48 protein-coding genes (1 of these 48 running past the window's edge) are annotated in these 57,671 nt (G+C 72.0%); 38 read left to right on the top strand and 10 right to left on the bottom strand.

The window, feature by feature from the left end; genetic code table 11:
• Positions 1-1,594: the 3' portion of an NAD-dependent DNA ligase LigA gene (ligA, locus tag AB0924_RS27045; protein WP_366912763.1), read on the top strand. 602 nt of this gene lie to the left of the window's left edge; 1,594 of the gene's 2,196 nt are visible here — the last part of the coding sequence; its start codon lies beyond the left edge, outside the window; it ends in the stop codon at positions 1,592-1,594.
• Positions 1,595-1,854: 260 nt separating this feature from the next.
• On the top strand, positions 1,855-4,095 hold the full coding sequence (locus AB0924_RS27040; protein WP_366912762.1) for a bifunctional diguanylate cyclase/phosphodiesterase: 2,241 nt from the start codon (positions 1,855-1,857) through the stop codon (positions 4,093-4,095).
• A gap of 64 nt (positions 4,096-4,159) precedes the next feature.
• On the opposite strand, the gene AB0924_RS27035 is transcribed toward AB0924_RS27040, so the two are convergent.
• Positions 4,160-4,747, bottom strand: coding sequence for a TetR/AcrR family transcriptional regulator (locus AB0924_RS27035; protein ID WP_358935617.1), 588 nt, complete (start codon positions 4,745-4,747; stop codon positions 4,160-4,162).
• Between the two features lie 87 nt (positions 4,748-4,834).
• Between AB0924_RS27035 and AB0924_RS27030 the strand changes: the two genes are divergently transcribed.
• The 11 genes from AB0924_RS27030 (at position 4,835) to AB0924_RS26980 (ending at position 14,791) form a co-directional block, all read left to right on the top strand.
• A complete protein-coding gene (locus tag AB0924_RS27030; protein ID WP_358935619.1) occupies positions 4,835-5,206 on the top strand; it encodes a DUF4267 domain-containing protein in 372 nt (123 codons plus the stop codon).
• A 32-nt stretch (positions 5,207-5,238) separates the two neighbouring features.
• Complete coding sequence (locus AB0924_RS27025) at positions 5,239-5,733, top strand: cupin domain-containing protein (protein WP_366912761.1); 495 nt, start codon at positions 5,239-5,241, stop codon at positions 5,731-5,733.
• 127 nt (positions 5,734-5,860) lie between these two features.
• Positions 5,861-6,157 (top strand): Asp-tRNA(Asn)/Glu-tRNA(Gln) amidotransferase subunit GatC, encoded by a 297-nt coding sequence (gene gatC, locus AB0924_RS27020; protein ID WP_018544665.1) that lies wholly within the window; start codon positions 5,861-5,863, stop codon positions 6,155-6,157.
• The gene (gene gatA / locus AB0924_RS27015; RefSeq protein ID WP_358935707.1) at positions 6,154-7,659 is read left to right on the top strand and encodes an Asp-tRNA(Asn)/Glu-tRNA(Gln) amidotransferase subunit GatA; all 1,506 of its coding nucleotides are present in this window, start codon (positions 6,154-6,156) and stop codon (positions 7,657-7,659) included. The genes gatC and gatA overlap by 4 nt, the downstream gene beginning before the upstream one ends.
• A complete protein-coding gene (locus tag AB0924_RS27010) occupies positions 7,656-7,895 on the top strand; it encodes a hypothetical protein (RefSeq protein WP_351664495.1) in 240 nt (79 codons plus the stop codon). The genes gatA and AB0924_RS27010 overlap by 4 nt, the downstream gene beginning before the upstream one ends.
• A 16-nt stretch (positions 7,896-7,911) precedes the next feature.
• A complete protein-coding gene (gene gatB / locus AB0924_RS27005; RefSeq protein WP_358935624.1) occupies positions 7,912-9,426 on the top strand; it encodes an Asp-tRNA(Asn)/Glu-tRNA(Gln) amidotransferase subunit GatB in 1,515 nt (504 codons plus the stop codon).
• Between the two features lie 140 nt (positions 9,427-9,566).
• The gene (locus AB0924_RS27000; RefSeq protein ID WP_358935626.1) at positions 9,567-9,890 is read left to right on the top strand and encodes a hypothetical protein; all 324 of its coding nucleotides are present in this window, start codon (positions 9,567-9,569) and stop codon (positions 9,888-9,890) included.
• A 69-nt stretch (positions 9,891-9,959) separates the two neighbouring features.
• Positions 9,960-10,535, top strand: a complete 576-nt coding sequence (locus AB0924_RS26995; RefSeq protein WP_358935628.1) for a GNAT family protein — start codon at positions 9,960-9,962, stop codon at positions 10,533-10,535.
• Positions 10,536-10,570: 35 nt separating this feature from the next.
• Entirely contained in the window at positions 10,571-11,239 is a 669-nt protein-coding gene (locus tag AB0924_RS26990; RefSeq protein ID WP_366912760.1) for a hypothetical protein, read from the top strand.
• A gap of 196 nt (positions 11,240-11,435) precedes the next feature.
• Entirely contained in the window at positions 11,436-11,627 is a 192-nt protein-coding gene (locus AB0924_RS26985) for a hypothetical protein (protein WP_366912759.1), read from the top strand.
• A 119-nt stretch (positions 11,628-11,746) separates the two neighbouring features.
• The gene (locus AB0924_RS26980; RefSeq protein ID WP_366912758.1) at positions 11,747-14,791 is read left to right on the top strand and encodes an AAA family ATPase; all 3,045 of its coding nucleotides are present in this window, start codon (positions 11,747-11,749) and stop codon (positions 14,789-14,791) included.
• 24 nt (positions 14,792-14,815) lie between these two features.
• Here AB0924_RS26980 and AB0924_RS26975 read toward each other — a convergent pair whose 3' ends face one another.
• Positions 14,816-15,985 carry a PQQ-dependent sugar dehydrogenase gene (locus AB0924_RS26975; RefSeq protein ID WP_358935636.1) on the bottom strand — a complete coding sequence of 390 codons (1,170 nt, stop codon included), beginning with the start codon at positions 15,983-15,985 and terminating at the stop codon, positions 14,816-14,818.
• A gap of 98 nt (positions 15,986-16,083) precedes the next feature.
• Complete coding sequence (locus AB0924_RS26970) at positions 16,084-17,082, bottom strand: aldo/keto reductase (protein ID WP_358935638.1); 999 nt, start codon at positions 17,080-17,082, stop codon at positions 16,084-16,086.
• A 75-nt stretch (positions 17,083-17,157) separates the two neighbouring features.
• Between AB0924_RS26970 and AB0924_RS26965 the strand changes: the two genes are divergently transcribed.
• The 6 genes from AB0924_RS26965 to serA all read left to right on the top strand — a co-directional run bounded on the left by AB0924_RS26965 (position 17,158) and on the right by serA (position 27,087).
• Positions 17,158-18,111, top strand: coding sequence for a 2-hydroxyacid dehydrogenase (locus AB0924_RS26965; RefSeq protein WP_366912756.1), 954 nt, complete (start codon positions 17,158-17,160; stop codon positions 18,109-18,111).
• A gap of 373 nt (positions 18,112-18,484) precedes the next feature.
• The gene (locus AB0924_RS26960) at positions 18,485-21,508 is read left to right on the top strand and encodes an EAL domain-containing protein (RefSeq protein WP_366912755.1); all 3,024 of its coding nucleotides are present in this window, start codon (positions 18,485-18,487) and stop codon (positions 21,506-21,508) included.
• Between the two features lie 241 nt (positions 21,509-21,749).
• Positions 21,750-23,597, top strand: a complete 1,848-nt coding sequence (locus tag AB0924_RS26955) for an acetolactate synthase large subunit (protein WP_358935644.1) — start codon at positions 21,750-21,752, stop codon at positions 23,595-23,597.
• Between the two features lie 28 nt (positions 23,598-23,625).
• Positions 23,626-24,150 carry an acetolactate synthase small subunit gene (gene ilvN, locus AB0924_RS26950; protein WP_030216544.1) on the top strand — a complete coding sequence of 175 codons (525 nt, stop codon included), beginning with the start codon at positions 23,626-23,628 and terminating at the stop codon, positions 24,148-24,150.
• A 118-nt stretch (positions 24,151-24,268) separates the two neighbouring features.
• Positions 24,269-25,267, top strand: a complete 999-nt coding sequence (ilvC, locus tag AB0924_RS26945) for a ketol-acid reductoisomerase (RefSeq protein WP_358935647.1) — start codon at positions 24,269-24,271, stop codon at positions 25,265-25,267.
• Between the two features lie 230 nt (positions 25,268-25,497).
• Complete coding sequence (gene serA / locus AB0924_RS26940; RefSeq protein ID WP_358935649.1) at positions 25,498-27,087, top strand: phosphoglycerate dehydrogenase; 1,590 nt, start codon at positions 25,498-25,500, stop codon at positions 27,085-27,087.
• Positions 27,088-27,158: 71 nt separating this feature from the next.
• On the opposite strand, the gene AB0924_RS26935 is transcribed toward serA, so the two are convergent.
• Complete coding sequence (locus AB0924_RS26935; RefSeq protein WP_366912754.1) at positions 27,159-28,706, bottom strand: MFS transporter; 1,548 nt, start codon at positions 28,704-28,706, stop codon at positions 27,159-27,161.
• Positions 28,707-28,804: 98 nt separating this feature from the next.
• Between AB0924_RS26935 and AB0924_RS26930 the strand changes: the two genes are divergently transcribed.
• A complete protein-coding gene (locus tag AB0924_RS26930) occupies positions 28,805-29,377 on the top strand; it encodes a TetR/AcrR family transcriptional regulator (protein ID WP_358935653.1) in 573 nt (190 codons plus the stop codon).
• A 69-nt stretch (positions 29,378-29,446) separates the two neighbouring features.
• Here AB0924_RS26930 and AB0924_RS26925 read toward each other — a convergent pair whose 3' ends face one another.
• Positions 29,447-30,664, bottom strand: a complete 1,218-nt coding sequence (locus tag AB0924_RS26925) for a helix-turn-helix domain-containing protein (RefSeq protein WP_366912753.1) — start codon at positions 30,662-30,664, stop codon at positions 29,447-29,449.
• Between the two features lie 165 nt (positions 30,665-30,829).
• Between AB0924_RS26925 and AB0924_RS26920 the strand changes: the two genes are divergently transcribed.
• The 3 genes from AB0924_RS26920 (at position 30,830) to AB0924_RS26910 (ending at position 34,389) form a co-directional block, all read left to right on the top strand.
• On the top strand, positions 30,830-31,756 hold the full coding sequence (locus AB0924_RS26920; protein WP_366912752.1) for a proline dehydrogenase family protein: 927 nt from the start codon (positions 30,830-30,832) through the stop codon (positions 31,754-31,756).
• Between the two features lie 39 nt (positions 31,757-31,795).
• Complete coding sequence (gene pruA / locus AB0924_RS26915; RefSeq protein ID WP_358935659.1) at positions 31,796-33,427, top strand: L-glutamate gamma-semialdehyde dehydrogenase; 1,632 nt, start codon at positions 31,796-31,798, stop codon at positions 33,425-33,427.
• Positions 33,428-33,519: 92 nt separating this feature from the next.
• Positions 33,520-34,389, top strand: a complete 870-nt coding sequence (locus AB0924_RS26910) for an alpha/beta fold hydrolase (protein WP_366912751.1) — start codon at positions 33,520-33,522, stop codon at positions 34,387-34,389.
• Here AB0924_RS26910 and AB0924_RS26905 read toward each other — a convergent pair.
• The gene (locus tag AB0924_RS26905; protein WP_366912750.1) at positions 34,349-35,227 is read right to left on the bottom strand and encodes an alpha/beta hydrolase; all 879 of its coding nucleotides are present in this window, start codon (positions 35,225-35,227) and stop codon (positions 34,349-34,351) included. The two genes, AB0924_RS26910 and AB0924_RS26905, sit on opposite strands and share 41 nt — an antisense overlap.
• A gap of 398 nt (positions 35,228-35,625) precedes the next feature.
• On the opposite strand from AB0924_RS26905, the gene AB0924_RS26900 reads away from it, so the two are divergent.
• From AB0924_RS26900 to AB0924_RS26860, 9 genes are all read left to right on the top strand, one after another.
• Positions 35,626-35,757, top strand: coding sequence for a hypothetical protein (locus tag AB0924_RS26900; RefSeq protein WP_358935665.1), 132 nt, complete (start codon positions 35,626-35,628; stop codon positions 35,755-35,757).
• A 142-nt stretch (positions 35,758-35,899) separates the two neighbouring features.
• Positions 35,900-36,943: a 3-isopropylmalate dehydrogenase gene (locus tag AB0924_RS26895; protein ID WP_358935667.1), complete on the top strand. Its 1,044-nt coding sequence runs from the start codon at positions 35,900-35,902 to the stop codon at positions 36,941-36,943.
• A gap of 246 nt (positions 36,944-37,189) precedes the next feature.
• Positions 37,190-38,278, top strand: coding sequence for a branched-chain amino acid aminotransferase (locus AB0924_RS26890; RefSeq protein ID WP_366912749.1), 1,089 nt, complete (start codon positions 37,190-37,192; stop codon positions 38,276-38,278).
• Between the two features lie 213 nt (positions 38,279-38,491).
• Positions 38,492-39,202, top strand: coding sequence for an urease subunit gamma (gene ureA / locus AB0924_RS26885; RefSeq protein WP_366912748.1), 711 nt, complete (start codon positions 38,492-38,494; stop codon positions 39,200-39,202).
• Positions 39,199-40,923: an urease subunit alpha gene (locus AB0924_RS26880; protein WP_366912747.1), complete on the top strand. Its 1,725-nt coding sequence runs from the start codon at positions 39,199-39,201 to the stop codon at positions 40,921-40,923. The genes ureA and AB0924_RS26880 overlap by 4 nt, the downstream gene beginning before the upstream one ends.
• A gap of 15 nt (positions 40,924-40,938) precedes the next feature.
• Positions 40,939-41,958: an agmatine deiminase family protein gene (locus AB0924_RS26875; RefSeq protein ID WP_366912746.1), complete on the top strand. Its 1,020-nt coding sequence runs from the start codon at positions 40,939-40,941 to the stop codon at positions 41,956-41,958.
• 9 nt (positions 41,959-41,967) lie between these two features.
• Entirely contained in the window at positions 41,968-42,579 is a 612-nt protein-coding gene (locus AB0924_RS26870) for a TetR/AcrR family transcriptional regulator (protein ID WP_358935677.1), read from the top strand.
• A gap of 347 nt (positions 42,580-42,926) precedes the next feature.
• The gene (cimA, locus tag AB0924_RS26865; RefSeq protein WP_358935679.1) at positions 42,927-44,537 is read left to right on the top strand and encodes a citramalate synthase; all 1,611 of its coding nucleotides are present in this window, start codon (positions 42,927-42,929) and stop codon (positions 44,535-44,537) included.
• A gap of 13 nt (positions 44,538-44,550) precedes the next feature.
• The gene (locus tag AB0924_RS26860; protein ID WP_366912745.1) at positions 44,551-44,979 is read left to right on the top strand and encodes a VOC family protein; all 429 of its coding nucleotides are present in this window, start codon (positions 44,551-44,553) and stop codon (positions 44,977-44,979) included.
• Position 44,980: 1 nt separating this feature from the next.
• On the opposite strand, the gene AB0924_RS26855 is transcribed toward AB0924_RS26860, so the two are convergent.
• The 3 genes from AB0924_RS26855 to AB0924_RS26845 form a co-directional block, all read right to left on the bottom strand.
• Complete coding sequence (locus AB0924_RS26855) at positions 44,981-45,583, bottom strand: GPP34 family phosphoprotein (RefSeq protein ID WP_366912744.1); 603 nt, start codon at positions 45,581-45,583, stop codon at positions 44,981-44,983.
• 82 nt (positions 45,584-45,665) lie between these two features.
• Positions 45,666-46,148 (bottom strand): hypothetical protein, encoded by a 483-nt coding sequence (locus AB0924_RS26850; protein ID WP_366912743.1) that lies wholly within the window; start codon positions 46,146-46,148, stop codon positions 45,666-45,668.
• Positions 46,149-46,184: 36 nt separating this feature from the next.
• On the bottom strand, positions 46,185-48,053 hold the full coding sequence (locus tag AB0924_RS26845; RefSeq protein WP_366912742.1) for a ricin-type beta-trefoil lectin domain protein: 1,869 nt from the start codon (positions 48,051-48,053) through the stop codon (positions 46,185-46,187).
• A gap of 234 nt (positions 48,054-48,287) precedes the next feature.
• Here AB0924_RS26845 and AB0924_RS26840 point away from each other — a divergent pair, with 234 nt between their 5' ends.
• The 3 genes from AB0924_RS26840 (at position 48,288) to AB0924_RS26830 (ending at position 53,336) form a co-directional block, all read left to right on the top strand.
• Positions 48,288-51,299, top strand: a complete 3,012-nt coding sequence (locus AB0924_RS26840; RefSeq protein ID WP_366912741.1) for a glycoside hydrolase family 3 N-terminal domain-containing protein — start codon at positions 48,288-48,290, stop codon at positions 51,297-51,299.
• 58 nt (positions 51,300-51,357) lie between these two features.
• Positions 51,358-52,707, top strand: coding sequence for a hypothetical protein (locus tag AB0924_RS26835; RefSeq protein ID WP_358935691.1), 1,350 nt, complete (start codon positions 51,358-51,360; stop codon positions 52,705-52,707).
• A 254-nt stretch (positions 52,708-52,961) separates the two neighbouring features.
• On the top strand, positions 52,962-53,336 hold the full coding sequence (locus AB0924_RS26830) for a VOC family protein (RefSeq protein ID WP_366912740.1): 375 nt from the start codon (positions 52,962-52,964) through the stop codon (positions 53,334-53,336).
• Between the two features lie 76 nt (positions 53,337-53,412).
• Here the strand turns inward: AB0924_RS26830 and AB0924_RS26825 are convergent, their stop codons facing one another.
• Positions 53,413-54,018, bottom strand: coding sequence for a YceI family protein (locus tag AB0924_RS26825; RefSeq protein WP_358935693.1), 606 nt, complete (start codon positions 54,016-54,018; stop codon positions 53,413-53,415).
• 269 nt (positions 54,019-54,287) lie between these two features.
• Here AB0924_RS26825 and AB0924_RS26820 point away from each other — a divergent pair, with 269 nt between their 5' ends.
• From AB0924_RS26820 to AB0924_RS26810, 3 genes are all read left to right on the top strand, one after another.
• Positions 54,288-54,794: a hypothetical protein gene (locus tag AB0924_RS26820; protein ID WP_366912739.1), complete on the top strand. Its 507-nt coding sequence runs from the start codon at positions 54,288-54,290 to the stop codon at positions 54,792-54,794.
• Positions 54,795-54,818: 24 nt separating this feature from the next.
• Positions 54,819-57,143, top strand: a complete 2,325-nt coding sequence (locus AB0924_RS26815) for a polysaccharide lyase 8 family protein (protein WP_366912738.1) — start codon at positions 54,819-54,821, stop codon at positions 57,141-57,143.
• Positions 57,144-57,297: 154 nt separating this feature from the next.
• A partial coding sequence (locus AB0924_RS26810) for a carboxyl transferase domain-containing protein (RefSeq protein WP_358935699.1) occupies positions 57,298-57,671 on the top strand: 374 nt, incomplete at its 3' end.

Below are 57,671 nucleotides of genomic sequence, written 5' to 3'. Positions count from 1 at the left end.
GGCCGGGGACAAGCCCTTCGCCAACCCCCGCAACGCCGCCGCCGGTTCGCTGCGTCAGAAGGACCCGCGCGTCACCGCCACCCGCCCGCTGCACATGGTCGTCCACGGCATCGGCGCCCTGGAGGGCTTCACGGGCATGACCCGTCTCTCCCAGGCCTACGACCTGCTGAAGACCTGGGGGCTGCCCACCTCCCGGCACAACCGGGTGGTCGACGACCTCGACGGAGTACGGGAGTTCATCGCCCACTACGGCGAGAACCGGCACTCCGTGGAACACGAGATCGACGGTGTGGTCGTCAAGCTGGACGAGATGCGCCTCCAGGGGCGTCTCGGCTCCACCGCGCGGGCGCCGCGCTGGGCGATCGCCTACAAGTACGCCCCGGAAGAGGTCAACACCAAGCTCGTCGACATCAAGGTGGGCGTCGGCCGCACGGGGCGTGTCACGCCGTACGCCCAGGTCGAGCCGGTCACCGTCGCGGGCAGCGAGGTCGAGTTCGCCACCCTGCACAACCAGGAGGTCGTCAAGGCCAAGGGCGTACTCATCGGCGACACCGTCGTCCTGCGCAAGGCCGGTGACGTCATCCCCGAGATTCTCGGCCCGGTGGCCGACCTGCGGGACGGCAGCGAGCGGGAGTTCGTGATGCCGGGCGAGTGCCCGGAGTGCGGCACCCCGCTGCGGCCCATGAAGGAGGGCGACATCGACCTCCGCTGCCCCAACGCCCGTACCTGCCCTGCCCAGTTGCGCGGGCGCGTGTCCTACCTCGCGGGCCGCGAGTGCCTGGACATCGAGCACTTCGGCGACGTGGCCGCCGCCGCGCTCACCCAGCCGCTGGAGCCGTCCGACCCGCCGCTGGTCGACGAGGGCGACCTGTTCGACCTGACGGTGGAGAAGCTGCTGCCCATCCGGGCCTACGTGCTGGACCCGGACAGCGGCCTGCCCAAGAGGGACCCCAAGACCGGCGAGGACAAGGTCGTCGCGGTGTTCGCCAACCAGAAGGGCGAACCGAAGAAGAACACGCTGACGCTGCTGGAGAACATCGAGGCGGCGAAGTCCCGTCCCCTCGCCCGCTTCCTGAACGGGCTCTCCATCCGGCACGTCGGCCCGGTCGCGGCACAGGCCCTCGCGCGCGAGTTCCGCTCGATCGACCGAATCGAACAGGCCACCCAGGAAGAGCTGGCCACCACCGACGGCGTCGGCCCCATCATCGCCGCCGCCCTCAAGGAGTGGTTCGCCGAGGACTGGCACCGCGAGATCGTCCGCAAGTGGAAGGCCGCCGGGGTCCCGCTGGAGGACGAGTCGTCCGGCGAGGACGAGGGCCCGCGTCCGTTGGAGGGGCTCACCGTCGTCGTCACCGGCACGCTGGAGAACTTCACCCGGGACGGTGCCAAGGAGGCACTGCAGAGCCGCGGTGCCAAGGTGACCGGTTCGGTCTCGAAGAAGACCTCGTTCGTGGTCGTCGGCGACAACCCGGGATCGAAGTACGACAAGGCGATGCAGCTCAAGGTTCCCGTGCTGAACGAGGCCGGTTTCGGCGTCCTGTTGGAGCAGGGACCCGAAGCGGCGGCCGAAGTGGCGCTTCCGACCGAGGAGTAGCGGTTGAAGGCCGCCCGATCGGTGCATATCAGATGCATACGGGTGGCCCGGGCGCATTCGGGCAACCGTTGACGACCGCTGCCCCAGGAAGCCTTCCGCGGCCTACTGTTGAGGCGTGCGCCTGCCGTGCCCAGCTGCGGTTGGGGCATCCCCCTGTCCGCCAGGGGCACGGGGAAAGGATTGTTCAACGCGGAGCCGCTGATGGTTGTCGGGCACCGGGCCGCGTGGCGTGGGCACCGCCGGCTGTGAGAGGGACGGGAATGGAACCGACCGAGAGCGCCGCCCCGCACGCACGGCTGCGCCTGCGCCGCCGTGCGGGCGCGTGGCGGGGGACCCGGTGGACGGGGCGGGGCGCCGGACGTACCCCTGCCCGGCCGCACCCGGCCCAAGCGGGCGCCGCGCCCGAGTCCCACCCCACGGTCCCGTCGGCCGTCGAGGCCGCCCGGACACAACCCGGCACCGACCCCGAACGCCGTCCGCCCTGGCCCGCGTCGCACGCGGCCCTCGTGGCCGCCGCCGCGCTGGCTCTGGCGGCGGGCTTCTACCGTGCCTTCGCCGGCCACCACGCCCTGTTCCCGTGCGAGACGCGGGGCTGGTCGCTGGCCGTGCTCACCGGCATCATCGTCGGCCACCTCGTGATGCTCGGCCGCGCCCGCTGGTGGGGCGGCACGGGCTCCGGCGCGGCCCTCACCCTGGCCGTCCTGCTGCTGTACGGCTGGATGCCGGCCGGGATGGTCAGTCTCACCGTCGTCGTCCTGGTCGGCACGGCCAGACGGCAGCGCTGGCCGCAGGGCGTACTGCACGGCGCGGTCGACATCCTCGGGATCAGCGCCGGCGCCCTGGTGCTCGGCTTCTTCGGGCGGGTGCCGAGTGTCGAGGAGCCCTGGCGGCCCGAGAGCTGGGGCATCGCCACCGCGCCGCAGGTGGTGGTCGTCGCGGCCGCCTACCTCGCGGTCAGCCGCGGCCTGCTGTGGTACGCGCAGGCACCGCGCGGCGGCCCGCTGCCCACGGTCGCCCGCACCGCCCTGGTCCGGCAGGGCCTGCTCGCCGTGGCGCTGCTCGGCATCGCCCCGCTGGTGTGCGTGGTCGCCGACGCCCGGCCGGTCCTGCTGCCGCTGTTCGCCATCCCGCTCATCGCCCTCGACTCCACGCTGTGGATGGCCCGGGCCCGCGCCGAGGAGCAGTTGCGCGACCCGCTGACCGGGCTGCCCAACCGGCAGTGGCTGCTGGAGCGGATCTGGACCGCCCTGGACGACGCCGAGCGGATCGGCGCCCGCGCCGCGCTCATGCTGATCGACCTCGACCGGTTCCGTTCGGTGAACGACACCCTCGGCCATCTCGCCGGCGACCGGCTGCTGCTGCAGATCGCCGACCGCCTGCGCCAGGCCCTGCCGCGCGGCGCGGAGGCCGCCCGGCTCGGCGGCGACGAGTTCGCCGTCTTACTGCCCGTCGCGGACTCCACCACCTCCGCCACCCGCGTCGCCCGCGGCCTCGTCACGGAACTCAGCTCCCCGCTCGACCTCGACGGGCTCACCCTCGTCCTGGAGGCCAGCGCCGGCGTCGCCGTCTTCCCCGACCACGCGCTGGACGCCGAAGGTCTCCTGCGGCGGGCGGACGTGGCGATGTACCAGGCGAAGCGGGACCGCACCGGCGTGGAGGTCTACGAGTCCAAACGGGACTCCAACACGCCCGACCGGCTCGGTCTGCTGGGCGATCTGCGCCGGGCGCTGGACGCCCACGAGGTGCAGCTGCACTACCAGCCCAAGGTGCGCTTCGACGGTCAGGTCGCGGGCCTGGAGGCGCTGGTCCGGTGGGTGCATCCCGAGCGCGGGAAGGTTCCGCCGGACGAGTTCATAGCGATCGCCGAGTCCTCCGGGCTGATGCCCCATCTGACGGAGTACGTACTGGAGACCGCGCTCGGGCAGGTCGCCGCCTGGCGGGCGCAGGGGCTGCGGGTGCCGGTGGCGGTCAACGTCTCCCCGCGCGACGTGCACACGCCCGGCTTCGCCGGCTCGGTCGCCGCCCGCCTCGCGCGGCACGGAGTCCCGGCCGGGGCGCTCCAGCTCGAGATCACCGAGCACGTCCTGCTGGAGGACCCGCAGCGGGCCGCCGACACCCTCGCCGCGCTCACCGGGCACGGCGTGAAGATGTCCCTGGACGACTTCGGCACCGGGTACTCCTCGCTGGTGCACCTGCGCCGGCTCCCCGTCAGCGAGCTGAAGATCGACCGCTCCTTCGTGGCCCGGCTGGCCGTGGACACCGAGGACGCCGAGATCGTGCGCTGCACGGTCGACCTGGCGCATTCGTTGGGCCTGCTCGTCGTCGCCGAGGGCGTGGAGGACGACGAGACCTGGGAGCGGCTGCGCGACCTCGGCTGCGACGCGGTGCAGGGGTGGCTGGTCGCCGCCGCGATGCCGCCGGACGAGACGACCGCGTGGCTGCGGGCCCGCGGGTCGCGCGGCTGGCAGCGGCCGCGGGCCGCGCTGCCGGCCGCCGAGTAGCGCCCGGCCGCGGGCGGTCGGCCCGCCGCGAAGTGCCCGGCCGGCAGTGCCGGGGCGCGGGCGGTCAGATCGCCGCGAAGTGCCCGATCAGCAGGTCCAGTCTGCGCTCGTGCGCCTCCTCCGGCAGCCGTCCGCTGCGCATCAGCGTGACCAGCCCGTGCAGGGCCGCCCAGAACGTCTCCGTGAGCAGCCCCGGCTCGTCACCCTCCACCGCGACCGGCTCCACCGCGAGCAGCAGCTCCCCGAACGCCTCCTGCAGCGGCGCGGGTGCCTCCGGCGTGGCGAACGGCAGGTCCACCAGGTGGGTGAACATCGCGTCGTAGAGGGCCGGCCGGCGCCGCGCGAAGGACGTGTACGTCCGCGCCACCGCCGCCAGTGACTCCCGCGGATCCCGGGGGTCCCGCAGTCCCGCGCGTGCCGTCCGCAGCTCGGCCGCCAGGTCGGCGCAACCCTGTACCGCGACCGCGGCCATGATCGCGCCCTTGCCCTTGAAGTGGCTGTAGAGGACCGGCTGGCTGTACTCGATCTCGGCGGCCAGCCGGCGCGTGGTGACCGCGTCCCAGCCCTCCGCCTCCGCGAGTTCCCGTGCGGCCGTGACGATCAGCCGCTCGCGTTCCGCTCGTTCGCGCTCCCGGCGCGTCTGGATCGACATGGCCGCGATTCTAGCACTGCTAGCGTTTCTGCCTCCGCTCTGCTAGCTTCGCTTGTACCACTAGCGCTGCTAGCAAGGAGAGATGACATGACCGTCACCGCCTACACCCTGGCTGTCGTGCTCGACCTGTTCTGCCTGTTCCTCGGCTACCGCTTCCTGTTCCGGCCCGGGCCCTCCGCGGCCGGCTACGGAGTACCGGCCGACCCGGCCGGCGACGCCGGGGCCTACCTCACGATCAAGGGCCTCCGGGACGGCGCCCTCGGAGTGGTGGGCCTGGTGCTGCTGGCCTTCGCCGGAGCGCGGGCCGAGGCCTGGTTCATGGTCGGCGTGGCCCTCGTGCCGCTCGGTGACACGCTGATAGTCCTGCGGCACGGTGGTGCGCGGGCCGTGGCGTTCGGGGTCCACTTCGCCACGGCGGTCGTCGTACTGATCAGCGCCGCCCTGCTCTTCCTCGTCTGACCGCGGCGCCACCGTCACCAGGGGGTTCGAAGATGTCGCTGTTCGTTCCGAAGTTCGACGAGACCGTGATCGTCCGCGAGGCCGAGGCCGAGGTGGTCGGCCGCGCGCCCACCACCATCCGCCTGCTGGCCGACAGCAGCGCGACCGGAGGCGCGCTGTCCACCCAGCGGGTCACCCTCCGGGAGGGCGCCGACGGCGCCAAACCGCACTGGCACGACAACTCCGCCGAGATGTTCTTCCTGCTGGACGGCGCCGCCGACATCCTCTCCGGCGACGACGTCGTCACCGCCGGCCCGGGCGACCTCGTCGTCGTCCCGCCCGGCAGGCCGCACGCCTTCGCCGCCGTGCCGGGAGCCGACGCCGACCTGCTCATCGTGCTCACCCCGGGCGTCGAACGCTTCGAGTACTTCCGCCACCTCCAGCGCATCGCCCTCGGCGAGGCCACCCCCGAGAGCCTGCTGGAGGTGCAGGATCTGTACGACAACCACTTCCTGAGGAGCCGGGCCTGGGACGCCCGGCGCCACTGAGCCGGGGGCGAGGCCGCCGCGGGCCGGGGGCACGGGCGGGGGCGCGGCGGAACCGTTTCACGGGCACGGCCCCCCGCCCCATAGGATTGACCCCAAACCACACACACTCACCCCAGAGGATCGCTGCATGCCTGGCATCACGCGCGAGGAGGTCGCCCACCTCGCCCGGCTGGCGCGTCTGGAGCTGAAGCCCGAAGAACTCGATCACTTCGCAGGCCAGCTCGACGACATCATCGGCGCGGTCGCCCGCGTCAGCGAGGTCGCCGACCAAGACGTACCGCCGACCTCCCACCCGCTGCCGCTGACGAACGTCATGCGCGCGGACGAGGTCCGTCCCTCGCTCACCCCCGCGCAGGCGCTCTCCGGCGCCCCGGCCCAGGAGCAGCAGCGTTTCAAGGTGCCGCAGATCCTGGGGGAGGACTGACCATGACGGACAGCAACATCATCAAGCTCACGGCGGCGCAGACCGCCGAGAAGATCGCCTCCGGCGAGCTGACGGCCGTCGAGGTCACCGAGGCCCACCTCGCCCGCATCGAGGCCGTCGACGAGAAGGTGCACGCCTTCCTGCACGTCGACCGCGAGGGTGCCCTCGCCCAGGCCCGCGCCGTGGACGAGAAGCGGGCCCGCGGCGAGAAGCTCGGCCCGCTGGCCGGCGTCCCGCTCGCGCTGAAGGACATCTTCACCACCGAGGGCGTGCCGACCACCGTCGGCTCGAAGATCCTCGAGGGCTGGATCCCGCCGTACGACGCGACGCTCACCAAGCGGCTGAAGGCCGCCGACGTCGTCATCCTCGGCAAGACCAACATGGACGAGTTCGCCATGGGCTCCTCCACCGAGAACAGTGCCTACGGCCCGACCGGCAACCCCTGGGACCTCACCAAGATCCCCGGCGGCTCCGGTGGCGGCTCCTCCGCCGCGCTCGCCTCCTTCCAGGCCCCGCTCGCCATCGGCACCGACACCGGCGGTTCCATCCGCCAGCCGGCCGCCGTCACCGGCACGGTCGGCGTGAAGCCGACCTACGGCGCGGTCTCCCGCTACGGCATGGTCGCCTTCTCCTCCTCCCTCGACCAGGGCGGCCCCTGCGCCCGCACGGTCCTGGACGCGGCCCTGCTGCACGAGGTCATCGCCGGGCACGACCCGCTCGACTCCACCTCCATCGACGCCCCGGTCCCGCCGGTGGTCGAGGCCGCGCGCAACGGCAGCGTCGCGGGCATGCGGGTCGGCGTCGTCAAGCAGTTCCGCGGCGAGGGCTACCAGGCCGGCGTCGTGCAGCGCTTCGACGAGTCCGTGGAGCTGCTGAAGGAGCTGGGCGCCGAGATCGTCGAGCTGGACTGCCCGTCCTTCGACCTCGCGCTCTCCGCGTACTACCTGATCGCGCCGTCCGAGTGCTCCTCCAACCTCGCCCGCTTCGACGGCCTGCGCTACGGCCTCAGGACCGGCGACGACGGCAGCCACTCCGCCGAGGAGGTCACCTCCCTCACCCGTGAGGCGGGCTTCGGCCCCGAGGTGAAGCGACGCGTGATGCTCGGCACCTACGCCCTGTCGAGCGGCTACTACGACGCCTACTACGGCTCCGCGCAGAAGGTCCGCACGCTCATCACGCGTGACTTCGAGAAGGCCTTCGAGCAGGTCGACGTCATCGTGTCGCCGACCACGCCGACCACCGCATTCGCGATCGGCGAGCGTGCCGACGACCCGATGGCGATGTACCTGGCCGACCTGTGCACCATCCCGACCAACCTGGCGGGCAACGCGGCCATGTCGCTGCCCTGCGGTCTCGCCCCGGAGGACAACCTCCCGGTGGGCCTGCAGATCATCGCCCCGGCGCTCAAGGACGACCGGCTGTACAAGGTCGGAGCCGCCGTCGAGGCCGCCTTCGTGGAAAGGTGGGGGCACCCGCTGATCGAGGAGGCTCCGTCGCTGTGAGCGCACTGAACAAGGCCAAGGGCTTCAAGAAGTCGAAGTCCGGCACGTACCTGTCGATGGCCGGGACCGCGTTCAGCGCGTTCGGCGTGGCCAAGCAGATCAAGAAGGCGCGCGCCGAGCAGGACACACTGCGGCTGATCGACGCCACCGTGTCCGCCGTCGCGATCGTCACCGGCCTCGCCATCCTCTACCGCGAGCTGAAGCGGCTGGGCGACGACGACGTCCTGCTGGGCTGAGAGGGAAGTTTTCACCGTGACCACCACGACCGACCTGGTGTCGTACGAGGACGCGCTGGCGTCGTACGACCCCGTCATGGGCCTCGAGGTCCATGTCGAACTCGGCACCAAGACCAAGATGTTCTGCGGGTGCTCGACCGAGCTGGGCGCCGAGCCCAACTCGCAGACCTGCCCGGTCTGCCTCGGCATGCCCGGCGCGCTCCCGGTCGTCAACGCGACCGGCGTCGAGTCCGCGATCAAGATCGGCCTCGCGCTGAACTGCGAGATCGCCGAATGGTGCCGCTTCGCCCGGAAGAACTACTTCTATCCGGACATGCCGAAGAACTTCCAGACCTCCCAGTACGACGAGCCGATCGCCTTCAACGGCTACCTCGACGTGCAGCTGGAGGACGGCGAGAGCTTCCGCGTGGAGATCGAGCGCGCCCATATGGAGGAGGACACCGGCAAGTCGACGCACGTCGGCGGCGCCACCGGCCGTATCCACGGCGCGTCCCACTCGCTGCTCGACTACAACCGCGCGGGCATCCCGCTCATCGAGATCGTCACCAAGCCGATCGAAGGCGCCGGCGAGCGCGCCCCCGAGGTCGCCCGGGCGTACGTCCGCGAGCTGCGCGAGCTCATCAGGGCGCTCGGCGTCTCCGAGGCCCGCATGGAGATGGGCCAGATGCGCTGCGACGTGAACCTGTCGCTGCGCCCGAACGGCACCGAGAAGTTCGGCACCCGTTCGGAGACGAAGAACGTCAACTCGCTGCGGTCCGTGGAGCGGGCGGCCCGCTTCGAGATCCAGCGGCACGCGGCCGTGCTGTCGTCCGGCGGCACGATCGTGCAGGAGACCCGGCACTTCCACGAGGACACCGGCTCCACCACCTCCGGCCGCGTGAAGGAGGAGGCCGAGGACTACCGGTACTTCCCGGAGCCCGACCTCGTCCCGGTCGCCCCGTCCCGCGAGTGGGTCGAGGAGATCCGCGCCGCGCTGCCGGAGATGCCGCTGGCCCGCCGCACCCGGCTGCTCGCCGAGTGGGGCATCTCGGCCACCGACATGCAGGCGATCCTGAACGCCGGCGCGCTGGACCTGATCGTCGCCACGATCGACGCCGGTGCCGACGCGGCCTCGGCCCGCAAGTGGTGGATGGGCGAACTGGCGCGCAGCGCCAACGAGTCGGGCAAGGCGCTGGACGAGCTGGCCATCACGCCGCAGCAGGTCGCCCGGGTCACCGAGCTGGTGAACTCCGGAGACCTGAACGACAAGCTGGCCCGCCAGGTCATCGAGGGCGTCCTCGCGGGCGAGGGCACCCCGGACGAGGTGGTCGACAAGCGCGGTCTGAAGGTCGTCTCCGACGAGGGCGCGCTGACCGCCGCCGTCGACGAGGCCATCGCCGGCAACCCGGGCGTCGCGGACAAGATCCGCGGCGGCAAGGTGGCCGCGGCCGGTGCCTTGGTCGGCGCGGTCATGAAGGCGACCCGGGGTCAGGCGGACGCGGCCCGCGTCAAGGAGCTGATCCTCGAGAAGCTGGGCGTCAGCGAGGGCTGAGCCACCACCGCGACGGCCCCGGAGGCATCCCCCTCCGGGGCCGTCGCGCTGCGCCGCGACCGTCCGGGCGGCCGTGGGAGCCGGCCGGGAACACGGCCCCGCACCGGCGTGAAAGGGCGGACGTTATACGCTCACCCGCCATGAGTGGACGTACCGATTCCGACGCCGAACCCGCCATAGCCGAGGCGGACGAGCCGGACGGCCACGACGACGACGTCTCGGAGGCCCGCCGGGCCCGGTGGACCGCGGCCGGCACCGGTGCCCTCCTCTGCCTCGCGGGCTGCGCCGCCGCGCTGCTCCGGCTCACCGGCTCGGCCCCGGCCCTCGTCCCCGCCGCCTACGCCCTCGGTGCCGCCGTGTGCGCGCTCGCCGCCGTCCTCGGCGCCCGCGGCCGTACCCGCCGGGCCCTGTGGCTGCTGGTCGCCGGTACGGCGGTCATGGCCCTCGGCGACCAGTTCGACTGAACGCGGCCGGCGCCCGTGAGAGGGTGAGCGACGTCCGGACGGCGGTACAGCGGGAGGAGCGGCAGCGCGATGTACGTGATGTCCCTGGGTGACGACGGCGCCGAACTGCGGCCCCTGGAGGTCTGGCACGCGGCGGACCTGCTCGCCAACATCGACCGGGGACGGGAGTTCATCGGCCGGCACGTCGGCCTGCCGGACGTGGTGACCGACCTGGACGCCGCCCGCGCCTACCTCGCGTCGTACGCGGAGAAGCGTGGCGCCGACGCCGGCAGCCTGCACGGGGTGTGGCTGGACGGGAGGCTGGCCGGGGGACTGCTGTTCCGGGTGTGGGACACCCCCAGCGGGGTCTGTGAGGCCGGCTGCTGGCTGGAGCCGGCGGCGGCCGGGCGCGGGCTGGTCACGCGCGGCATGCGGGTGCTGCTGGGCTGGGCGTTCGAGGAGCGCGGCATGCACCGGGTGGAGTGGCACGTGTCGTCGGCCAACGAGCCCAGCATCGGCGTGGCCCGGCGCCTCGGCATGACCCGGGAGGGCGTGCTGCGGGAGAACTACCCGTACCGGGGCGTGCGCACGGACACCGAGATCTGGTCGGTGCTGGCCCCCGAGTGGCGTGCGGCACGCGCGCGTACCGCGTCCGACGATCATTAAGGGACCTCTCAGACGGCATCCGTACGGTGCCGGGCATGGCAACGAACACACAGGACGTCAACAGGACCGACGACGAGCGGACGGCGGAGGAGGCAGCGGCCGCCACCGGGGCGGACGCCACGAACACGGCGAACGGCACCGGCCCGGCCGGGAACGGCGAGGAGACGCGGGGGACCGGGGCGACACCGAAGGCCGGGGGACGGGAGGAGCCCGAAGGACCGGAGGGTTCCGGGGAGTCCGACGCGTCCGGGGAGTCCGACGTGTCCGAGGAGTACGACGCTTTCGAGGAGGAGCCCGCGCGGAAGGCGCCCTCCGGAGTCGGACTGGGCGCCGGTGCCGTGGTCTCCGCCGCGCTGGGCCTGGTCTCCCTCACCGGTGGCTGGATCGGCACCGTCGCCGCCGCCCGCGAGACCCTGGTCGGCCAGCTCCAGACCTCCTCCGGCGCGAGCGTCGCCAAGCAGATCAAGGAGGTCTACGGCGACGCCTGGCACACCACCGCCCTGTGGGCCGGCCTCTTCGCGCTGGCCGCGCTCGTCACCGGCGTGGTCGTGCTCGTCCGGCCCGCGTTCGGCGCCCCCGGCCGCCCGCGGGCCGCGTGGATCAGGTCGGTCGCGTGGGGCGGGGTCTCGCTCGGCGTCATCGGCCTGCTGCTGGCCGTCCTGAAGTACTCCGACGCGCTGCTCGCCCTGCCCTCCACGGGCTGATAACCCGCGGGTCCGCCGGGGCCTTAGGGAATCCCTGAGCACCTTAGGGAGCCCCTGGGGCCCCTTACCCGTGTCCGGGCCCGGACACGGGTCCCCAAGATGCGGAACTCTCCCGATGTGGCGCACCCCCCTGGGGGACGAGTGTGGAGGCATCGCAACGAGCGACACCGACACCGGCCCCCGGAAGGACCACGCCATGTACGAGTTCGAGACCCACCGGCTCCGTCACGCCGAACTGCGCCGTGCGGCCGCCCAGGAACGCCTGGCACGCGAGGCGGTCGGCGCCCGGCGCGCCGCACGCCGCGAGGAGACGGCCGGACTCGGCACCACCGGCGCCGAACCCCATACCGACCGCCCCCGCCGGCACCGGCTCCCGCGCACCGCGTGAGCGCCGGGCCCGCCGGTACCGGCACGGGGGCCGGTACCGGCACGGCCGCCCCGGCTGTTGTTACGACCATCGCACCGGGACTGTGGAAAACGGGTCCCGCGCCCTCCGGACCTCGTGCGATGCTCGGGCCCGTGGAGAACAGGTCCGTCAGTCCCGTGTTCGTCGGCCGCGCCGACGAGTTGGACACCTTGAACGACGCGCTCGCCCGTGCCGCCGCGGGCGAGCCGCAGGCGCTGCTGCTCGGCGGCGAGGCGGGGGTCGGCAAGACCCGCCTCGTCGAGGAGTTCGCCGCCGTCGCCGGCCGCCGGTCCGCGGTCGTCGCCGTGGGCGGCTGTGTGGAGATCGGCGCCGACGGGCTGCCCTTCGCCCCCTTCTCCAGCGCGCTGCGCGCCCTGCGCGACACCCTGCCCGAGGAGTTCGCCGCCGCCGCCGCCGGACAGCAGGAGGAACTGGCCCGGTTGCTGCCCGAGCTCGGCGAGGCCGCGTCGAGCCGCCACGACGAGCAGGGCACGGCCCGCCTGTTCGAACTCACCGCCCGGCTGCTGGAGCGGGCCGCCGCCGAGCGCACGGTCGTCCTCGTCCTGGAGGATCTGCACTGGGCCGACGCCTCGACCCGCCACCTGCTCGCCTACCTCTTCCGCACCCTGCGCACCGGCCACCTCCTGGTCCTGGCCACCTACCGCGCCGACGACATCCACCGCCGCTACCCGCTGCGCCCCCTGCTCGCCGAACTCGACCGGCTGCGCACCGTCCGGCGCCTCGAACTCGCCCGGTTCACCCGCGAGGAGGTGGCCCGCCAGATCGCCGGCATCCTCGCCGCGGAACCCGACCCCGCCCAGGTCGACGCGATCTTCGAACGCTCCGACGGCAACGCCTTCTTCGTCGAGGAACTGGCCGTCGCCGGCTGCGAGGGCTGCTGCACCGGTCTCTCCGACTCCCTGCGCGACCTGCTCCTGGTCCGGGTCGAGAAGCTGCCCGAGAGCGCCCAGCGGGTCGCCCGGATCGTCGCCGAGGGCGGCTCCACCGTGGAGTACCGGCTGATCGCCGCCGTCGCCCGGTTCACCGAGGACGACCTCATCGAGGCACTGCGCGCCGCCGTGGGCGCGAACATCCTCACCGCCACCCCGGACGGCGACGGCTACCGCTTCCGGCACGCCCTGGTCCGCGAGGCCGTCGCCGACGACCTGCTGCCCGGTGAACGCTCCCGCCTGAACCGCCGCTACGCCGAGGCGCTGGAGGCCGACCCCTCGCTCGTCCCCGCGGGCGCCCGCGTGATGCGCCTGGCCAGCTACTGGTACCACGCCCACGACCCCGCCAAGGCCCTGCCCGCGGTCCTGAAGGCCTCAGTCGTGGCCCGCCGCCGGCACGCCTACACCGAGCAACTGCGGCTGCTGGAGCGGGCGATGGAGCTGTGGGACACCGTGCCCGGAGAGGTCCGCTCCGCCCTGCGCCCGGTGGACTACACCGGCGTCTATCCCCCGTGCGGCTGCGATCCGGCCACCACCCCGCTGCGCTACCTCGACCTCATGGCCGAGGCGGCGGTCGCCGGCCGCTTCGGCGGCGAACGCGAACGCGCCCTGAAGATCGTGAAGCGGGCGCTGCAACTGCTCCAGGACGATCCGGACCCGCTGCGCGCCGCCTGGTTCTGGGTCCAGCGCTCCCGCCTGGTCCAGGCCCTGGCCCGCGGCGACGGATGGCCGGAACTGGCCACCGCGCAGGAGCTGGTGCGGGGCCTGCCGCCCTCCGAGGTGCACGCCGAGGTGCTGACGGAGTCCGCCGGCTGGTCCATGCTGCACCGGCCCGGACCCGAGGCCCTCGCGGACGCCGAGCAAGCGGTCGAGTACGCGCGGATGGTGAACGCTCGCGAGATCGAGCTCAACGCCCGCCTCACCCTGGGCGGGCTCATGGTCGACGCCGGTGACATCGAGGCCGGGCTCGCGGAGATGTCCCGGGTCAAGGAGGAGGCGATCACCGAGGGCGTGTCCCAGGTGGCGGGCCGCGCCCATGTGAACCTGCCGGGATCGATGCAGTCCGTCGGCCGGGACCGGGACGCCGAACCCATCCTGCGCGAGGGCATCGCCTTCACCCGCCGGTACGGGCTGCCCGACTCCCAGGCCTGGGTCTGGGGCAACCTCTCCGACGCGCTGTACTCGCTGGGCCGGTGGGACGAGGCCGCCGAGGCGGCAGGACAGGCGATCCGCATCGGACGCAGCGCCAAACCCCGCGGTGCGGGCGCCCTGCGCCTGGCCCACCTCGCCCTGGCCCACGGCGACGGCGCGGAGGCCGCCCGCCAACTGGCCACCGCCCGCGCCCACTACGGCACCCGCGACCCGATGCCCCAGAACGGACTGCCCCTGGCCCGCATCGCCGTGGGAGTCGCCGCCTGCGAGGGCAGGCTCCTCGACGCCCGAGCCGAGTTCCTGACCGCCATGGAGGCCGGCTTCCCGCCCGGCACCCAGCGCTACGCCTGGCCCCTGCTGCTGGCGATGGCCACCGCGGAGGCCGACGCCGGCACCCTGCCGGCCGCCGACGCGGGCCGGGCCGACATGCTCGGCCGGCTCTCCGAGGCGGCCCGCCGGCTCATCGCCGACGCCCCCCTGTGGCGCGCCTACGACCAGTGGACCCGCGCCGAACTGCGCCGGGCCGAGGGCCGGGACACCGACGGCACCTGGTCACCGGTGGTCACGGCGTTCGAGGGCCTGGACCGCCCCTACGACCTGGCCCGGGTCCGCCACCGCCTCGCCCAGGCCCTGCTGACCGACGGCGGCGAGGAGCACCGGGAGCGGGCCGCGGAACTGCTGAGACTGTCCGGGACGGTCGCCGGCCACCTCGGCGCCCGCCCGCTCGCCGACGCGGTCGCCCGGCTCGCCCAGCGCGCCCGGCTCACCCTCGGCCACGCCCCGCGCCGGGCCCTCGCGGCCGCCGATCCGGCGTCGGCCCTCGGCCTCACCAGCCGTGAGCGGGACGTCCTGCGCCTGGTCTCGGCCGGCCGCACCAACCGCCAGATAGCCGAGGAACTGTTCATCTCCCCGAAGACCGCGAGCGTGCACGTCTCCAACATCCTGTCCAAGCTCGGCGTCTCCGGCCGGGGCGAGGCGGCGGCGGTGGCACACCGGCTCGGCCTGTTCCCGCCGGACACCGAGGAGCGGCTGGTGGCGGGATGAGCACGGCGGCCGCGAGAAAGCCGCTCAGCGGATCGACACCTCCAGCACCCGGTCGTCCCCCTTCTTCGGCGACCCCCGGCCGTCGGTGTTGCTCGTGACCAGCCACACCTTGCCGTCCCCTGCCGGGACGACGGTGCGCAGCCGGCCGTACTCGCCGGTGAGGAACGCCTGGGGGGCCGCCGAGGCGGTGGTGCCGCGCAACGGGATGCGCCACAGCCGTTCGCCCTTGAGACCGGCCATCCAGATCACACCGTCGACGTAGGCGACCCCGCTCGGGGAAGCCTCGTCGGTGTGCCACTGGGCCACCGGATTGCGGAACCCGGCGCCGGAGGACCGCCCCTCGGCGTCCGGCCAGCCGTAGTTGCCGCCCGGCACGATCGCGTTCAGCTCGTCCCAGGTGTCCTGGCCGAACTCGGAGGCGAACAGGCGCTGCCTGGAGTCCCAGGCCAGCCCCTGGACGTTGCGGTGGCCGTAGGAGTACACGGGAGAGCCGGGGAACGGGTTGCCGGGGGCCGGCTCGCCCTCCGGGGTCAGACGGAGGATCTTGCCGCCCAGCGACTTCCGGTCCTGGGCCAGTCCGCGGTCGCCGCTCTCGCCCGTGCCCGCGTACAGCATCCGGTCCGGGCCGAACGCGATCCGGCCGCCGTTGTGGATGACCCCCTTGGGGATGCCCTTGAAGACCGTGTCCGGGGCGCCCAGTTGCTCACCGGCCGGCTTCCCCTCGTCGTACAGCATCCGGACGATGCGGTTGTCCGAGGCCGAGGTGAAGTAGGCGTAGATCATGTGGTCCGAGGCGAAGCCGGGGGAGAGGGCGATGCCGAGCAGGCCGCCCTCTCCCTCCGCGGAGACCCCGGAGACCGTGCCCAGCTCGGTCTCGCGGCCCGTCCTCTCGTCGACGCGGGTGATCGTGCCGTCGTCCCGGGAGGAGACCAGCAGCCCGCCGCCGGGGAGCGGGGCCAGGCCCCACGGCGTCTTCAGGCCGTCGGCGACGGTGCGCAGCACCTTCACCGATCCCTTGGCCGGCGGCGCGGACCCGGTGTCCCGGCCGGACGGAGCGGTGGCCGTCGCCGTCCCTCTCGGCGCGGTGCTCCCGCCGTCACCCGGGAAGCCCTGGCCGCCGGAGGAGCAGCCCGCCGTCAGCAGGAGCGCGGTCGCGGCCAACACGGCCGTCACAACTCGGCGTTGCACGATCATGGTCCCTTCGCAGCGGCGGACGTACGACAGCGTCTCCCTCTCATACTCCGCCCGTCCCGCCAGGGTTCCCGCGCGGCGCGCGCCGCATGCCGGACCGCTCAGTCCCAGGAGCCCCGCGCCGCCGGCAGCCGGGACACCTCCGCCAGGTCCTCCGCGGTCAGACGCAGCGCGGCCGCCGCGGCGTTCTCCCCGGCCCAGCGCTCCCGCTTCGTACCGGGCAGCGCGATCACCTGACGGCCCTGCGCCAGCACCCAGGCCAGTGCCACCTGCGCCGCGGTGACGTCCGCGCCGTGCCGGCGGGCGACGCGGCGCAGACCGGCGACGATCGGCTGGTTGGCCGCCATCATCTCGGCCGTGAAGCGGGGGTGCCGGGCACGCACGTCGTCCGGTTCGAAACCCTCGCCGGGCGTCAGCGTGCCGGTCAGGAAGCCGTTGCCCAGCGGCATCGCGGCCAGGAAGCCCACGCCCCGCGCCTCGCACCACGGCAGCAGCGTGTCCAGCGCCTCCGGCGACCACACCGACAGCTCCGCCTGCACCGCGCTCACCGGGAAGACCTGCTGCACCCGGTGCAGCTGACGCAGCGTGGTGTCGTAGAGCCGGCTGCCGGAGCGGCGGCCGGCGCGCGCGCCCACCGCGCACAGGCCCAGCGCCCGTACCTTCCCGGCCCGCACCAGGTCGGCCATCGCGCCCCAGGTCTCCTCGACGGGGACCTCGGGATCGGCGCGGTGCAGCTGGTAGAGGTCGATCACATCGGTCTGCAGCCGCCTGAGCGAGGCGTCGCAGGCCCTCTTCACATAGCCCGGGCGGCCGTTGGCCACGATGTGCTGCTCGCCCACGAGCAGCCCCGCCTTCGTCGACACGAAGGCGTCCCGGCGCCGCTCCCTGAGCACCCGCCCCAGCAGCAGCTCGTTGGTGAACGGACCGTACATGTCGGCCGTGTCCAGCAGGGTCGAGCCCAGATCGAGCGCCCGGTGCACGGCTCTGAGCGACTCGTCGCCCCGCTGCCGGGAGCCGGTGTACGCCCAACTCATCGGCATGCATCCGAGTCCGACGGCCCCCACCGCGAGCGCACCCGCGCCGATCGTCCTGCGCTCCACCTGCTCGTGAACCTCCCTCGTCCGGTCCCCCAACCTAACGCCCCACGCCCGGAGGCCTGACATAGCCTCCTTGCCATGACACAAGACGTGTGGCTTCCCATCGCGCCGGAGGAGATCGAGGGGCTTCCCCAGGGGCCCCGCTACCTGTTCTGGGACGGAGGCGACGACGGCGAACAGGAGTTTCCCGGCGACCCCGCCGACTGCGCGTTCTACGTCGTGCCGTACATGCGTGCAAGCGCCGTCGGCCTGCGGCCGATGGACCGCATGAGCACCGTACGGGTCGTGCAGACGCTCTCGGCCGGCGTCGACCACGTGAGCCCGGGTCTGCGGCACCTGCCCCCGGGTGTCCGGCTGTGCAACGCGCGCGGAGTCCACGAGGCCAGCACGGCCGAACTGGCCCTCGCGCTCGTCCTCGCCTCCCTGCGGGGCATCCCCGACTTCGTCCGGGCCCAGGACCGGGGCGAGTGGCGCGGGGGCTTCCACCCCGCGCTCGCCGACAGGACCGCCCTCATCATCGGCTACGGCGCCATCGGCGCCGCCATCGAGGACCGGCTCGCGCCCTTCGAACTCGCGCGGGTGGCGCGCGTCGCGCGCTCAGGGCGCACCACGGCGCGCGGTCCCGTGCACCCGCTCACCGAGTTGCCCGCACTGCTTCCGAAAGCCGATGTCGTGATCCTCTCCACGCCCTTGACGGAGGCGACCAGAGGTCTGGTGAACGCGGACTTCCTCAGCCTGATGAAGGACGGGGCGCTGCTCGTCAACGTCTCCCGCGGACCTGTCGTGGACACGAACGCGCTGCTCACCGAGGTGGAGAAGGGACGCATCACCGCCGCCCTCGACGTCACCGACCCCGAGCCCCTGCCGCCGGGACACCCCCTGTGGACGGCGCCCGGCGTGCTCATCAGCCCGCACGTCGGCGGCCCCACCTCGGCCTTCATGCCGCGCGCCAAGCGGCTTCTGGTGGACCAGTTGCACCGATTCGTGAACCACGAGCCCTTGCGGAACGTGATCCTCACTACGGGGACCTGACACACTCCCGGCACCCTCCGCAATCTTTCGAGCGCGGAACGTGTTGACATCTTCGCTGATCGTCACGCAGCGTAGAGAAGCTATGTCCCTGAGTGACGATCCTGGTGTATCGTCCCGACAGGGGCTGCGCCGCTGACCGTTCGGCGCCGGGGATGGACAGATCGGACTTGTGAGGGGGGCGACGGGCGATGCACGGCCTATGGACGAACGATCCGACGCGGCGGAGCCGCCGGCGGGGACCCTGGCGCACGACCGCGCGCAGACGCGGCCACCACACGAGCCATCACTGCCACCGCAAACCGGCCGGCCGCGGGAGGCACGCGGCGCACCGGGACACCGGGGAGCCGGGAGCGGCGCGCACCGGGAGGCCCCGGTGAACGCCCCGCCCGCCCTGACGGGCACCCTCGACGGCACGCCGCTCGCTCCGTCCGCGCCCCAGGCCCCGCCGCCCGCCCGGCCGCCGTCCGCCGCCGAGGGCCCGCGGCTGGTGCCCCAGCTCGTCCTCGCCCTGGTCTGCGGGACCTATGCGATCGGCTCCATGTTCGACTGGGGCTCGGAGCAAGTCGCGCTGATCATGGGCGACTTCGGGCTGAGTGCCGCGGCCGGCGCCGCCGCCGTCTCCTGCTTCCGCTACGCCCGCGGGCCCCGGGTCCGCTTCCGGTCGGCCTGGCTGCTCTTCGCGCTCTCCTCCGCGATGGCGTCCCTCGGCAACGCGGTCTGGGGGTGGTACGAGGTCGTCCTGGATCAGCCCGTGCCCAGCCCCAGCTACGCCGATCTGTTCTTCCTGTGCTTCGCCCCGCCCGCCATCGTGGGCCTGCTCGTCCTCGCGCAGCGGCCGGCGAACCGGGCGGGCTGGATCTGCCTGGCGCTGGACGCCTGGCTGATCGGCGGCTCGCTGCTCACCCTCTCCTGGAGCCTCGCGCTGGCCCAGGCCGCCCGGTTCGACGGGCCGAGCGTGGCGCACACCGCGCTGTCCCTCGCGTACCCGCTGCTGGACATCGCGCTCGTGAGCATGGTGCTGGCGCTGCACTTCCGCCGCTCCCCGGGCAACCGCACGGCGGTCAACACCGCCATCGGCGCGCTCGCCCTGACGGTGATGTGCGACGCGCTCTTCACCTCGCCGCTGCTGCACAGCAGTTACCACTCCGGGCAACTGCTGGACGCCGGCTGGTTCGCCGGGTCGCTGCTCCTCGCCTACGCCCCCTGGGCCGCATCCCACCGCACCGGGGCACCGGACGGCGAACGGCGTGTGCCCGAGGGGCACTCGCGCGTGGTCCACGAGCACGTGCCGGGACAGCGCGGCCCGGGCCAGCCCCCCGTACCCCCGCCCGCGCCGGGCGGCGGCGACCACCCGCGGTACCTGCCCGGCCGGCCGATCACCGGCTCACTGGCCGCGCTCACGCCGTACCTGGCCGCCGCGGTGTGCACCCTGGGCATCCTCTACAACGTGCTCAACGGCCGCAGGCCCGACCACGTCGTACTGATCACCGCCGGGGCCGTCGTGCTGGCGCTCGTCATGCGGCAGGGCATCATGCTGCTGGACAACATCACCCTCACCCAGGAACTGGCGCAGAAGGAGAACCACTTCCGCTCCCTGGTGCAGGGCTCCAGCGACGTCATCATGATCGCCGCGCCCAACGGCATCCTGCGCTACGTCTCCCCGGCCGCCGCCGGGGTGTACGGCCGGCCCGCCGAGGACTTGGTGGGCACCGAACTGGCCGCTCTGATCCACTCGGAGGACCTGGGCTGCGTGGTGCACGAGGTGCGCCGCTTCCTCGCCGCCAGCCCCCTCGAGGAACCCACGACCCGCATCGAGTGCCGATTCCGGTCGGGCGACGGAGGCTGGCTCAACGTCGAGTCCACCGTCAACCGCCACCACGGCGGCCTGATCTTCAACAGCCGGGACGTGACCGAAAGAGTCCGGCTCCAGGCCCAGTTGCAGCACAACGCCGAGCACGACCCGCTCACCGACCTGCCCAACCGCGCGCTGTTCACCCGGCGCGTCCAGCAGGCCCTCTCCGGCCGCCGCGCCACCGACCGGGGCGCCGCCCTGCGCGGCACGGCAGTGCTCTTCATCGACCTGGACGGCTTCAAGGCCGTCAACGACACGATCGGCCACCAGGCCGGGGACGAACTGCTCGTCCAGGCCGCCCGCAGACTCCAGGACGCGGTCCGGCAGGGGGACACCGCGTCCCGGCTGGGCGGCGACGAGTTCGCCGCCCTGATCGCCGGGGACGGCACCCGCGACCGGGCCGCCCGGGAGCGGAACATCCTGGAGCTCGCCGACCGCCTCCGGACCACCCTCTCCCAGCCCTACGCCATCGACGGCAACGATGTCCGGGTCAACGCCTCCATCGGTGTCGCCTTCGCCGAGCCGGGCCTCGGCGCGGGCGAACTGCTGCGCAACGCCGACCTCGCGATGTACCGCGCGAAATCGGCCGGGAAGGGCCGCGTCGAGCTGTACCGGCCGCAGATGCAGCAGGACGTCGTACGCAAGGCGGAGCTGGCCACCCGGCTGCGCGCCGCCCTGCACGACGGCGAGTTCACGCTGCTGCACCAGCCGGTGGTGAGCCTCGGGAACGGCCGGATCACGGCGGTCTCCGCACAGGCGCGCTGGCGCTCCTCCCAGGGGGTGCTGTTCACCCCGGCCGAGTTCCTGAGAGTGGCCGAGGACGGCGACAAGACCGCGGAGCTGGACCGCTGGATCCTGCGGGAGGCGGTGGACCAGGCCGCGGAGCGGGCCGCCGACGGACACGTCGTGCCGGTCTCCGTGCGGCTGAGCGCCCGGCGGCTGCTGGACCGCTCGATGCCGCTGGGCACCGTGGAGGCGCTGCTGACCCGGCACGGGCTGCCGCCCGGCGCGCTGATCCTGGAGCTGTCCGACACCGACCACCGGACCTCGCTGGAGGAACTGGAGCGGCGGCTGACCGCGCTCAGCCGGCTCGGCGTGCGGATCGCGCTCGACGGCTTCGGCAGCGGCCACGCGGCCATCACGGCCCTCAGGCGGCTACCCGTCGACATCCTCAAGCTGGACCGCGGCCTGGTCGAGGGGGTCGTGGAGTCCGCGCGGCTGCACAAGATCACCAGCGGCCTGCTCCGTATCGCCTGCGATCTCGGGCTCCAGTCCGTGGCCGAGGGCGTGGATCTGCCGGAGCAGGTGACCGCGCTGCGCGCCATGGGCTGCACCCACGGCCAGGGCAGCGCGTTCGCGGGCCCGCTGGACGAGTACCGGCTGCGCCGGGCGCTCGGATCCGGCCACTATCCGGTGCCGCACGCTCCTGTCGAACCGGCGTTCGCGGGTGGAACCGCGGGGGTGTACACCGGAGGGGTGTCCGCCGTCATCGGAGGTGGGAGTGCACTCCGCTCACATAATGAGACGCCCGTCCCACCCACTTGACACGTGGTGCGTGCCGGGGGGAGGGTCAGTGCCATGCGCACCCGAATTCTCGTACTTGGACAGCGCGTCGGCTGAACTGGGACCCACCGGAGGACGATCCGGAATCCCCAGCGACCTACCCGACGCGCTCCCCTCGCTTGCCTTCCGGCACGAGGGGTTTTTTGTTGCACGAGCGCCTTTCGTGCGGCACCTCGACTCCGCCCAAACCTCGCATAAACCTCAGCATCGAGAAGAGAAGCCGATGACCGAGCAGGCCACCGGGGCCCATCCGCAGCCCCGGCCCCGATCCGGAGGACATCAGTCCGCCCCCGTCGAGCACGTCACGGGTGCGCAGTCCCTCATCCGCTCCCTCGAGGAGGTCGGCGCGGACACGGTGTTCGGCATTCCGGGCGGGGCGATCCTGCCCGCGTACGACCCGCTGATGGACTCCACCCGCGTCCGTCACGTGCTGGTCCGGCACGAGCAGGGCGCCGGCCACGCGGCCACCGGCTACGCGCAGGCCACCGGCAAGGTCGGCGTCTGCATGGCCACCTCGGGCCCGGGCGCGACCAACCTGGTCACCCCGATCGCCGACGCGCACATGGACTCGGTGCCGCTCGTGGCGATCACCGGGCAGGTCGCGTCCAAGGCGATCGGCACGGACGCCTTCCAGGAGGCGGACATCGTCGGCATCACCATGCCGATCACCAAGCACAACTTCCTGGTCACCAAGGCCGAGGACATCCCGCGGACCATCGCGGAGGCCTTCCACATCGCCTCCACCGGCCGCCCCGGCCCGGTCCTGGTGGACATCGCCAAGGACGCCCTCCAGGCGAAGACCACCTTCTCCTGGCCGCCGGTCACGGACCTGCCCGGCTACCGCCCGGTGACCAAGCCGCACGCCAAGCAGATCCGCGAGGCCGCCAAGCTGATCACCACGGCCAAGCGTCCCGTCCTCTACGTCGGCGGCGGCGTCCTCAAGGCGCGGGCCACCGCCGAGCTGAAGGTCCTCGCCGAACTCACCGGAGCGCCCGTCACCACCACCCTGATGGCGCTCGGCGCGTTCCCCGACAGCCACCCGCTGCACGTGGGAATGCCGGGCATGCACGGTGCGGTCACCGCCGTCACCGCGCTGCAGAAGGCCGACCTGATCGTCGCCCTCGGAGCCCGCTTCGACGACCGCGTCACCGGCAAGCTGGACAGCTTCGCCCCGTACGCCAAGATCGTCCACGCCGACATCGACCCCGCCGAGATCGGCAAGAACCGCGCCGCCGACGTGCCGATCGTCGGCGACGCCCGCGAGGTCATCGCCGACCTGGTCCAGGCGGTGCAGAAGGAGCACAGCGAGGGTCACCGGGGCGACTACACCGCCTGGTGGAGCGACCTGAGCCGCTGGCGCGACACCTACCCGCTCGGCTACGACCAGCCCGAGGACGGCTCGCTGTCCCCGCAGGCCGTCATCGAGCGCGTCGGGCAGCTCGCGCCCGAGGGCACGATCTTCGCGGCGGGCGTCGGCCAGCACCAGATGTGGTCCGCGCACTTCATCCAGTACGAGCAGCCCGCCACCTGGCTGAACTCCGGCGGCGCCGGAACCATGGGCTACGCGGTCCCGGCCGCGATGGGCGCGAAGGCCGGCCGGCCCGACCGCACGGTGTGGGCGATCGACGGCGACGGCTGCTTCCAGATGACCAATCAGGAGCTGACCACCTGCGCCCTGAACAACATCCCGATCAAGGTCGCCGTCATCAACAACGGCGCCCTCGGGATGGTCCGCCAGTGGCAGACCCTGTTCTACAACCAGCGGTACTCCAACACCGTCCTGCACTCCGGTCCGGAGGACGTCAACCCGGAGGCCAGGGGCACCCGCGTCCCCGACTTCGTGAAGCTGTCGGAGGCGATGGGCTGCCACGCGATCCGCTGCGAGCGCCCGGAGGACCTGGACAAGGTCATCGAGGAGGCGAACTCCATCAACGACCGCCCGGTCGTCGTCGACTTCATCGTCCACGAGGACGCGATGGTCTGGCCGATGGTCGCCGCCGGCACCTCCAACGACGAGATCATGGCCGCCCGGGACGTCCGTCCCGACTTCGGCGACAGCGAAGACGACTGAGCCGGAAGAGCGAAGAGGAAGACCAGACATGTCCAAGCACACGCTCTCCGTCCTGGTGGAGAACACGCCCGGCATCCTCGCCCGGATCGCCGCCCTCTTCTCCCGTCGCGGCTTCAACATCGACTCGCTCGCCGTGGGGGTCACCGAACACCCCGACATCTCGCGGATCACCATCGTGGTCAGCGTCGAGGAGTTCCCGCTGGAGCAGGTCACCAAGCAGCTCAACAAGCTCGTCAACGTGCTGAAGATCGTGGAGCTGGAGCCCGGCCAGGCCGTTCAGCGCGAACTCGTCCTGGTGAAGGTCCGCGCCGACAACGAGACCCGCTCCCAGATCGTGGAGATCGTCCAGCTCTTCCGCGCCAAGACCGTGGACGTCTCCCCGGAGGCCGTGACCATCGAGGCCACCGGGTCCAGCGACAAGCTGTCCGCCATGCTCAAGATGCTGGAGCCGTTCGGCATCAAGGAGCTGGTGCAGTCCGGCACGATCGCGATCGGCCGCGGCGCCCGTTCGATCACCGACCGGTCGCTTCGCGCTCTGGACCGATCCGCGTAAGGCTGGGTACGGGCGGCCGGCGCGCGCCGGCCGCCCGTATGCCGAGACCCCGAAACTTCCTTCCCCCTCACCGGCATACGGTGGGAGCAGAAACTGCACACCAAGGAGAGAACCCAAAGTGGCCGAGCTGTTCTACGACGCTGACGCCGACCTGTCCATCATCCAGGGCCGCAAGGTCGCGGTCATCGGCTACGGCAGCCAGGGCCACGCCCACGCGCTGTCGCTGCGTGACTCCGGTGTCGACGTCCGTGTCGGTCTGCACGAGGGCTCCAAGTCCAAGGCCAAGGCCGAGGAGCAGGGCCTGCGCGTGGTGACCCCGGCCGAGGCGGCCGCCGAGGCCGACGTCATCATGATCCTCGTCCCGGACCCGATCCAGGGCAAGGTCTACGAGGAGTCCATCGCCCCGCACCTGAAGGACGGCGACGCGCTGTTCTTCGGCCACGGCTTCAACATCCGCTTCGGCTTCATCAAGCCCCCGGCCGGCGTGGACGTCTGCATGGTCGCCCCGAAGGGCCCGGGCCACCTGGTCCGCCGCCAGTACGAGGAGGGCCGCGGCGTTCCCTGCATCGCCGCCGTCGAGCAGGACGCCTCCGGCAACGCCTTCGCGCTGGCCCTGTCCTACGCCAAGGGCATCGGCGGCACCCGGGCCGGCGTCATCAAGACGACCTTCACCGAGGAGACCGAGACCGACCTGTTCGGTGAGCAGGCCGTCCTCTGCGGTGGCACCGCCGCACTGGTGAAGGCGGGCTTCGAGACCCTGACCGAGGCGGGCTACCAGCCCGAGATCGCCTACTTCGAGTGCCTGCACGAGCTGAAGCTGATCGTGGACCTCATGTACGAGGGCGGCCTGGAGAAGATGCGCTGGTCCATCTCCGAGACCGCCGAGTGGGGCGACTACGTCACCGGCCCGCGCATCATCACCGACGCCACCAAGGCCGAGATGAAGAAGGTCCTCGCCGAGATCCAGGACGGCACCTTCGCCCAGAACTGGATGGACGAGTACCACGGCGGTCTGAAGAAGTACGACGAGTACAAGCAGCAGGACTCCGAGCACCTGCTGGAGACCACCGGCAAGCAGCTCCGCAAGCTGATGAGCTGGGTGAACGAGGAGGCGTAAGCCCCACGTCAGGGGGTCGGGGCACACTGCTCCGGCCCCCTTTGTCCACCCCGTCCAGCCACGGACGGGTGATCCTTCCGCAGAGGCGCAAGACGGCCTCCTGCACGCCACTAGACTGCTGCACAACATACGCGTCAGGCCCACAGCGTCGTGCGTCTTCCGCGGCTAGCCCCCCTCCACCGCCAGCGGCCGTCGGGACGGCCGTCCGCATTGGACTTGTGAGGACTCACGTGAGCTCGAAACCCGTCGTACTCATCGCTGAAGAGCTGTCGCCCGCCACCGTCGACGCGCTTGGCCCGGACTTCGAGATCCGGCACTGCAACGGCGCCGACCGCGCCGAGCTGCTCCCCGCCATCGCCGACGTCGACGCGATCCTGATCCGGTCGGCCACCAAGGTCGACGCGGAGGCCGTCGCCGCCGCCAAGCAGCTCAAGGTCGTCGCGCGAGCCGGTGTCGGCCTGGACAACGTCGACGTCTCCGCCTCCACCAAGGCCGGCGTGATGGTCGTCAACGCCCCGACCTCGAACATCGTGACCGCCGCCGAGCTGGCCTGCGGTCTGATCCTCGCCACCGCCCGCAACATTCCGCAGGCCAACTCCGCGCTGAAGAACGGCGAGTGGAAGCGCAGCAAGTACACCGGTGTCGAGCTGGCAGAGAAGACCCTCGGTGTCGTGGGCCTGGGCCGTATCGGCGCCCTCGTCGCCCAGCGCATGTCCGCCTTCGGCATGAAGGTCGTCGCCTACGACCCCTACGTGCAGCCCGCGCGGGCAGCGCAGATGGGCGTCAAGGTGCTGTCCCTGGACGAGCTGCTCGAGGTCTCCGACTTCATCACCGTCCACCTGCCGAAGACCCCCGAGACCCTCGGCCTGATCGGTGACGAGGCGCTGCGCAAGGTCAAGCCCAGCGTCCGCATCGTCAACGCGGCCCGCGGCGGCATCGTCGACGAGGCGGCGCTGTACGCGGCGCTGAAGGAGGGCCGGGTGGCCGGCGCCGGCCTCGACGTGTACGCGAAGGAGCCCTGCACGGACTCCCCGCTGTTCGAGCTGGACCAGGTCGTCTGCACCCCGCACCTCGGCGCGTCCACGGACGAGGCCCAGGAGAAGGCCGGCATCGCCGTCGCCAGGTCGGTGCGCCTGGCGCTCGCCGGCGAGCTGGTGCCGGACGCGGTGAACGTCCAGGGCGGTGTCATCGCCGAGGACGTCAAGCCGGGTCTGCCGCTCGCCGAGCGCCTCGGCCGCATCTTCACCGCCCTCGCCGGCGAGGTCGCGGTCCGCCTCGACGTCGAGGTCTACGGCGAGATCACCCAGCACGACGTGAAGGTGCTCGAGCTGTCCGCGCTCAAGGGCGTCTTCGAGGACGTCGTCGACGAGACGGTCTCCTACGTCAACGCCCCGCTGTTCGCGCAGGAGCGCGGTGTCGAGGTGCGCCTGACGACCAGCTCCGAGTCCGCCGAGCACCGCAACGTGGTGACCGTGCGCGGCACGCTGGCGGGCGGCGAGGAGGTGTCGGTCTCCGGAACCCTGGCGGGCCCGAAGCACCTGCAGAAGATCGTCGCGGTCGGCGACTACGACGTCGACCTCGCCCTCGCGGACCACATGGTCGTCCTGCGCTACGAGGACCGTCCGGGTGTCGTCGGCACCGTCGGCCGCATCCTCGGCGAGGCCGGCCTCAACATCGCCGGTATGCAGGTCGCCCGCGCGGCGGCGGGCGGGGAGGCGCTGGCCGTCCTGACCGTCGACGACACGGTGGCCGCCGGCGTGCTGGCCGAGGTCGCCGAGGAGATCGGGGCGACGTCCGCCCGCTCGGTGAACCTGGTCTGACCGGGCCGACAACGAAGAAGCGCCGGACGGGTCCATGACCCGTCCGGCGCTTCTTCGTGTCCGGTCGCCGCTCAGGCCGCGGTCTCCATCCCGGCCGTGGCCGCCGGCGTGCGCCGCGTGCCGGTCCCGCGCAGCGTCACCGCCGACGCGACGGCCGCGAGCACCAGCACCGCCGCCCCGGCGATCGCCGCCCCGTGCATCCCGGTGGTGAACGCCTCCCGGGCCGTGGCCGCCAGGGCGTCACCCGTGCGCCCCGGCAGCCGTCCGGCGACCGCGAGCGCGCCGCCCAGGGTCTCGTGCGCCTCGGCCGGGGCCGATGCGGGCATCTCGTGGCGGTAGAGCGCCGTACCGATGGAGCCGAGGACCGCCATGCCCAGGGCGCCGCCGAACTCCTGGCCGGTCTCCAGCAGTGACGAGGCGGCGCCCGCCTGTTCCACCGGAGCCGTGCCCATCGCCAGGTCCGTCATCTGGGACATCACCATGACGATGCCGGACGCCAGTACGCCGCAGGCGGCGAGGAGGAGCCAGAGCGAGTCCGTGCCGGCCAGGGCCAGCATCCCGTAGCCCGCCGCCGCGACGGCGAAGCCGGCGGTGACCACGTAGGCGCGGTCGACGCCCCGCTGGACCAGGGCGGTCGCGGCCGGGGCCGCCATGCCGATCGGCACCGACGGCAGCAGCGCCCACAGGGCCGCCTCCATCGCGCTCTTGTCCAGCACCATCTGCAGGTACTGCGTGGTGAAGAAGGCCGAACCCATCATCGCCAGCGCGGAGACGAGGTTCAGGACGACCGCGGGGGCGAAGCCCCGGCCGCGGAAGAGGGCCGGCGAGATCATCGGGGAGGCCGCCGTGCGCTGCCGGTGCACGAACAGCGCCGCGAACAGCAGGCCCACGGTGATCGGGACGACGTAGCGCGGGTGCCAGCCCTCGGACGGGATCTCCTTCAGGCCGTAGACCACGGGGAGCACCGCGGCCATCGACAGCGGCACGCTCAGCAGGTCGAAGCGGCCGGGCTCCGGGTTCCTGGACTCGGGCAGCAGCACCGGGCCGAGGAGCAGCAGCAGCGCCATCGCGGGCAGGTTGACCAGGAAGACAGAGCCCCACCAGAAGTACTGGACCAGGACACCGCTGAGCACCGAGCCGAGCGCGATGCCGCCGGTCATGACGCCCGACCAGATGCCGATCGCCTTCGCCCGCTCCGCGGGGTGGGTGAACATCGTGCGGAGCAGCGCCATGGTCGACGGCATCAGGGTCGCGCCGCCGATGCCGAGGACGGCGCGGGCCGCGATCAGGGTCTCGGCGCTGTTCGCGTAGGCCGCCACCAGGGAGGCGGCACCGAAAGCCGCGGCGCCGATCAGCAGCAGCCGGCGCCGGCCGATCCGGTCGCCCAGTGAGCCCATCGTCATCAGCAGGCCGGCCAGGACGAAGGCGTAGATGTCGAAGATCCACAGCTGCTGGGTGCCGCTCGGCTCCAGGTCCGCGCTGATCGCCGGGATGGCGAAGTACAGGACGGAGACGTCCATCGAGACCAGCAGCAGCGGAAGCATCAGCACGCAGAGCGCGGTCCATTCGCGGCGGCCGGCGCGGCCGCCGGGGGAGTCGTTGCTCGTCGGGTTCGTCATGGCAGTGACTGTACGGGCGTCTTAAACGCTTGTCTAGAACACTTGTATAAGTCACACGTCTAGGACGGTTGTATGGATCCGGCGCTAGGCTGGCCCGCATGGGACACCGTGAGGATCTGCTGGAAGGCGCCAAGAGCTGCCTGCTGGAAAAGGGCTTCGCGCGCACCACGGCGCGCGACATCGTCAAGGCCTCGGGGACCAACCTGGCCTCGATCGGCTACCACTACGGGTCGAAGGACGCCCTGCTCGCGGAGGCCTACGTCGCCCTCGTGGAACGCATGTCCGGCGCCTTCGACGGCGAGAGCGCCGCGCCGGCCGGCGCGCCCGGATCGCTGGAGCGCTTCCGGTGGGTGTGGTCGAACATCGTCGGCACCATGCGGGAGCCGGGCTCCGTGTGGCGGCTCAGCATGGAGGTGATGACCCTCGACATGCCGGAGCTGCGCGACCACCTGGCCGCAGCGCAGCGCGAGGGCGGGCGCGGCCTGGTCGCCCTGATGACGGACGTGCCCGAGGAGGAGGTGTCCGACGAGACGGCGGACACCCTCGGCCGGTTCTATCTCACCCTGATGACCGGGCTCATCGCCCAGTGGACCTTCGACCCGAAGACCGCTCCCGACGGGGACGCGCTGACCGAGGGGCTGCGCCTGATCATCGAGGCCGCGAGCGGCTGACCGCTCGGCCCGGCCGCTCGCCTCGGCTGCTCGGCCCGGCCGCTCTCATCGGCTGCTCTCCTCGGCCGCTCAGCTCAGCCGCGCCCGCTTCAGCGCCATGTGCAGCAGCAGCCGGTCCTCGCCGTCGTCCAGGTCGAGGCCGGTGAGCTGCTCGACGCGGGAGAGGCGGTAGTAGAGGGTCTGCCGGTGGACGCCCAGCTCGGCGGCCGTGCGGCCGGCCTGCCCCGCGCAGTCGAGGTAGACCTCGGCGGTGCGGGCCAGTTCGCGGTGGGCCGGGGCCAGCAGCGGGCCGACCGCGGGATCGTGGGCGGTCTGCGGCGGCAGCGCGGTCAGCAGCCGGTACGGCCCGACGCGCCCCCACTCGGCGACCGGCCCGAACCGCGGCTCCGCCAGCGCGGCGCGCGCGGCGGCGGACGCCTCCTGCCAGATCTCTCCCAGCTCGGCGAGCCCGATACGGGGCTCCCCGACCCCGGCGGCGGCCGCTGCCCTGGACCGGCGCGCGCCGCGCGCCCCCGCCGGCTCCTTCAACACCCGTGACGCCGCCGTCAGGGCCGGTGTCGCCACGTCCGCCGAGCGGAGCCGCACCAGCACCGCCAGACTCTGCTCGGTGGCCCCCCACGGGACCGTGCACAACGCCGTGGCGTGCGGGACCGTGCGCACGGACGGCGCGTCGTCCGGGTCGGCCGACGGCCAGGGGGCGACGCACACCAGCGTGTGCGGGCCGTCCGCGCGCGTCCCCAGCGCGGTGCGCAGTTCGGCCACCGCCATGTCCTGCTGCCAGCCGCGTTCCGCGGTCAGCACCGCCCGCAGCTCCCGGCCCAGCCCCGCCCCCGCCCGCTGCTCGTCCGCGAGCAGGGCGCCGATCCGGCCCGTCACCTGCATGGCGGCGCCCAGTTGCGCCTCCGTCGGACCAGGGTCGTCGTCCAGCAGCCAGACATAGCCGAGGACCACACCCCGATGGCGCACGGGCAGACAGATGCGGCCGCGGTAGACGCCGGCCTCCGGCGTCGGCGGGATCCGCACCGGTCCGGTCGCACGGGTGATGCCGAAGCCCTCGAACCACTCCCGCACGGTCGCGGTGGAACGCCGGGTCAGGATCGAGCGGGTGCGCACCGGATCCAGGGCCGACGGGTCCAGGTCGCCCTCGCTGTCGTACGCGCCGAAGGCGATCAGCTCGAAATCCCGGTTCTCCAGGGTCGCCGGAACGCCCAGCAGCTCCGAGATCTCGTCCACCAGCTCCTGATAGTCAGCCTTGTAGTCCGACGTCACCCCCGCATTCTCCCGCATCTCCGCGCCCCTTCATACATCTGTCTGAGATCGCGGTCGCGGATGCGTGACAGCTGTCGATGGCAGACGATCGGAGAAATCCATAGGTTTCACGGTGGTTCTCCGTGCCGTACCCGAATCGTCGGGCTCGGCCCGTCTTCGGTGCTTTTGTAGTGGAGGTGCCCCGTGCTGGGTCCCGTGATTCTCGCCGCGTCGCGAAGCGACCGGATGCGACGCCTGATCTCGGCGGCCCCGGTGACCAAGCAGGTCGTGGACCGCTTCATCCCCGGCGAGACCGTGACCGACATCGTCCCGATCATCGGGGACCTGGCGGCCAGGGGCCTGGAACTGACGATGGACGTCGTCGGCGAGGACATCACCACCCCCGAGCAGGCCTCCGCCGCCCGGGACGCCTACCTCGAGCTGATCGGCCGGCTCAAGGAGCTGGAGCTGGGCGAGAAGGTCGAGATGTCCGTCAAGCTGTCCATGTTCGGACAGGCGCTGGAGGGCGGCCACGAGCTGGCCCTGGCCAACGTCCGTCCGGTCGTCGAGGCCGCCGCCGCCATCGGGACCACCGTCACGCTCGACGCCGAGGACCACACCACCCTGGACTCGATGTTCGCCATCCACGAGGAGCTGCGGAAGGACTTCCCGCAGACCGGCTGCGTCATCCAGGCCTACCTCTTCCGCACCGAGGCCGACGCCCGCCGCCTCGCGGAGGCCGGCAGCCGGGTGCGCCTGGTGAAGGGCGCCTACAAGGAGCCCGCCGAGGTCGCGTACCAGCGGAAGCACGAGATCGACAAGGCGTACGTGCGTATCCTGAAGACGCTGATGGAGGGCGAGGGCTACCCGATGATCGGGTCCCACGACCCGCGCCTGATCTCCATAGCCCAGGAGCTGGCCCACCAGGCCGGCCGCAAGCTGGACGAGTACGAGTTCCAGATGCTGTACGGCATCCGCGGCGACGAGCACCTGCGGCTGGCCGCCGAGGGCCACCGCATGCGCGTCTACACCGCCTACGGCACCGACTGGTACGGCTACTTCATGCGCCGTCTCGCGGAGAAGCCGGCGAACCTGCGCTTCTTCCTGCGCAGCATGGTCAGCAAGGGCTGAGCCCGAACACCCGCTCACGTACAAGGAGTCAAGGATCCTATGGACGCTGTGACCCAGGTCCCCACCCCGGTCAACGAGCCGGTGCACGGTTATGCCCCCGGCTCGCCCGAGCGCTCCCGTCTGGAGGCCAAGCTCAAGGAGCTGGCCGAGAACCCGATCGAGCTGCCGATGACCATCGGCGGCGAGAAGCGCCTCGGCGGCGGTGAGCCCTTCGAGGTCGTCCAGCCGCACAACCACAAGGCCGTCATCGGCACCGGCCGGCACGCCACCCAGCAGGACGCCCAGGACGCCGTCGACGCGGCCCTGGCCGCCGCGCCGGCCTGGCGCGCCATGTCCTTCGACGACCGCGCCGCGATCATCCTGCGCGCCGCCGAGCTGCTGTCCGGCCCCTGGCGCGAGACCATCGCCGCCTCCACGATGCTGGGCCAGTCCAAGACCGCCCAGCAGGCCGAGATCGACAGCCCCTGCGAGCTGGTCGACTTCTGGCGCTTCAACGTCCACTACGCCCGCCAGATCCTCGCCGAGCAGCCCCCGGCGAACTCCCCGGGTGTCTGGAACCGCATGGACCACCGCCCGCTGGAGGGCTTCGTCTACGCGATCACGCCGTTCAACTTCAGCGCGATCGCCGCGAACCTGCCCACCGCCCCCGCGCTCATGGGCAACGTCGTGGTCTGGAAGCCGTCCCCGACGCAGACCCACGCCGCCGTGCTGCTCATGCGGCTCCTGGAGGAGGCGGGCCTGCCCAAGGGCGTCATCAACCTCGTCACCGGTGACGGCATCGAGGTCTCCAAGGTCGCCCTGGAGCACCGGGACCTCGCGGGCATCCACTTCACCGGTTCGACCAAGACGTTCCAGTACCTGTGGAAGACGGTCGGCAACAACATCGAGAAGTACCGCTCCTACCCGCGTCTGGTCGGCGAGACCGGCGGCAAGGACTTCGTGGTCGCCCACCCGAGCGCCGACCGCGCCATCCTGAAGACCGCCCTGACCCGCGGCGCCTTCGAGTACCAGGGCCAGAAGTGCTCGGCCACCTCCCGCGCCTACATCCCGGCGTCCATCTGGAACTCCGGGTTCAAGGAGGAGTTCGCGGCCGAGGTCGACAACCTGACCATGGGTGACGTCACCGACCTGTCGAACTTCATCGGCGCCGTCATCGACGAGCGCTCCTTCGCCAAGAACAAGGCCGCCATCGACCGTGCCGAGGCGGACGCGGCCTGCACGATCGTCGCCGGCGGCAGCTACGACGACTCGGTCGGCTACTTCGTCCGCCCGACCGTCGTCGAGTGCACCGACCCGGAGAACGAGGTCTTCACCACCGAGTACTTCGGCCCGTTCCTCGCCGTGTACGTCTACGAGGACGACCGGTACGACGAGATGCTGACCCAGATGGAGTCGGTCTCCGACTACGCCCTCACCGGTTCGGTCATCTCGGGCGACCGCGCCGCGGCGGCGTACACGATGGAGAAGCTCCGCTTCGCGGCGGGCAACTTCTACATCAACGACAAGTCGACCGGTGCCGTGGTCGGCCAGCAGCCCTTCGGCGGCGGCCGCGCCTCCGGCACCAACGACAAGGCGGGCGCCCCGCAGAACCTGATGCGCTGGACCCTGACCCGCGCCATCAAGGAGACCCTGGTCCCGCCGACCGACTACTCCTACCCGCACATGGGCTGACCTCGCCCGCCCCGTGAACTCGGGCCGGGAAGCCTGCCCCCCGAGCAGGCTTCCCGGCCCGTTGCCAATTCCGGCCCTGTCACAATGCGTTCATGACGGTGACGGCGGACGACGGGGTACGGCTGTGGGCGGAGCGTTCGGGCGGCGCCGGTGACCCGCTGGTGCTGTGCCACGGCGGCCCGGGCCTGTGGGACATGTTCGGCGACCTGGCCGCGCTGCTCGCGGACGTCACCCCGGTGATCCGCTGGGACCAGCGCGGCTGCGGCCGCTCGGAGCGCTGCGACGGCCCGTGGACCGGTGAGCGGTTCGTGGCCGATCTCGACGCCGTACGACGACACTTCGGCCTGGAGCGGATGGCGCTGCTCGGCCACTCCTGGGGCGCTCAGCTGGGCTTGAGCTACGCCCTGGCGCATCCGGACCGGGTGAGCGCGCTGGTGTACGTCTCGGGCACCGGCATCGGCCCGGACGCCGGCTGGCACCCCGGGTACAAGGAGAACTTCCTCGCCCGTCTCGCCGACCACCCCGAACGCCTCGCCCGCTGGCGGGAGTTGTCCGGCCTCGCCCGGCGCACGGAGGACGAGGAGCGGGAACGGGCCGTGCTGCACTGGTCCGTGGAGTTCGAGGACCGGGACCGGGCCCTGGAGCCGGCCGGGCGCATGGCCGAGCCTTGGTTCGGGATCAACTCCGAGTGCGCCGACGCCCTCAACGAGGAACGCAGGCGCACCTGGGGCACCCGCGCGCTGCACTCCGCCTGCCGGGCCCTCGGGGTGCCGGTGCTGATCGTCGACGGCGCCGACGACATCCGCCCCCGTACCGCCGTCGACTCCCTCGCCGGGGCGCTGCCGCATGTCCGCCGGGTGACCTTCCCGGGTGCGGGGCACATGCCGTGGGTCGACGACCCCGAGGGCTTCCGCGAACTGCTCAGCCGGTGGGCAGGTGACGGCCGAGGAAGTCCCGCATGAGCGCGGCGATTTCGTCGGCGTGCGTCTCCAGGGCGAAGTGCCCGGTGGGCAGCAGGTGCACCTCGGCCTCCGGCAGGTCCCGCTGGAAGGCGAGCGCGCCGGCCGGCACGAAGATCTCGTCGTGTCCGCCCCAGACCGCGAGCAGCGGGACCCGGGAGGCGCGGAAGTACTCGTGGAAGGCCGGGTAGAGCGCGAGGTTGGCACCGTAGTCGGAGATCAGGTCGAGCTGGATCTCCGACTGGCCGGGGCGGGCCAGCAGCGCCGCGTCGTGTTCGTAGGCGTCCGGGCTGACCAGTGAGGGGTCCGGAACGCCGTGCAGGTACTGCCACTTGATGCCGTCGGGGGAGTAGATCTCCCGCACCGGCGCCTCCGTCTTCGGCGTCCGCTTCTCGATCAGGGCCAGCACGGGCGCCCAGGCCTCCTCGCCGAGCCCTTCCTCGTAGGCGTTGCCGTTCTGCGTGACGATCGCGGTCACCCGGTCGGGGTGGGCGAGAGCCAGGCGCAGGCCGATCGGGGCGCCGTAGTCCTGGATGTACAGGGCGTACCGCTCCAGCCCCAGCCGCTGGGTGAACTCGTCCGTCACGGCGGCGAGTTCGGCGAATGTGTACGAGAACTCCGCCGGGCCGGGCGCCGCCGACCGGCCGAAGCCGATGTGGTCGGGGGCGATCACCCGGTAGTGGTCGGCGAGCAGCGGGATCAGGTCGCGGAACATGTGCGAGCTGCTCGGAAAGCCGTGCAGGAGCAGCAGCACCGGGGCGTCGGAGGGGCCCGCCTCGCGGTAGTACACCTCGAGGCCGCGGACGGTGGCGGTGCGGTGGTGGACCTGGTGAGTGGACATGGGTGCAGTCCAGCACGCGCATGTCTAACCCGTCAAGAGAGTTTTAGAGGTTAGAAGTCGAGCCCCTGGGTGAGGCCTTCGACGATGGGGGCGCCCATCTCCGGCCGGTCCGCCCCGCGGACAAGGTGCAGGTCATGGCCGTGTGGCGGGATCCGCCGTCTCAGATAGTAGGAAGTCCGAGTAATTGTGCAGACAGGCGCGGCGGGCTCCCTTAGTTTTGTAGAAGTCGAACGTCTCGCTCGATCCAGCGAACGGCGGTCGTGAGCCGGGCCCCGTGCAGGCAATCCCTGCGGCACCGCTCCCCGCCCTCCGGGGCCCCGCCCGCGCCCATCCGGCAGTGGGGGAGTCTCTCGCAACCCTCCTGCCGTACTCCGGTTTCCCGAAGGAGTCGATTCACCATGGCCGAGACGACCGTCCGCCGCCGAGTCCGCCACGTTTCCCGCTCGGCCGAGTCCGAGCGCAAGAACGCCGCCGCCGCCCTCCAGCGCGCCCTCGACCGCCGCGACAACGGCGGCGAGACCGGCCACTGAGCCGGCATCGATCCGGGAGCCGCACCCGCCGGGTTGCGGCGCGGCCCACTGTCGCGCCGCAGCCCGGAAGAGGCCGGCGGCCCACATGTCCGCATCGCGGACAGGGCGTGTCATCCTCTGGGACGGGAGGTAGGGTGCCGACATGTCTCGCAGCATCAATCTCGCAGTGATCCCCGGTGACGGCATCGGCCAGGAGGTCGTGGCCGAGGGCCTGAAGGTCCTCTCCGCCGTCCTGCCGCAGGATGTGAAGCTGGAGACCGAGGAGTACGACTTCGGTGCCAAGCGCTACCACGCCACCGGTGAGACCCTCACCGACGCCGACCTCGACGCCCTGAAGCGGCACGACGCCATCCTGCTCGGCGCCATCGGCGACCCGTCGGTCCCCTCCGGCGTGCTGGAGCGCGGCTTCCTGCTCAAGCTCCGCTTCGCCTTCGACCACCACGTCAACCTGCGCCCGTCGAAGCTGCTGCCCGGTGTCTCCACCCCGCTGGCCGGCCAGCCGGAGATCGACTTCGTGGTCGTCCGCGAGGGCACCGAGGGCCCCTACACGGGCAACGGCGGCACCATCCGAAAGGGCACCGAGCACGAGGTCGCCACCGAGGTCTCCGTCAACACGGCCTTCGGTGTCGAGCGCGTGGTCCGCGACGCCTTCGCCCGTGCCCAGGCCCGCCCGCGCAAGAAGCTCACGCTGGTCCACAAGAACAACGTGCTGACCTTCGCCGGGCACCTGTGGACGAACGTCTTCAACAAGGTGGCCGAGGAGTACCCCGAGGTCACCACCGACTACATCCACGTGGACGCGGCGACCATCTACCTGGTCACCGACCCCGGCCGGTTCGACGTGATCGTCACCGACAACCTCTTCGGCGACATCATCACCGACCTCGCCGCCGCCGTCTCCGGAGGCATCGGCGTGGCCGCCTCCGGCAACATCAACCCCGGCCGCGAGTTCCCGTCCATGTTCGAGCCGGTCCACGGCTCTGCCCCGGACATCGCGGGCCAGGGCAAGGCAGACCCCAGCGCCACGGTGCTCTCCGTCGCGCTGCTGCTGCGCCACCTCGGCCACGACGCCGAGGCCGACCGCATCGACGCCGCGGTCGCCGCCGACCTCACCGAGCGGGTGGGCAAGCCCGCCCGCAGCACCTCCGAGATCGGCGACGCCCTCGCCGTACGCGTAGCCGGCTGACCCGCCGCGCTACGCACAAGCCGTCGGGTCGCACACGCACCCGGCGGCTTCTTTTGTGCCTCGCCGGGTGCCACCATCAACCACTGGGCCGCTTTCACCCCGATTCCGTCCGGCGTCGCCCGCGCGCGATAATCGAACGCGGAGCCGCGACATGAGGGAAAGCTCGGACGTCCTAGCACCGGCCACCGGCCGGTGAAGGGCGCGAACGCGGCCCGGTCACTACTCACCGGTGAAGGACAAGCACTCATGACGACGCCCACGATCGAGCTCAAGCCCTCCGCCCACCCGCTCGCCGCCGCGGAGCGCGAGGCGATCCTGGCCAGCCCCGGATTCGGCCGCCACTTCACCGACCACATGGTGACGATCAAGTGGACCGAGGGGCGCGGCTGGCACGACGGCCAGCTCGTTCCGTACGCGCCGATCCCCCTCGACCCGGCCACCAACGTCCTGCACTACGCCCAGGAGATCTTCGAGGGCCTGAAGGCCTACCGCCAGCCCGACGGCTCGGTCGCCACCTTCCGCCCCGACCAGAACGCCAAGCGCTTCCAGCGTTCCGCGCGCCGTCTCGCCATGCCGGAGCTGCCGGTCGAGACGTTCGTCGAGGCCTGCGACGTCCTGGTCCAGCAGGACAAGGACTGGGTGCCCGCGCACGGCGGCGAGGAGTCGCTCTACCTGCGCCCGTTCATGATCGCCACCGAGGTCGGCCTGGGCGTCAAGCCCGCCAACGAGTACCTGTTCATCGTCATCGCCTCCCCGGCCGGCGCGTACTTCCCGGGCGGGGTCCGGCCGGTGTCGATCTGGGTCTCCGAGGACCGCGTCCGCGCCGTCCCCGGCGGCATGGGCGACGCCAAGACCGGCGGCAACTACGCCGCCTCCCTGCTCGCCCAGGCCGAGGCCGCCGCCAAGGGCTGCGACCAGGTCTGCTACCTCGACGCCGTGGAGCACAAGTGGGTCGAGGAACTGGGCGGCATGAACCTGTACTTCGTGTACGGCGACAAGATCGTCACGCCGACCCTGACCGGCTCCATCCTGGAGGGCGTCACCCGTGACTCCCTGCTCGCCGTCGCCCGCGACCTCGGCTACAAGTCCGAGGAGGGCCGGGTCTCGGTCGAGCAGTGGCAGCGCGACTCCGAGAACGGCACCCTCACCGAGGTCTTCGCCTGCGGCACCGCGGCCGTGATCACCCCGGTCGGCACCGTCAAGCGGGCCGGTGCCGAGTGGCAGCAGAGCGGTGGCGAGTCCGGTGAGGTCACCGTCCGCCTGCGCCAGGCCCTCCTCGACATCCAGCGCGGCAAGGCCGAGGACCAGCACGGCTGGATGCACAAGCTGGGCTGACACCCGCCAGGCGTCCTCAGGGGCCGCCCCGGACCTCCGCGTCCGGGGCGGCCCCCGTGCGTTCGGGGACCTTCACCCGGCCGATTCGGTCTCGCTGATTCGAGCGGCGCTCAATGTGACGTTGATCGAGCCACTGCGGCCAATAGTCCCCTTGCATCGGTGCTGCGTTTAGAGTGATGCTCTAAACGACGGACGACAAGGAGGTGCCGTGCCGTGAGACTGACCCCCACCGAGCGGGACCGGCTGCTGCTCTTCGGGGCCGCCGAACTGGCCCGGGCCCGCCGGGCGCGCGGTCTCCGGCTGAACGTGCCGGAGGCCACCGCGCTGATCGCGGACACCGTCTGCGAGGCGGCCCGCGACGGCCGGCGGCTCGCGGAGGCCGTCGAGGCGGCCCGCTCGGCGCTCGGCCCCGAGGACGTGCTGCCGGGCGTCGCCGACGTCGTCACCGAGGTGATGGTCGAGGCCGTCTTCGACGACGGCTCCCGGCTCGCGGTGGTCTCCGACCCCATCGGCGGCGGTCTGGGGGAGCGGGCGCCCGGTGCGCTGCTGCCCGGTCCCGAGCACGCCGACCCCGCGCCGGTCGTCCGGCTCAGGGTCACCAACACCGCGTCCGTGCCGGTCTCGGTCACCTCCCACTTCCACTTCTTCGAGGCCAACCCGCGGCTCGACTTCGACCGCGAGCGGTCCTACGGCATGCGGCTCGCCGTGCCGGCGGGTTCCTCGGTGCGGTTCGGGCCGGGACAGAGCGAGGAGGTCGGCCTGGTGCCGATCGGCGGCGAGCGGATCGCGATCGGCTTCGCCGGCCTGGTCGACGGCCCGCTGGACGCGCCCGGCGCGAAGCGGGAAGCGCTGCGCAGGGCCGCGGCCTGCGGATACCTGGGAGTCACGGAGCAGGACGCAGAGGACGGAGGCGAGGAGCGATGAGCCGCTCGAAGGGACGCGAGGTGAGCCGGTCGATCCACGTCGACCCGCACGCCTACGCGGCCACCCACGGGCCCCGGGCGGGCGACCGCGTCCGTCTGGGCGACTCCGGACTGACCGTCCGGATCGAGTCGGACGCCCAGCGGTACGGCGACGAGTTCCTCGCCGGGTTCGGCAAGACCGCCCGCGACGGGCTGCACCTGAAGGCCGCCGCCGTCCGTGACACCTGCGACGTCGTGATCAGCAACGTCGTCGTGATCGACGCGGTCCAGGGCATCCGCAAGGTTTCCATCGGCATCCGCGAGGGGCGCATCCACGCCATCGGCCGGGCCGGCAACCCCGACACCCTGGACGGCGTCGACGTCTTCGTCGGCACCGGCACGTCCATCGTGTCCGGGGAGGGGCTGATCGCCACCGCCGGCGCCGTCGACACCCATGTGCACCTGCTGTCGCCGCGGATCATGGAGGCCTCCCTCGCCTCCGGGGTGACCACGATCATCGGGCAGGAGTTCGGCCCGGTGTGGGGCGTGGGCGTCAACTCGCCCTGGGCGCTGCGGCACGCGTTCGGCGCCTTCGACGCCTGGCCGGTCAACATCGGCTTCCTGGGCCGGGGTTCGTCGTCCCACGAGGCACCGCTCGTCGAGGCACTGGCCGAGGGCGGGGCGAGCGGCTTCAAGGTGCACGAGGACATGGGCGCCCACACCCGCGCGCTCGACACGGCACTGCGGGTGGCCGAGGAGCACGACGTCCAGGTCGCCCTGCACAGCGACGGCCTGAACGAGTGCCTGTCCGTCGAGGACACCCTGCGGGTGCTGGAGGGCCGTACGATCCACGCCTTCCACATCGAGGGCTGCGGCGGCGGCCACGTGCCGAACGTGCTCAAGATGGCCGGTGTCCCGAACGTCATCGGCTCCTCCACCAACCCCACCCTGCCCTTCGGCCGGGACGCGGTCGCCGAGCACTACGGCATGATCGTCTCCGTCCACGACCTGAAGACCGACCTGCCCGGCGACGCCGCCATGGCCCGCGACCGCATCAGGGCCGGCACGATGGGCGCCGAGGACGTCCTGCACGACCTGGGCGCGATCGGCATCACCTCGTCGGACGCGCAGGGCATGGGCCGGGCCGGCGAGACGGTCCGGCGCACCTTCGCCATGGCCGGCAAGATGAAGGCCGAGCTGGGCCCGCTGGACGGCGACGGCGAGGGCGACGACAACGCCCGCGTCCTGCGCTACATCGCCAAGCTGACCATCAACCCGGCCATCGCGCACGGCCTCGCCCACGAGGTCGGCTCGATCGAGACCGGCAAGCTCGCCGACATCGTGCTGTGGCGCCCGGAGTACTTCGGTGCCAAGCCGCAGCTCGTCCTCAAGTCCGGCTTCCCGGCCTACGGCGTGACCGGCGACCCCAACGCGGCCACCGACACCTGCGAACCCCTGGTGCTGGCGCCGCAGTTCGGCGCGTACGGCGCCACCGCCGCCGACCTCTCGGTCGCCTTCGTCGCCCGCGCCGCCGCCGAGCAGGGGAACGACACGATGCCCACCCGGCGCCGCCGGGTCGCCGTCCGCGGCACCCGCGGCATCGGCCCGGCCGACCTGCGGCTCAACTCCCGCACCGGAGCGGTCGACGTCGACCGGCGCACCGGCCTGGTCACCCTCGACGGCGACCCGCTGCGCTCCGAACCCGCCGAGTCCGTGTCCCTCAACCGGCTCTACTTCCTCTGATCCAAGGACCTGTTCATGACCTACCGCATGCCCCCCGAGTGGGCCCCGCACGAACGCACCTGGATGGCCTGGCCGGGCCCCAACCCGACCTTCGCCGACGACGAGGAGCTGGCCGCGGCCCGCACCGCCTGGGCCCGGGTGGCCCGCGCGGTACGCCGCTTCGAGCCGGTGACGATGGTGCACGGCCCCGGCCAGGGCGAGCCGGCGCGCGCACTGCTCGGCCCGGACGTCGAACTGGTGGAGCGCGAGCTCGACGACGCGTGGATGCGCGACATCGGCCCGACCTTCGTGCTCGACGAGCAGGGCCGGCCGGCCGCCGTGGACTGGGTGTTCAACGGCTGGGGCGGCCAGGACTGGGCCCGCTGGGAGCACGACTCCAAGATCGCCCGCCAGGTCGCGGACCTGGCCGGGGTGCCGGTGCTGAGCAGTGAACTCGTCAACGAGGGCGGCGCGATCCACGTCGACGGCGAGGGCACGGTGCTGCTCACCCAGACCGTCCAGCTCGGCGCCGGCCGCAACCCCGGGTGGAGCCGCGAGCGGGTCGAGGCGGAGATCCACGCCAGGCTCGGCACCAGCAAGGCGATCTGGCTCCCGCACGGCCTGTCCGGCGACTACGGCAGGTACGGCACCCAGGGCCACGTCGACATCGTCGCCGCCTTCGCCCGGCCCGGCACGGTCCTCGTGCACAGCCAGCGGGATCCCGCCCACCCGGACCACGCCCGCTCCAGGACGTACCTGGAGATCCTGCGCGGCGAGACCGACGCCCAGGGACGCCCCCTGGAGGTAGTCGAGGTGCCCGCCCCCACCGTCGTGAAGGACGAGGAGGGTGACTGGGTCGACTACTCCTACATCAACCACTACCTGTGCAACGGCGGCGTCGTGCTCTGTGCCTTCGACGACCCGAACGACGAGGTGGCGGCGGGCATCTTCCGCCGTCTGTTCCCCGATCGGGAGGTGACGCCGGTGGACGCCCGTACGATCTTCGCCGGCGGGGGAGGCATCCACTGCATCACACAACAGCAGCCGAAGAGCTAGGAGCAGCCGATGGCCGGTGCGCGCAGGAACGCGCCGCCACGCGAGGACGTCCTCGCCGCCGCCATGGACATGATCGCCGAGCGCGGTCTGGAGAAGCTCACCATGGCGGCGCTCGGCCGTGAGGTCGGGATGAGCAGCGGCCACCTCCTGTACTACTTCCGCTCCAAGGACGAGCTGCTGCTGCGCACCCTGGAGTGGAGCGAGGGCCGGCTCGGCGCCGAGCGCGGCCGGCTGCTCGCCCGCCCGGGCTCCGCCCGCGAGCGGCTGGAGGCGTACGTCGGCCTGTACGTCCCCGACGGCCACCGCGACCCGCACTGGACCCTGTGGCTGGAGGTCTGGAACCGCTCGCAGAACGCCGCCGAGGACGCCCGGGAGCGGCAGGCCGCCATCGAGGGCGCCTGGCACCGCGATCTGGTCGCCCTGATCGCCGAGGGCGTCTCGCGCGGCGAGTTCCGGCCGGTCGACGCGGACCGCTTCGCCACCCGGCTGCGCGCCCTGCTGGACGGCTTCTCCATCCATGTCGCCATCGGCCTGCGCGGCACGGACCGCGAGCAGGTGATCTCCCACGTGCGGGAGTTCCTCGCCGAAGCACTGCACGTACCGCGGCCGACGGACGCCTGACGTCACGGAGCGGGTCCGGGGCCGGGGCCGCGCCCCGTCCACCATGGCGACCGGATACTGAGACGGGCGGCCGGCCGGGGCCGGGACTGTGCGAAACTTCCTCCGTGCCCTCGTTCGCCATGATTATCGGCAGCAGGCGCGCCGGTCCGCAGTGACCATCTCGTACTACCAGGTGCGGGTGGCCATCGTCGTCTCAGACCCGCGCGCAGACCTCTCGCACCCGCGAGGGGTCTTTTCGTTTTCCGGCTCACCCACGGCCGGGAGGCGCGGCGCGAGGAGTATCGCAGGGGCGGTGGAGCCGGACATTCCGGTAAGACCGAAGATTCACAATCAGGAGCCTTGAACTCATGACCGAGACGGTAACCAGCGAGCTCGACGACTCGTTCCACGTCTTCGACACCACGCTGCGCGACGGCGCGCAGCGCGAGGGCATCAATCTCACGGTCGCGGACAAGCTCGCCATCGCACGGCACCTGGACGACTTCGGCGTCGGCTTCATCGAGGGCGGCTGGCCCGGCGCCAACCCGCGGGACACCGAGTTCTTCGCGCGGGCGCAAGCGGAGATCGACTTCCGGCACGCCGAGCTGGTCGCCTTCGGCGCCACCCGCCGCGCCGGATCCAAGGCGGCGGACGACCCCCAGGTCAAGGCCCTGCTCGACTCCGGCGCCCCGGTGATCACGCTGGTCGCCAAGGCGCACGACCGGCACGTCGAGCTGGCGCTGCGCACCACGCTGGACGAGAACCTGGAGATGGTCCGCGACACCGTGTCGTACCTGTGCGAACAGGGCCGCCGGGTCTTCGTGGACTGCGAGCACTTCTTCGACGGCTACCGCGCCAACCCCGAGTACGCCAAGGCGGTCGTGCGCACGGCCGCCCGGGCCGGCGCCGACGTCGTCATCCTCTGCGACACCAACGGCGGCATGCTGCCCGCCCAGGTCCACGCGGTCGTCTCCACGGTCCTCGCCGACACCGGTGCCCGGCTCGGCATCCACGCCCAGGACGACACCGGCTGCGCGGTCGCCAACACCCTGGCCGCCGTCGACGCCGGCGCCACCCACGTGCAGTGCACGGCCAACGGCTACGGCGAGCGCGTCGGCAACGCCAACCTGTTCCCGGTGGTCGCGGCCCTGGAGCTGAAGTACGGCAAGAAGGTGCTGCCGGAGGGCCGGCTGCGCGAGACCACCCGGATCTCGCACGCCATCGCCGAGGTCGTCAACCTCACGCCCTCCACGCACCAGCCGTACGTCGGTGTCTCCGCCTTCGCCCACAAGGCCGGGCTGCACGCCTCCGCGATCAAGGTCGACCCCGACCTGTACCAGCACATCGACCCCGAGCTGGTCGGCAACACCATGCGCATGCTCGTCTCCGACATGGCGGGCCGGGCCTCCGTGGAGCTGAAGGGCAAGGAGCTCGGCATCGACCTCGGCGGCGACCGGGAACTGGTCGGCCGGGTCGTCGAGCGGGTCAAGGAGCGCGAGCTCCAGGGCTACACCTACGAGGCCGCCGACGCCTCCTTCGAGCTGCTGCTCCGGGCCGAGGTCGAGGGCAGGCCGCTGAGGTACTTCGAGGTCGAGTCCTGGCGGGCCATCGTCGAGGACCGCCCCGACGGCACCCACGCCAACGAGGCCACCGTCAAGCTGTGGGCCAAGAGCGAGCGGATCGTCGCCACCGCGGAGGGCAACGGCCCGGTCAACGCCCTGGACCGGGCCCTGCGGGTGGCGCTGGAGAAGATCTACCCGCAGCTCGCCAAGCTGGAACTGGTGGACTACAAGGTCCGCATCCTGGAAGGCGTGCACGGCACCTCCTCCACCACCCGGGTCCTGATCTCCACCTCCGACGGCGGCGCCGAGTGGTCCACGGTCGGCGTGGCGGAGAATGTCATCGCCGCGTCCTGGCAGGCCCTGGAGGACGCCTACACCTACGGGCTGCTGCGGGCGGGCGTGGAGCCGGCCGAGTAGGCACAGTGGAGGCATGAGCGAAGACGGCAGCGGCCCCCTGTCCGGCGCCCGCGTGGCGACCCGGCTGCCCGCCGCGGACCTGGACCGGGCCAGGCGCTTCTACGCCGAGAAACTCGGACTGCGGCCCGTCGACGAACGTCCCGGCGGGCTGCTGTACCGGTGCGGCGGAACGGACTTCGTGCTGTTCCGCTCCACCGGGTCCTCGCCCGGCACCTTCACCCAGATGGGCTTCGAGACCGATGACGACCTCGGGTCGGTCGTGGCGGAGCTGAGGCGGCGCGGGGTGGTGTTCGAGGAGGTCGACGCGCCCGGGTTCCGCACCCGGGACGGCATCGCCGAGGTCGAGGGCAACTACCCGAGCAAGGGCGCCCGCGGGGAGCGCGGCGCCTGGTTCCGGGACAGCGAGGGCAACCTGCTGGGGATCGGGCAGCCGGTCCGCTGAGTCAGGGCGCCCGCCAGATGTTGTCGAAGGCCGCGTTCTCGATCTCCCGGCGCTGCCGCACGGCGGTCAGCTCCGTCACCGCGTCGCCGACCGCGGCCAGCACGGTCACCACCGGCTCGTCGGTGAACTCCTCCCCGGCCCCCTCCCCGCCCCCGATGCCCAGGGCGGCCGCGAGCGTGGCGAGGACCGGCTCACGGGACTCCCAGCGGTCGGTGGCCTGCCGCCGGGCCGCGGTGTCGGCGCCCGCGGCGGTCCGCGGCCGGCGCGGGAACCAGGGCCTGCGCTCGCCGGTGAGCTGCCCCTCGGTGTCCAGGATGTCGAAATAGGCCGAGGCCAGCCCCTCGCCCCGGCGCCACAGCCAGTCCTCGGCCGTCTCGTACGGCTCCTGCCGGACCAGCGCCGAGCCCGCCTCGTCCAGCATCCGGTCGTCCAGCGCCAGCGGCGGCCCCGGCACCACGCGCTCGCCCTCCAGGGTCACGGCCCGGGTGCCGAGCAGGTCGACGAGCTCGGCACCCGCGAGCGCCAGCGACAGGTCGCCCTGCTCCACGGGGCGGTCGCCGGGGACGTCGGTGGCGACGATGAACAGATCCCGTGCTGTGGTCATGTGGCGTGCTCCCGGTCCCGGACGGCTTTCCCTACGACCACCATGAAGCGTGGGAGGCCGATCCGCGACAAGGCGGCGCCGCTCAGCAGGAATCCGCCGCGAGCTTCTCGAAGCCGGCCCGGCTCATCACCCGGCCGTCGGCCCAGACCTGCCCGGGCCCGAGCCGCCCGATCCGCTCGGCGGTGAACTCCACCCTTCCGTTGTACGAGTCGCCGGTCACGTAGTGCCCGAAGCCCAGCTCGTACCGGTGGCGGGGGAGCAGCCGCCGCTCGCCCCGGTGCCGGGCCCGCCAGCTCGCGGGCGGCGTGAACAGGGGGAACTCGGTGTCCCCGTGCAGATCCTCCTTCCGCACGTCCCATCCCGTGGTGACTGGCCCGTCGCCGCCACCGCGCGGCCGCCCGTCCAGGTGGGGCCCCCGATAGGCGTCGTCACCGCACGGCCGGAACAGCGCGTACGGTGCACCGTCCGCCCCGACGCCCACCCCGGCCAGCGGCAGATCGACCGCCGCGCAGCCGCCGAGCGGCAGACACCCGGCGACCGCCGCGAGTACGGCACTCCTGCGCATGACCCGCCCCCTCTCGAGGGCGGAAGGTGTCCCGCCCTACTGCAGTCTCCACTTCTGGTTGGCGGCCCCGGTGCACGACCAGATCTGGGCCCGGGCCCCGTTCGCCGACGAGTCGTCGGTGACGTCGAGGCACTTGCCGGCCGCCGTGTTCACCACATCACCGGTGCCGGAGTTGTACGACCACCGCTGGGCACCGGTTCCGTTGCAGTCGTACAACTGCACCTTCGCCCCGTCGGCGGTCGAGCCCGACGTGACGTCGAGGCACTTGCCGAGCGCCTGGACCGAGCCGTCGGCCGCGACCGTCCACTTCTGCGCCGCGCTGCCGTTGCAGTAGTAGAGCTGCACCGCCGTGCCGTTCGCGCTCGAACCGCCCGCCACGTCCAGGCACTTGCCGGCCAGTCCGACGAACGAGCCGCTGCTCGCGGAGCCGCCGGACTGGGTGCCGGACCAGGTGAACGTGGCCGAGGTCCGGCCGGGCAGCGAGTAAGTGGCGTGCTGCCCACCCCAGTTGACGGTCACCGTCCTCGCCGACGCCGAGTCGTTGTACGCGATCAGCGCCTTGCTGCCGTCCGGGTTGCGCCACGCCACGTTCGGCACGGCGCTCGACGCCGTCGACGCGATGCGCTGGGCGCCCGGCCGGACGAACTTGGTCAGGTGGCCCATCGTGTAGTACTCGACGGTGTAGTCGACGGTCCCGCTCGCCCCGTCGCCGTTGTGCACGGTGACCAGGCCGGTGCAGGTGCCGCAACCGCCGTGGTGCGGGCCCATGTTCTGGTCCACCGCGAGGGACCACTTGGTCACCGACTTCGCCCAGTTGCGGGTGTAGTCGATGATGTTGTTCATGTCCTCGCGCTGCTGGTTGGCGATCCAGGTGCCGCCGGAGTGCTCGGTGCCGAACGCGTCCAGGTTCGGGTACTGGTTGTGGACCGAGGTCTGCTTGGCGATGTCACCGCCGTAGCCGTGCCAGGCGATGCCGCCGAAGTTGGGGTGGTTGCGGATCGCCGCGTCGTCGACGCTCTGGGCCGCGTAGGAGTCGTAGACGTCCCAGTTCCAGTCGTGCGCCAGGACCTTGGTCCGCAGGCCGGCGGACTGGAGCTTGGGCAGCAGCTCGTTCTTGAGGAAGTACTGGATGCCGGAGGCGTTCCAGCTCATCGAGGGATAGCCGGAGCAGCACGTCGGCTCGTTCTGCGGGGTGACGTACGAGACGTCGATGCCCTGGTTCTTGTACGCCTGGAGGTACTTCACGAAGTACGAGGCGTAGGCCCCGTAGTCCTCCGCCTTCAGCCAGCCGCCGTTGAGCGAACCGCTGTCCTTCATCCAGGCCGGCGCCGTCCACGGCGAGGCCATGACGGTCAGGGAGGGGTTGAGCTGGAGGGCCTGCCTGGTCAGCGGGACGACGTCCGCGAGGTCGTGCGAGATGGAGAAGCCGTTCAGGTTCGGGTCGGTCTGCCCGGCCGGCACGTCGTCGTACGTGTACCCGTACCGCGCCAGGTCCGAGGCGCCCATCGGGTTGCGCAGGAACGACAGCCCGATACCGTCCGTCGGCGAGAACAGCTTCCTCATGGCCGTGTCCCGCGCCGCCTGCGAGAGCGCGCCGCTGCCGTTCATCAGCCAGGCCGCGGTGTCCGTGAACGACGCGCCGCCGCCGGTGAAGGTCTGGTACCGGGTGTTCTCGTCGACGGTGATGTTCTCGCCGCTGCCGCCGGCCCCGGACTGGAAGGCGAACGGCGTCTGCGCCTGGAGGCCGCGCACGACATGTCGTCCGCCGGAGTCGTCGGTGGTGGTCAGCCAGGCCGTGACCTGCTCGCCGGCCGCGTGCGCGGTGGGCATGCCGACGGTCGTGAGCCCGGCGGTGGTCAGCAGGCCGGCGAGCAGCAGCCGGGCCGTGCGCAGGGGTCGTCTCATGGAGCGCCGCCCTTCGGGGTGGGGGATGGGGGGCGTGCGAGCCGTGAGTAAATGACGGCTTCGTGGGCGCGTCAAGAGGTTGCGCATTCAGCTTCCGAACGCACAACCGCCGTCATCCGGCCGCCTGTTGGCCTCGCACCACTTCTGACGTGAAGTATTGACGGCGCCCTGTTGACCCAGTTAACTCACGGCGTGATCTAAGTCATGAGTGAATCAAGAGCCGAGGGAAGGTACATGCGAAGAACCGCCCTGCTCGTCTCCGCCGCACTCCTCACCGGGCTGCTCCCCTGGGCGACCGCGCGAGCCGCCGACGATCCCGCCCCCGTCCCCGTCGACCGCTTCGAGGGGGAGGTCCCCTTCGCCGCCCAGCCCGCCGAGGGCATCTTCACCTGGGGCGGCGACACGGACGACCCGCCCGCCCTCCAACTGGCCACCCGCACCGATGCCCCCGAGGGCGCCAAGGTCCTCACCGGCTCCTACGACATCAGCGGCTACGGCGGGTTCACCCACGACTTCGCCGCCGGCGAGCCCGCCCACGACTGTTCCGCCCACCGGGGCATCCGGTTCTGGTGGGACGGCCGGGACAACGGCAGGAAGATCGCCTTCGAGATCAAGGACGGCGGGGCTCACGGCGAGGCCTCCGAACTGTGGACCACGTCCTTCACCGACGACTTCGCCGGCTGGAAACAGATCGAGATCCCCTTCACCGACTTCACCTACCGCACGGACTACCAGCCCGTCGGCGGTATCGACCACGTCCTCGGCCTCGACCGGATGTGGGGTTACGCGGTCACGCTGCCGGCCGGCGCCAAGGGCGACTTCGCCATGGACGGCGTGGAGTTGTACGGCAGGGCCGACCAGTCGCTGCGCGCCTCGGTGAGCACCGGCGCGGCCGTGTACCCCGTCGAGGAGGGCGGTACGGCGAAGGTCGGCGTCACCGTGGCCACCACCGGGGCCCGGCCCCTCGACGAACCCGTGACCGTCACGTACACGACGGCGGGCGGCACCGCGGGCCCCGGGAGCGACTACACCCCCGTCTCCGGCACCCTCACCTTCCCGGCGGGCACCGCCTCCGGCACCTCGCGGACCGTTCGGGTGCCCACCCTCCGGGACAAGGCCGCCGAGCCCGCCGAGACCGTCCCGCTGAAGCTCACGGTGACCGGCGCCAAGGCACCCGCCGAGACGCCGCAGGTCGTCATCGACGCCCACGGACTGCCCTATCTGAACACCAAGTCGCCCGTGAAGAAGCGGGTGGCGGACCTGCTGGGCCGGATGTCACTGGCGGAGAAGGCCGGCCAGATGACCCAGGCCGAGCGCGGCGCCCTGACCGACCAGGGGGACATCGCCGGATACGCGCTCGGCTCGCTCCTCTCCGGCGGCGGCTCGACGCCCACGCCCAACACCCCGGACGCCTGGGCGAAGATGATCGACGGCTTCCAGCTACGGGCTCAGGCGACCCGCTTCCAGATCCCGCTGATCTACGGCGTCGACGCGGTCCACGGCCACAACAACCTGGTCGGCGCCACGATCATGCCGCACAACGTCGGCCTCGGCGCCACCCGTGATCCCCAACTGGCCGAGCGCACCGGCGCGGTGACGGCGGCCGAGGTCCGGGCCACCGGCATCCCCTGGGACTTCGCGCCCTGTCTGTGCGTGAGCCGCGACGAACGCTGGGGACGCTCCTACGAGTCCTTCGGCGAGGACCCGGCGCTGGTCGAGTCGATGGAGACCGTCGTCCAGGGCCTCCAGGGCCGGGCCGACGGAAGGGACCTCAGCCGCGGCGACAAGGTGCTCGCCACCGCCAAGCACTTCGTCGGTGACGGCGGCACCGAGTACGGCTCCTCGACCACCGGCACCTACACGGTCGACCAGGGCGTCACCAAGGTCACCCGGCAGCAGCTCGAGGCCGTCCACCTGGCGCCGTTCGAGAGCGCCGTCGACCGGGGCATCGGCACGGTCATGCCTTCCTACTCCTCGCTCGACATCCTCGGCGACGGCCAGGGCCCGGTGAAGATGCACGCCCGCGCCGACATGATCAACGGTGTGCTCAAGGGCCGCATGGGCTTCGACGGGTTCGTCATCAGCGACTGGAACGCCATCGACCAGCTCCCCGGCGACTACGCCTCACACGTGCGCACCTCGGTCAACGCGGGCCTGGACATGATGATGGTGCCGTACACCTACAAGGTCTTCACCGGCACGCTCGTCGACGAGGTGCGGGCCGGCCGGATCGGTGAGCGGCGGATCGACGACGCCGTCTCCCGCATCCTCACCCAGAAGTTCCGGCTCGGCCTGTTCGAGCACCCGTACGCGGACACCCGCGGCGCCGCCGCCATCGGCTCCCCGGCGCACCGGGCGGTGGCCCGCGAGGCGGCGGCCGAGTCCCAGGTGCTGCTGAAGAACAGCGGCGGGCTGCTGCCCCTGAAGAAGGGCCAGAAGGTCTACGTCGCCGGGTCCAACGCCGACGACATCGGCAACCAGACCGGCGGCTGGACCGTCACCTGGCAGGGCGGCTCCGGCAACACCACCCCGGGTTCGACGATCCTCGACGGCATGCGCGCGGCGGGCGGGGACGTCACGTACTCCAAGGACGCCTCCGCGCCGACCGGGGGCTACGACGCCGGTGTGGTCGTCGTCGGCGAGACCCCGTACGCGGAGGGAGTCGGTGACGTCGGCAACGGGCACCGGCTCACCCTCTCGGCCGCCGACCAGGCCGCCGTGGACAAGGTGTGCGCGGCCATGAAGTGCGCGGTGCTGATCGTCTCCGGGCGCCCGCAGCTCATCGGTGACCGGCTCGGCCGGATCGACGCGCTGGTCGCCTCCTGGCTGCCGGGCACAGAGGGCGCCGGCGTCGCCGACGTCCTCTACGGCAGGCGGCCCTTCACCGGGCAGCTTCCGGTCACCTGGCCCCGTTCGGAGTCCCAGCTCCCGATCAACGTCGGTGACGCGGCGTACGATCCGCAGTTCCCCTACGGCTGGGGCCTGACCACGCTCACCCGTGTCCCGCGGGGCGGCCCGGCCACGCTGCGGGCACTCGGGATCGCGGCAGCGGCGGCGGAGCGGACGGGCGCTGACCGGGCCGGGCGGGAGCTGGTCACCAGGGCCCGGCTGATCGTCCAGCACGAGCTGGGCGACCGCATGACGGCGGCGGTGGCGAAGCCCTTCGCCGACGCGGACCACCTGCTGCTGACCGGCCACTACGGGAAGGCGGTGCAGAAGCTCACGGAGGCCTGCCGGGCCGCGTGAGTCCCCCCGGCGAGCCGCGTACATGACTGGTTTGGGAGGCTTCGGGTAGTTTCGAAGGATGAAGGCCGTCCCTCGGACCCGAAGCCTCCTGGCGCTGCTGCTGGCCGCGCTGGCGCTGGTGGTCGCGACCACCCTGGCCCCCGGTGCGATGGCGGCCACCAGCGTGTCCAGCATCGCCCAGGCCCTGCGCAAGAGCCCGGTCTACGTCGACCCCGCGGCCTCCGGGCAGGTGTCCAGGGCCGACGCCGACGACCTCGCCAAGCAGGTCAAGGGCGCCGGCAAACCCCTGTTCATCACGGTCCTGCCCGCCGGGTATCCCACCGCGAACCTCTTCTCCGACCTGCGCACGGCCACCGGCGTGACCGGCCTGTACGCCATCCGGCTCGGCGACCGCTTCGACGCCCGCGCGGACTCCTCGGTGCTGTCCCCCACCGCCGTGCGGAACCTGGTCGCCAGCGTGCAGGGCGAGGACGCCAAGACGCAGCTCGCCGACTTCACCGACCGCGCCCTGGCCAACATGGGCGGCCGCGCACCCGCGAGCTGGGGCGGTCAGGGCGGTGGATCGGGCGCGTCGAGCACGGCACTGATCACGGTGGGCATCGTCCTGGTGGCCGGCGGCGCGGGTGCCTACACCCTGGTCCGCCGCAACCGCCGCCGTCACGCCGAGGAGCAGCGGGCCGCGCTGGACCGGCTGCGGGTGGTCGTGGACGAGGACATCACCGCCTTCGGTGAGGAACTCGACCGGCTGGACTTCCAGCCGGCCGAGCCGGGCGCCGACGACGCGATGCGCGCGGACTACGAACGGGCCCTCGACGCCTACGACAAGGCCAAGCAGCACATGGCCGAGGCACGCGGACCCGAGGACGTCAGGGCGGTCACCGAGGCCCTGGAGGACGGCCGCTTCTCCCTCGCCCGACTGGCCGCCCGCCGCGAGGGCCGCCCCCTGCCGGAGCGCCGTCCGCCCTGCTTCTTCGACCCCCGCCACGGCCCCTCCGTCACCGACGCGGCCTGGACCCCGCCCGGCGGCAGCCTCCGCGAGGTGCCGGTCTGCGCCGCGGACGCCACCCGCCTGGCCGACGGCCGCGACCCGGTGATCCGCGAGGTCGACACCGACTACGGCCGCCGCCCCTACTGGGACGCCGGCCCCGCCTACGGCCCCTGGGCCGGCGGCTACTTCGGCGGCGGCATCCTCCCCGGTCTCCTGGTCGGCACCGTGCTGGGCAGCATGATGGCCACCCCGTCCTACGCCTCCGACTACGGCACCGGCTACGGCGACTTCGGCGCCGCCGGCTACCAGGGCGGCGACGTCTCCGGCGCCGACTTCGACCCGGGGGACTTCGGCGGCGGCTTCGGCGACGGCGGCGGTTTCGACGGCGGAGGCGGCGGAGACTTCGGCGGCGGTTTCTGACCCGCCGCGCCGGCCGCCGCGGCGGGCACAAACGCCGCTCCTGGCCGCACCGTTGTCGCGGCCGGTGTGATCAAGTAACGTCAGGCGACGTGAACACCGGACCGGCCTCGCGCCACACACGGATCGGCCACCCGGTGGAGGACTGACCGCACGGAGGGTGCCCGGAAGGCACCCCGGCTCCGCACGCGGACCTCCCCGCGCCCGAGCACCACGAGTCCATCTCTTCGTGCCCGAGCAACAGCGAGGTCAGCCACATGCCAGTCACGTTCAACCACACCATCATCGCCGCCAAGGACCGCAACGAGTCGGCCCGGTTCTTCCGGGAGCTGCTGGAACTCCCCGAAGCGCCGTCCTGGGGCCCGTTCGTCAACATCCAGCTCCACGACGGCGTGCTGCTTCAGTTCGCCGAGCCGCCGGTGGAGATCCAGATGCAGCACTACGCGTTCCTGATCGACGACGAACTGTTCGACCGGGCCTATCGGCGACTGTGCGACCGCGGCGTCGAGCACTGGGCCGATCCGCACATGCGGCGCCCCGGGGAGACCAACACCGAGCACGGCGGCCGCGGGGTGTACTTCAAGGACCCCGCCGGTCACGCGATCGAGCTGATCACCCGCCCCTACCTGTAGACGGCGAAGTCCTGCCCGGGCGCCCGGAACACGGCGCCCGGACAGGCCGGCCGGGCGCCGGTGCGGCGCCGCGGGCTCAGGCGTCCTTGATGGCCGAGATGTCGAAGACCAGCTTGATCTTGTCGGAGACGAGGACGCCGCCGGTCTCCAGGGCCGCGTTCCAGGTCAGGCCCCACTCGGAGCGCAGGATCTCGGCCTTGCCCTCGAAACCGACGCGCTCGTTGCCGAAGGGGTCCTTCGCGGCGCCGTTGAACTCCAGGTCGATGGTGATCGGCTTGGTGACACCGAGGATGGAGAGGTCGCCGGTGATGCGGTAGTCGTCGCCGCCGAGCGCTTCGGCCCGGGTGGAGCGGAAGGTCATCGCCGGGAACTCGTCGGTCTTGAAGAAGTCCGAGGACTTCAGGTGCCCGTCGCGGTCGGCGTTGCCGGTGTCGATGCTGTCCATCCGGACATCGAGGGTGGCGGTGGACTTGGCGGGCTCGCCGCCGTCCAGGTGCAGTGCGCCGGTGAACTCCTGGAAGCCGCCCTTGACGTTGGTGACCATCGCATGACGGGCCACGAAGCCGATCGTGGTGTGGGCCGGGTCGATCGTGTAGTCGCCGCTCAGCGCGGCCAGATCGGGGCCGGCGGCGGGGGTGGCGGTGGTCTCGGGGGCGCTTTCCTTGCGGCCGAAGATACCCATGCGGTGCTCCTTGGGGACGGCCGCGGCTCCGTGGGGAAGCCGCGACGGGTTTCTGTTTAACGTTCAACTAGCCCAACGGCTTCGACGGTAGACCTATTCCGTTGAGTTTTCAACATCATCCGCCACGTGTTCCCCAAGGAACGGAGAGTAACCAGGGCACGCCCTCTGGCGAACGCGCGTAGACCTCGGGCACCATCTCTCTGCGCACCCGCACCACCTGCACAGCCGAACCACAGCAGACACGGCCCACCGCAGGAAGGTCTCTCCCCATGAAGGTCCTGAAGGCCCGCTCCGTCCTGACCGCGCTCGCCCTCGTCGTCGCCCCCGGCGTCGCCGTGGTCGGCACCGCCACCGACGCCTTCGCCGTCACCAAGATCAGTCACTCGACCGCCACCGGGATGTTCCGCTCCTCCGGCATCACCTGGTCGTCCTCCGGCAACTGTTCCGACCGGAACAACTCCACCTGCACCTCGTTCGAGCAGCTCAACCTCGCCACCGCCCAGGGTGCCCAGACCCTGAAGGGGGCCAGCGGCTGCGCCCTCAACATCACCGGCGGCACCGAGACGGGCCACGCCTCGGGCACCTACTCCCACTGGAACGGCTACAAGCTCGACTACGGCAAGAACACCTGCGTCACCTCGTACATCAAGAACAACTTCAGCTACATCGGCCTGCGCGGCGACGGCGCCCCGAAGTACAAGTCCGGTTCCGGCAACATCTACGCCGACGAGGGCAACCACTGGGACGTCCTGTACTACAACTGCGGCGGCTGCTGAGCCAGGAGGGCGGTGACCGGCCGCATGAGCACGGGACCGAGCCGACGCGCACTGCTGCTGGCCGCCGCCCTCACCGCCGCCACGGCGCCCGTCGCCCGCGCGGCGGCGGGCGCCGACCCCTTCGACACCCTCCGCCGCCGGTGGCTCGACATCGCCCTCGGCACCGGATACGACCCGGCCGCCGAGCCGTACGCCTCCCGCCTCGCCCAACTCGGCACTGCGGCCCGTGACTTCCACTCCGGCATGACCCCCGCCGCCGGCTCCCTGTGGCCCGGCCGCCCCTTCGACCCGCCCGCCGGGATCACCTTCAGCTACGGCCGCCTGTGGACCATGGCCCAGGCGTACGTGCAGCCCGGCACCGGCGCCAGCGGCGACGACGCCCTCCTCGCCGGTGTGCTCCGCGGCCTCGACCACCTCTCCGAAACCGTCTACAACCCCGCCACCACGCGCTACGGCAACTGGTGGGAGTGGCAGATCGGCAGCCCCCGGCTGCTGACCGACATCACGGCCGCCCTGTACGAACACCTCGGCGCGGACCGCGTCGCGGCGGCCTGCGCCACCGTCGACCACTTCATCCCGGACGCGATGCTCTCCGAGTACTCCGGCACCTCCACCGGAGCCAACCGCGTCGACCTGTGCCGCTCCGTCGCCCTGCGCGGCATCCTCGGCAGGGCCGGTGACCGCCTCGCGCTCGCCCGGGACGCCCTCTCGCCGGTCTTCCCGTACGTGACCGGGGGCGACGGCCTCTACGCCGACGGCTCCTTCGTGCAGCACACCTGGGTCGCCTACTCCGGCACCTACGGCCAGGTCCTGCTGGACGGTCTGGGCCGGCTCTTCGCCCTGCTCGCCGGTTCCCAGTGGGAGATCACCGATCCGGCCCGGCGGAACGTCCTGGACGGCGTCGAGCACGCCTACGCCCCCCTGATCCACGACGGACTCGTGATGGACTGCGTCAACGGCCGCGCCATCAGCCGGGGTTACCTGCGCGACGACGACCAGCACATCATGCGCGGCGACCACTACCACGGCCAGGCGCTGATCGCGGCCGTCGCCCTGCTGGCCGACGGCGCGAGGGAGGAGGAGCGGCGGCGCTGGTACGGGCGCGTCAAGGGCTGGATCGAACGGGACACCGTGACACCGATCCTGACGGCACCTCAGTTCGGCGTCGCGGACCTGGTCCGGCTGCACGCCGTCGCCGCCTCGCCCGTACCCGCGGCCCCCGAACCCCTCGGTCACCGGCTCTTCCCGGCCATGGACCGCGCCATCCACCGCGGCCCGCGCTTCACCGCCGCGCTCTCCATGGCCGGCGACCGCATCGCCCACTACGAGTGCGGCAACGGCGAGAACCCGCGCGGCTGGCACACCGGCTCCGGGATGCTCTCCTGGTGGCCGGTGGGGCGCGGCGCCCGGTCCGACCAGTACACGGACTGGTACTGGCCGACCGTCGACTGGTACCGGCTGCCCGGCACCACCGTCTCCACCAGACGCCTCGCCGACCGGGCCGGCGGCGAGTGGGGCGCGCCCAGGCCGGACGTCCGCTGGGTCGGCGGCACCACCGACGGCGAGTACGCGGCCGTGGGCCAGCACCTGAAGGGCCTGGAGTCCACGCTGGAGGCCCGCAAGTCCTGGTTCTTCCTCTCCGACGCGGTCGTGTGCCTGGGCGCCGGGATCAGCTGCGCCGACGGCGTCCCGGTCGAGACGGTCGTCGACAACCGCAACCTCGGCGAGGGCGGCGCCCAGACCTTCGTGCGCGGCCCCGGCTGGGCCCATCTGGAGGAGCACGGCGGCTGGCTGCTGCCCAGTGGCGGCGTGCTGCGCACCCTCCGCGAGGACCGCACCGGCGCCTGGTCCGACATCAACACCACCAGCACCGACGAGCGGCGCACCCGCCGCTGGCAGACCCTCTGGCTCGACCACGGCACGGATCCGGCCGGCGCGGCCTACGTCTACGTCCTGATGCCCGGCGCGGACCGCGGCGAGGTCGCCGCCCGGGCCGCGGACCGCCACTGGCTGCGCGTCCTCGCCAACGACGCCTGCCACCAGGCCGTCGCCGTGCCCTCGCTGGGCGTGACCGCGGTCAGCTTCTGGGAGGCCGGCACGGCCGGCGGCCTGTCCGCCGCCGCGGGCGCGAGCGTGCTCGTCCGCCGCCGGGGCCGGACCGCTACGCTGTGGATCAGCGAGCCGCCCCGCACGGGCGTGCCGCTGGAGATCGTCTGGGACCGCCCGGTGCGCTCGGTCCTGCACGCCGACGACACCGTGCGGGTCCTCGCCGTCGACCGCCGTCTGAGGCTCCGTGTCACTCCAGGGATGGCATGTGCCACCCATCAATGTGAGGTCGCTCTCAGGTGACGGCTTTGTGGCCCCCCTACAACGGAAGCGCCCTCTGAGCAGTCGGAACGCCTGCATGTCGCTGTGGTTCTGTTCAGTGCTACCAGGAAAACGGTCCGGAGACTGTACGGAGTCGACGGCTCGCTTTCCTTGGTGTCCTTCGTAAGGTCACTACATGACCGTTTTGGAAGAGACGACGGGTGAGCCGACCGCGGAGCCGGCGGACGCGCGTGGGCGAGTCGCCGAGCTGCACGAGATCCGTGCCCGGGCCGTGGCCGGCCCCAGCGAGAAGGCGACCGCCGCCCAGCACGCCAAGGGCAAGCTGACGGCACGGGAGCGCATCGAGCTGCTCCTGGACCCGGGTTCCTTCCAGGAGGTGGAGCAGCTGCGCCGGCACCGGGCGAGCGGTTTCGGCCTGGAGGCGAAGAAGCCCTACACCGACGGTGTCATCACGGGCTGGGGCACGGTGGAGGGCCGTACGGTCTTCGTCTACGCCCATGACTTCCGGATCTTCGGCGGCGCCCTGGGCGAGGCCCACGCCACGAAGAT

It is taken from the genome of Streptomyces sp. NPDC047869, from assembly GCF_040704065.1.
Classification (GTDB): Bacteria; Actinomycetota; Actinomycetes; order Streptomycetales; family Streptomycetaceae; genus Streptomyces.
The sequence above is the reverse complement of the archived record's forward strand: the minus strand, read 5'-3'. Positions and strand labels throughout refer to the sequence as shown.

Bases quoted from the DNA above. Each gene is read 5' to 3' on its own strand.
- AB0924_RS26990 (WP_366912760.1), top strand. From the start codon at position 10,571: ATGGCAACGAACACACAGGACGTCAACAGGACCGACGACGAGCGGACG.
- AB0924_RS26820 (WP_366912739.1), top strand. From the start codon at position 54,288: ATGAAGGTCCTGAAGGCCCGCTCCGTCCTGACCGCGCTCGCCCTCGTC.
- AB0924_RS26890 (WP_366912749.1), top strand. From the start codon at position 37,190: ATGACGACGCCCACGATCGAGCTCAAGCCCTCCGCCCACCCGCTCGCC.
- AB0924_RS27040 (WP_366912762.1), top strand. From the start codon at position 1,855: ATGGAACCGACCGAGAGCGCCGCCCCGCACGCACGGCTGCGCCTGCGC.
- cimA (WP_358935679.1), top strand. From the start codon at position 42,927: ATGACCGAGACGGTAACCAGCGAGCTCGACGACTCGTTCCACGTCTTC.
- AB0924_RS26980 (WP_366912758.1), top strand. From the start codon at position 11,747: ATGCTCGGGCCCGTGGAGAACAGGTCCGTCAGTCCCGTGTTCGTCGGC.
- AB0924_RS26995 (WP_358935628.1), top strand. From the start codon at position 9,960: ATGTACGTGATGTCCCTGGGTGACGACGGCGCCGAACTGCGGCCCCTG.
- AB0924_RS26855 (WP_366912744.1), bottom strand. From the start codon at position 45,583: ATGACCACAGCACGGGATCTGTTCATCGTCGCCACCGACGTCCCCGGC.
- AB0924_RS26840 (WP_366912741.1), top strand. From the start codon at position 48,288: ATGCGAAGAACCGCCCTGCTCGTCTCCGCCGCACTCCTCACCGGGCTG.
- AB0924_RS26875 (WP_366912746.1), top strand. From the start codon at position 40,939: ATGACCTACCGCATGCCCCCCGAGTGGGCCCCGCACGAACGCACCTGG.
- AB0924_RS26975 (WP_358935636.1), bottom strand. From the start codon at position 15,985: ATGATCGTGCAACGCCGAGTTGTGACGGCCGTGTTGGCCGCGACCGCG.
- AB0924_RS26965 (WP_366912756.1), top strand. From the start codon at position 17,158: ATGACACAAGACGTGTGGCTTCCCATCGCGCCGGAGGAGATCGAGGGG.
- AB0924_RS26985 (WP_366912759.1), top strand. From the start codon at position 11,436: ATGTACGAGTTCGAGACCCACCGGCTCCGTCACGCCGAACTGCGCCGT.
- AB0924_RS27030 (WP_358935619.1), top strand. From the start codon at position 4,835: ATGACCGTCACCGCCTACACCCTGGCTGTCGTGCTCGACCTGTTCTGC.
- AB0924_RS26815 (WP_366912738.1), top strand. From the start codon at position 54,819: ATGAGCACGGGACCGAGCCGACGCGCACTGCTGCTGGCCGCCGCCCTC.
- AB0924_RS27035 (WP_358935617.1), bottom strand. From the start codon at position 4,747: ATGTCGATCCAGACGCGCCGGGAGCGCGAACGAGCGGAACGCGAGCGG.
- AB0924_RS26835 (WP_358935691.1), top strand. From the start codon at position 51,358: ATGAAGGCCGTCCCTCGGACCCGAAGCCTCCTGGCGCTGCTGCTGGCC.
- gatC (WP_018544665.1), top strand. From the start codon at position 5,861: ATGCCTGGCATCACGCGCGAGGAGGTCGCCCACCTCGCCCGGCTGGCG.
- AB0924_RS26935 (WP_366912754.1), bottom strand. From the start codon at position 28,706: ATGACGAACCCGACGAGCAACGACTCCCCCGGCGGCCGCGCCGGCCGC.
- AB0924_RS26850 (WP_366912743.1), bottom strand. From the start codon at position 46,148: ATGCGCAGGAGTGCCGTACTCGCGGCGGTCGCCGGGTGTCTGCCGCTC.
- AB0924_RS26825 (WP_358935693.1), bottom strand. From the start codon at position 54,018: ATGGGTATCTTCGGCCGCAAGGAAAGCGCCCCCGAGACCACCGCCACC.
- AB0924_RS26895 (WP_358935667.1), top strand. From the start codon at position 35,900: ATGTCTCGCAGCATCAATCTCGCAGTGATCCCCGGTGACGGCATCGGC.
- AB0924_RS26830 (WP_366912740.1), top strand. From the start codon at position 52,962: ATGCCAGTCACGTTCAACCACACCATCATCGCCGCCAAGGACCGCAAC.
- AB0924_RS26930 (WP_358935653.1), top strand. From the start codon at position 28,805: ATGGGACACCGTGAGGATCTGCTGGAAGGCGCCAAGAGCTGCCTGCTG.
- AB0924_RS26910 (WP_366912751.1), top strand. From the start codon at position 33,520: ATGACGGTGACGGCGGACGACGGGGTACGGCTGTGGGCGGAGCGTTCG.
- AB0924_RS26880 (WP_366912747.1), top strand. From the start codon at position 39,199: ATGAGCCGCTCGAAGGGACGCGAGGTGAGCCGGTCGATCCACGTCGAC.
- AB0924_RS27000 (WP_358935626.1), top strand. From the start codon at position 9,567: ATGAGTGGACGTACCGATTCCGACGCCGAACCCGCCATAGCCGAGGCG.
- AB0924_RS26955 (WP_358935644.1), top strand. From the start codon at position 21,750: ATGACCGAGCAGGCCACCGGGGCCCATCCGCAGCCCCGGCCCCGATCC.
- pruA (WP_358935659.1), top strand. From the start codon at position 31,796: ATGGACGCTGTGACCCAGGTCCCCACCCCGGTCAACGAGCCGGTGCAC.
- AB0924_RS26860 (WP_366912745.1), top strand. From the start codon at position 44,551: ATGAGCGAAGACGGCAGCGGCCCCCTGTCCGGCGCCCGCGTGGCGACC.
- ilvN (WP_030216544.1), top strand. From the start codon at position 23,626: ATGTCCAAGCACACGCTCTCCGTCCTGGTGGAGAACACGCCCGGCATC.
- AB0924_RS27025 (WP_366912761.1), top strand. From the start codon at position 5,239: ATGTCGCTGTTCGTTCCGAAGTTCGACGAGACCGTGATCGTCCGCGAG.
- AB0924_RS26870 (WP_358935677.1), top strand. From the start codon at position 41,968: ATGGCCGGTGCGCGCAGGAACGCGCCGCCACGCGAGGACGTCCTCGCC.
- AB0924_RS26925 (WP_366912753.1), bottom strand. From the start codon at position 30,664: ATGCGGGAGAATGCGGGGGTGACGTCGGACTACAAGGCTGACTATCAG.
- AB0924_RS26845 (WP_366912742.1), bottom strand. From the start codon at position 48,053: ATGAGACGACCCCTGCGCACGGCCCGGCTGCTGCTCGCCGGCCTGCTG.
- AB0924_RS26900 (WP_358935665.1), top strand. From the start codon at position 35,626: ATGGCCGAGACGACCGTCCGCCGCCGAGTCCGCCACGTTTCCCGCTCG.
- AB0924_RS26905 (WP_366912750.1), bottom strand. From the start codon at position 35,227: ATGTCCACTCACCAGGTCCACCACCGCACCGCCACCGTCCGCGGCCTC.